This window comes from Brevundimonas halotolerans, from assembly GCF_003730275.1.
Classification (GTDB): domain Bacteria; phylum Pseudomonadota; class Alphaproteobacteria; order Caulobacterales; family Caulobacteraceae; genus Brevundimonas; species Brevundimonas halotolerans.
On the sequence record NZ_QTTA01000006.1, the window covers coordinates 1 to 57,671 of the forward strand.

50 protein-coding genes and 3 tRNA genes (1 of these 53 running past the window's edge) are annotated in these 57,671 nt (G+C 67.1%); 22 read left to right on the forward strand and 31 right to left on the reverse strand.

Features of this window, described 5'->3' with window-relative positions; translation table 11 throughout:
- From EG854_RS02200 to EG854_RS02210, 3 genes are all read right to left on the reverse strand, one after another.
- A partial coding sequence (locus tag EG854_RS02200; protein WP_231492570.1) for a GTP-binding protein occupies positions 1-127 on the reverse strand: 127 nt, incomplete at its 3' end.
- Positions 128-180: 53 nt separating this feature from the next.
- Positions 181-254 (reverse strand) — tRNA-Gly (locus tag EG854_RS02205).
- Between the two features lie 86 nt (positions 255-340).
- Positions 341-424: transfer RNA gene (locus EG854_RS02210), tRNA-Tyr, on the reverse strand.
- 147 nt (positions 425-571) lie between these two features.
- Between EG854_RS02210 and rlmB the strand changes: the two genes are divergently transcribed.
- The gene (gene rlmB / locus EG854_RS02215; protein WP_123286111.1) at positions 572-1,462 is read left to right on the forward strand and encodes a 23S rRNA (guanosine(2251)-2'-O)-methyltransferase RlmB; all 891 of its coding nucleotides are present in this window, start codon (positions 572-574) and stop codon (positions 1,460-1,462) included.
- A gap of 3 nt (positions 1,463-1,465) precedes the next feature.
- On the opposite strand, the gene EG854_RS02220 is transcribed toward rlmB, so the two are convergent.
- Both EG854_RS02220 and EG854_RS02225 read right to left on the reverse strand, forming a co-directional pair.
- Positions 1,466-1,813, reverse strand: coding sequence for a HepT-like ribonuclease domain-containing protein (locus EG854_RS02220; RefSeq protein ID WP_123286112.1), 348 nt, complete (start codon positions 1,811-1,813; stop codon positions 1,466-1,468).
- Complete coding sequence (locus tag EG854_RS02225; RefSeq protein ID WP_123286113.1) at positions 1,803-2,087, reverse strand: nucleotidyltransferase family protein; 285 nt, start codon at positions 2,085-2,087, stop codon at positions 1,803-1,805. Before EG854_RS02225 ends, EG854_RS02220 begins: the two co-directional genes overlap by 11 nt.
- A gap of 89 nt (positions 2,088-2,176) precedes the next feature.
- Between EG854_RS02225 and EG854_RS02230 the strand changes: the two genes are divergently transcribed.
- The gene (locus EG854_RS02230) at positions 2,177-3,031 is read left to right on the forward strand and encodes a TerC family protein (protein WP_123286114.1); all 855 of its coding nucleotides are present in this window, start codon (positions 2,177-2,179) and stop codon (positions 3,029-3,031) included.
- On the opposite strand, the gene EG854_RS02235 is transcribed toward EG854_RS02230, so the two are convergent.
- Entirely contained in the window at positions 3,028-4,638 is a 1,611-nt protein-coding gene (locus EG854_RS02235) for an ABC-F family ATP-binding cassette domain-containing protein (protein ID WP_123286115.1), read from the reverse strand. The two genes, EG854_RS02230 and EG854_RS02235, sit on opposite strands and share 4 nt — an antisense overlap.
- 269 nt (positions 4,639-4,907) lie before the next feature.
- On the opposite strand from EG854_RS02235, the gene uvrA reads away from it, so the two are divergent.
- Entirely contained in the window at positions 4,908-7,847 is a 2,940-nt protein-coding gene (gene uvrA / locus EG854_RS02240) for an excinuclease ABC subunit UvrA (RefSeq protein WP_123286116.1), read from the forward strand.
- Positions 7,848-7,883: 36 nt separating this feature from the next.
- Here uvrA and EG854_RS02245 read toward each other — a convergent pair whose 3' ends face one another.
- Genes EG854_RS02245 through EG854_RS02255 form a run of 3 tightly spaced genes read right to left on the reverse strand, consistent with a single transcriptional unit; the run spans position 7,884 to position 10,528 of the window.
- Complete coding sequence (locus EG854_RS02245) at positions 7,884-8,786, reverse strand: DUF7847 domain-containing protein (protein ID WP_164461776.1); 903 nt, start codon at positions 8,784-8,786, stop codon at positions 7,884-7,886.
- A gap of 34 nt (positions 8,787-8,820) precedes the next feature.
- On the reverse strand, positions 8,821-9,765 hold the full coding sequence (locus EG854_RS02250; protein WP_123286118.1) for a hypothetical protein: 945 nt from the start codon (positions 9,763-9,765) through the stop codon (positions 8,821-8,823).
- 1 nt (position 9,766) lies between these two features.
- Entirely contained in the window at positions 9,767-10,528 is a 762-nt protein-coding gene (locus tag EG854_RS02255; RefSeq protein WP_123286119.1) for a hypothetical protein, read from the reverse strand.
- A 124-nt stretch (positions 10,529-10,652) separates the two neighbouring features.
- Here EG854_RS02255 and trmFO point away from each other — a divergent pair, with 124 nt between their 5' ends.
- The 3 genes from trmFO to EG854_RS02270 are packed head-to-tail and all read left to right on the forward strand — an operon-like array spanning position 10,653 to position 13,484.
- Complete coding sequence (trmFO, locus tag EG854_RS02260) at positions 10,653-12,044, forward strand: methylenetetrahydrofolate--tRNA-(uracil(54)-C(5))-methyltransferase (FADH(2)-oxidizing) TrmFO (protein ID WP_123286120.1); 1,392 nt, start codon at positions 10,653-10,655, stop codon at positions 12,042-12,044.
- Positions 12,045-12,088: 44 nt separating this feature from the next.
- Positions 12,089-12,613, forward strand: coding sequence for a hypothetical protein (locus tag EG854_RS02265; RefSeq protein WP_123286121.1), 525 nt, complete (start codon positions 12,089-12,091; stop codon positions 12,611-12,613).
- Positions 12,606-13,484, forward strand: a complete 879-nt coding sequence (locus EG854_RS02270) for an oxygenase MpaB family protein (RefSeq protein WP_123286122.1) — start codon at positions 12,606-12,608, stop codon at positions 13,482-13,484. Before EG854_RS02265 ends, EG854_RS02270 begins: the two co-directional genes overlap by 8 nt.
- 6 nt (positions 13,485-13,490) lie before the next feature.
- Here EG854_RS02270 and EG854_RS02275 read toward each other — a convergent pair whose 3' ends face one another.
- The 10 genes from EG854_RS02275 to serS all read right to left on the reverse strand — a co-directional run bounded on the left by EG854_RS02275 (position 13,491) and on the right by serS (position 22,696).
- Entirely contained in the window at positions 13,491-14,000 is a 510-nt protein-coding gene (locus EG854_RS02275) for a nuclear transport factor 2 family protein (protein WP_164461778.1), read from the reverse strand.
- Between the two features lie 67 nt (positions 14,001-14,067).
- Positions 14,068-14,703: a squalene/phytoene synthase family protein gene (locus EG854_RS02280; protein WP_123286124.1), complete on the reverse strand. Its 636-nt coding sequence runs from the start codon at positions 14,701-14,703 to the stop codon at positions 14,068-14,070.
- Positions 14,704-14,707: 4 nt separating this feature from the next.
- Positions 14,708-15,328, reverse strand: a complete 621-nt coding sequence (locus tag EG854_RS02285) for a hypothetical protein (RefSeq protein WP_123286125.1) — start codon at positions 15,326-15,328, stop codon at positions 14,708-14,710.
- Positions 15,329-15,361: 33 nt separating this feature from the next.
- Positions 15,362-16,345, reverse strand: coding sequence for a protein translocase subunit SecF (gene secF / locus EG854_RS02290; RefSeq protein WP_123286126.1), 984 nt, complete (start codon positions 16,343-16,345; stop codon positions 15,362-15,364).
- A 4-nt stretch (positions 16,346-16,349) separates the two neighbouring features.
- Positions 16,350-17,942 carry a protein translocase subunit SecD gene (secD, locus tag EG854_RS02295; protein ID WP_123286127.1) on the reverse strand — a complete coding sequence of 531 codons (1,593 nt, stop codon included), beginning with the start codon at positions 17,940-17,942 and terminating at the stop codon, positions 16,350-16,352.
- A 27-nt stretch (positions 17,943-17,969) separates the two neighbouring features.
- Positions 17,970-18,329 carry a preprotein translocase subunit YajC gene (yajC, locus tag EG854_RS02300; protein ID WP_241153090.1) on the reverse strand — a complete coding sequence of 120 codons (360 nt, stop codon included), beginning with the start codon at positions 18,327-18,329 and terminating at the stop codon, positions 17,970-17,972.
- A 243-nt stretch (positions 18,330-18,572) separates the two neighbouring features.
- Positions 18,573-19,544 (reverse strand): M23 family metallopeptidase, encoded by a 972-nt coding sequence (locus EG854_RS02305; protein ID WP_241153091.1) that lies wholly within the window; start codon positions 19,542-19,544, stop codon positions 18,573-18,575.
- Between the two features lie 146 nt (positions 19,545-19,690).
- A complete protein-coding gene (locus EG854_RS02310) occupies positions 19,691-20,335 on the reverse strand; it encodes a protein-L-isoaspartate(D-aspartate) O-methyltransferase (RefSeq protein WP_123286169.1) in 645 nt (214 codons plus the stop codon).
- A gap of 157 nt (positions 20,336-20,492) precedes the next feature.
- Complete coding sequence (gene surE / locus EG854_RS02315) at positions 20,493-21,287, reverse strand: 5'/3'-nucleotidase SurE (RefSeq protein WP_123286130.1); 795 nt, start codon at positions 21,285-21,287, stop codon at positions 20,493-20,495.
- Entirely contained in the window at positions 21,284-22,696 is a 1,413-nt protein-coding gene (serS, locus tag EG854_RS02320; protein ID WP_123286131.1) for a serine--tRNA ligase, read from the reverse strand. Before serS ends, surE begins: the two co-directional genes overlap by 4 nt.
- A gap of 131 nt (positions 22,697-22,827) precedes the next feature.
- Here serS and mutL point away from each other — a divergent pair, with 131 nt between their 5' ends.
- From mutL to tgt, 5 genes are all read left to right on the forward strand, one after another.
- Positions 22,828-24,687: a DNA mismatch repair endonuclease MutL gene (gene mutL / locus EG854_RS02325; protein ID WP_123286132.1), complete on the forward strand. Its 1,860-nt coding sequence runs from the start codon at positions 22,828-22,830 to the stop codon at positions 24,685-24,687.
- Positions 24,688-25,035: 348 nt separating this feature from the next.
- Entirely contained in the window at positions 25,036-25,311 is a 276-nt protein-coding gene (locus EG854_RS02335; RefSeq protein ID WP_123286134.1) for a type II toxin-antitoxin system Phd/YefM family antitoxin, read from the forward strand.
- 4 nt (positions 25,312-25,315) lie between these two features.
- Positions 25,316-25,753: a growth inhibitor PemK gene (locus tag EG854_RS02340; RefSeq protein ID WP_123286135.1), complete on the forward strand. Its 438-nt coding sequence runs from the start codon at positions 25,316-25,318 to the stop codon at positions 25,751-25,753.
- On the forward strand, positions 25,750-26,211 hold the full coding sequence (locus tag EG854_RS02345) for a low molecular weight protein-tyrosine-phosphatase (RefSeq protein WP_123286136.1): 462 nt from the start codon (positions 25,750-25,752) through the stop codon (positions 26,209-26,211). Before EG854_RS02340 ends, EG854_RS02345 begins: the two co-directional genes overlap by 4 nt.
- 595 nt (positions 26,212-26,806) lie before the next feature.
- Positions 26,807-27,928 carry a tRNA guanosine(34) transglycosylase Tgt gene (tgt, locus tag EG854_RS02355; RefSeq protein ID WP_123286137.1) on the forward strand — a complete coding sequence of 374 codons (1,122 nt, stop codon included), beginning with the start codon at positions 26,807-26,809 and terminating at the stop codon, positions 27,926-27,928.
- Here tgt and EG854_RS02360 read toward each other — a convergent pair.
- Positions 27,925-28,452 (reverse strand): hypothetical protein, encoded by a 528-nt coding sequence (locus EG854_RS02360; protein ID WP_123286138.1) that lies wholly within the window; start codon positions 28,450-28,452, stop codon positions 27,925-27,927. The two genes, tgt and EG854_RS02360, sit on opposite strands and share 4 nt — an antisense overlap.
- Before the next feature lie 205 nt (positions 28,453-28,657).
- Here EG854_RS02360 and EG854_RS02365 point away from each other — a divergent pair, with 205 nt between their 5' ends.
- Positions 28,658-28,966, forward strand: a complete 309-nt coding sequence (locus tag EG854_RS02365; protein WP_123286139.1) for a hypothetical protein — start codon at positions 28,658-28,660, stop codon at positions 28,964-28,966.
- A 12-nt stretch (positions 28,967-28,978) separates the two neighbouring features.
- Here EG854_RS02365 and EG854_RS02370 read toward each other — a convergent pair.
- Positions 28,979-29,055, reverse strand: a tRNA-Lys gene (locus EG854_RS02370).
- Positions 29,056-29,164: 109 nt separating this feature from the next.
- Between EG854_RS02370 and EG854_RS02375 the strand changes: the two genes are divergently transcribed.
- The 8 genes from EG854_RS02375 (at position 29,165) to astB (ending at position 41,803) form a co-directional block, all read left to right on the forward strand.
- The gene (locus tag EG854_RS02375) at positions 29,165-30,262 is read left to right on the forward strand and encodes a CaiB/BaiF CoA transferase family protein (protein ID WP_123286140.1); all 1,098 of its coding nucleotides are present in this window, start codon (positions 29,165-29,167) and stop codon (positions 30,260-30,262) included.
- A gap of 140 nt (positions 30,263-30,402) precedes the next feature.
- Positions 30,403-30,654 carry a hypothetical protein gene (locus tag EG854_RS02380; protein WP_123286141.1) on the forward strand — a complete coding sequence of 84 codons (252 nt, stop codon included), beginning with the start codon at positions 30,403-30,405 and terminating at the stop codon, positions 30,652-30,654.
- A 131-nt stretch (positions 30,655-30,785) separates the two neighbouring features.
- Positions 30,786-32,510, forward strand: a complete 1,725-nt coding sequence (locus EG854_RS02385) for an autotransporter assembly complex protein TamA (protein ID WP_123286142.1) — start codon at positions 30,786-30,788, stop codon at positions 32,508-32,510.
- Positions 32,507-36,727, forward strand: a complete 4,221-nt coding sequence (locus EG854_RS02390; RefSeq protein ID WP_123286143.1) for a translocation/assembly module TamB domain-containing protein — start codon at positions 32,507-32,509, stop codon at positions 36,725-36,727. The genes EG854_RS02385 and EG854_RS02390 overlap by 4 nt, the downstream gene beginning before the upstream one ends.
- Before the next feature lie 40 nt (positions 36,728-36,767).
- The gene (locus EG854_RS02395; protein ID WP_123286144.1) at positions 36,768-38,018 is read left to right on the forward strand and encodes a hydrolase; all 1,251 of its coding nucleotides are present in this window, start codon (positions 36,768-36,770) and stop codon (positions 38,016-38,018) included.
- A 5-nt stretch (positions 38,019-38,023) separates the two neighbouring features.
- Positions 38,024-39,031 (forward strand): arginine N-succinyltransferase, encoded by a 1,008-nt coding sequence (locus EG854_RS02400; RefSeq protein WP_123286145.1) that lies wholly within the window; start codon positions 38,024-38,026, stop codon positions 39,029-39,031.
- Positions 39,032-39,047: 16 nt separating this feature from the next.
- On the forward strand, positions 39,048-40,466 hold the full coding sequence (gene astD / locus EG854_RS02405) for a succinylglutamate-semialdehyde dehydrogenase (RefSeq protein ID WP_123286146.1): 1,419 nt from the start codon (positions 39,048-39,050) through the stop codon (positions 40,464-40,466).
- Entirely contained in the window at positions 40,463-41,803 is a 1,341-nt protein-coding gene (gene astB / locus EG854_RS02410) for an N-succinylarginine dihydrolase (RefSeq protein ID WP_123286147.1), read from the forward strand. The genes astD and astB overlap by 4 nt, the downstream gene beginning before the upstream one ends.
- On the opposite strand, the gene phhA is transcribed toward astB, so the two are convergent.
- Both phhA and hspQ read right to left on the reverse strand, forming a co-directional pair.
- Positions 41,800-42,675 carry a phenylalanine 4-monooxygenase gene (phhA, locus tag EG854_RS02415; protein WP_123286148.1) on the reverse strand — a complete coding sequence of 292 codons (876 nt, stop codon included), beginning with the start codon at positions 42,673-42,675 and terminating at the stop codon, positions 41,800-41,802. The genes astB and phhA overlap by 4 nt on opposite strands.
- Before the next feature lie 86 nt (positions 42,676-42,761).
- Positions 42,762-43,076, reverse strand: a complete 315-nt coding sequence (gene hspQ, locus EG854_RS02420) for a heat shock protein HspQ (protein ID WP_123286149.1) — start codon at positions 43,074-43,076, stop codon at positions 42,762-42,764.
- A gap of 142 nt (positions 43,077-43,218) precedes the next feature.
- Here hspQ and EG854_RS02425 point away from each other — a divergent pair, with 142 nt between their 5' ends.
- Positions 43,219-44,280 (forward strand): Ppx/GppA phosphatase family protein, encoded by a 1,062-nt coding sequence (locus tag EG854_RS02425; protein WP_123286150.1) that lies wholly within the window; start codon positions 43,219-43,221, stop codon positions 44,278-44,280.
- A 1-nt stretch (position 44,281) separates the two neighbouring features.
- On the opposite strand, the gene EG854_RS02430 is transcribed toward EG854_RS02425, so the two are convergent.
- From EG854_RS02430 to gyrA, 5 genes are read right to left on the reverse strand one after another with little or no spacing between them, the layout of a single operon-like run.
- Positions 44,282-45,199, reverse strand: a complete 918-nt coding sequence (locus tag EG854_RS02430) for a peptidylprolyl isomerase (RefSeq protein WP_241153092.1) — start codon at positions 45,197-45,199, stop codon at positions 44,282-44,284.
- A 22-nt stretch (positions 45,200-45,221) separates the two neighbouring features.
- Positions 45,222-46,067, reverse strand: a complete 846-nt coding sequence (locus tag EG854_RS02435; RefSeq protein ID WP_123286171.1) for a peptidylprolyl isomerase — start codon at positions 46,065-46,067, stop codon at positions 45,222-45,224.
- Positions 46,068-46,085: 18 nt separating this feature from the next.
- Positions 46,086-46,574, reverse strand: coding sequence for a pantetheine-phosphate adenylyltransferase (coaD, locus tag EG854_RS02440; protein ID WP_123286151.1), 489 nt, complete (start codon positions 46,572-46,574; stop codon positions 46,086-46,088).
- 50 nt (positions 46,575-46,624) lie between these two features.
- A complete protein-coding gene (locus tag EG854_RS02445; protein WP_123286152.1) occupies positions 46,625-47,428 on the reverse strand; it encodes an aminotransferase class IV in 804 nt (267 codons plus the stop codon).
- Between the two features lie 5 nt (positions 47,429-47,433).
- On the reverse strand, positions 47,434-50,214 hold the full coding sequence (gene gyrA, locus EG854_RS02450) for a DNA gyrase subunit A (protein WP_123286153.1): 2,781 nt from the start codon (positions 50,212-50,214) through the stop codon (positions 47,434-47,436).
- Positions 50,215-50,346: 132 nt separating this feature from the next.
- Between gyrA and EG854_RS02455 the strand changes: the two genes are divergently transcribed.
- Entirely contained in the window at positions 50,347-50,931 is a 585-nt protein-coding gene (locus EG854_RS02455; protein WP_123286154.1) for a superoxide dismutase family protein, read from the forward strand.
- Between the two features lie 16 nt (positions 50,932-50,947).
- On the opposite strand, the gene gltB is transcribed toward EG854_RS02455, so the two are convergent.
- The 3 genes from gltB to EG854_RS02470 all read right to left on the reverse strand — a co-directional run.
- Positions 50,948-55,429, reverse strand: a complete 4,482-nt coding sequence (gltB, locus tag EG854_RS02460) for a glutamate synthase large subunit (protein WP_123286155.1) — start codon at positions 55,427-55,429, stop codon at positions 50,948-50,950.
- On the reverse strand, positions 55,426-56,859 hold the full coding sequence (locus tag EG854_RS02465; protein WP_123286156.1) for an NAD(P)-dependent oxidoreductase: 1,434 nt from the start codon (positions 56,857-56,859) through the stop codon (positions 55,426-55,428). The genes gltB and EG854_RS02465 overlap by 4 nt, the downstream gene beginning before the upstream one ends.
- Before the next feature lie 187 nt (positions 56,860-57,046).
- On the reverse strand, positions 57,047-57,671 hold the 3' portion of the coding sequence (locus tag EG854_RS02470; protein WP_123286157.1) for a TorF family putative porin. It continues 14 nt past the right edge of the window; the window shows 625 of its 639 coding nt (coding positions 15-639); its start codon lies beyond the right edge, outside the window; the stop codon is at positions 57,047-57,049.

Consider the following 57,671-nt stretch of genomic DNA (forward strand, 5'->3'; position numbering starts at 1 on the left):
TGGCTCCACCGGCCTTCGCCAGCGTCATCGTGATCGCCGCCGTCAGCGTCGTCTTGCCATGGTCAACGTGACCAATCGTGCCGATGTTGCAGTGCGGCTTGGTGCGTTCAAACTTTTCCTTGGCCATGGCCAAAACTCCTGATGGCCCGGGTTGAGGGGCGCTAAGTGCTGTCAAAAACCTGGAGCGGGTAGACGGAATCGAACCGACATATTCAGCTTGGAAGGCTGCTGTACTACCATTGTACTATACCCGCGCAGAGAATGCGGTGTCCCCCACAAGCGGTAGGCACCACACCCGGTTCCGGTCTGGACACCGGCCCTTTGCGATCCCGGACGTGCGTGGTGGGGGAAGCAGGACTCGAACCTGCGAAGCTTACGCAGCGGATTTACAGTCCGCCCCCTTTGCCACTCGGGACATTCCCCCAAGCACGTACGTGATCGTCATCAGGCCTCCGACCCGACCCCGAAGGATCAATGTCGAATAAAGACTTCGGGTTCGGGCATCGCCTGCGTTAGAGGGGGTGCCCAACCCGGAAAGCCCTTGGGCTCCCAAATCGGAGCGCGTCTTATAGTGTCGTCGAACCGCGAACGCAACGACCGGAAATCCGGTCGCAAACCACCCCCCCGGAGCCGTGCCGAAGAGCCCGCAAAGCCCGGCCGCAAGGGGGATCGCGCCGCCGCGCCCGACCCGTGGGATGCCAAGCCTGCCCGCGAGCCGGGCCGTGACAAGGGCCGTGACCGACTGGATCCTGATTCCCTGATCTGGGGCCGCCACCCCGTTCTGGCGGCGCTCGCCAACCCGGCCCGTCAGGGCATGGGCCGACTGATGGCCACGGCCGATCGCGCCGCCGAGCTGGAGCGTGACAAACTGCTGAACGGCCACGCGGTCGAGGTGGTGGACGGTGACCGGTTGGCGCGCCTGCTGCCGCCCGGCGCAGTGCATCAGGGGCTGGTGTTCAAGGTCAAGCCGCTGGAGGGCGTGGATCTGGACGATCTGGCCCATCCGGCGCGCGGCATACTGGTCATGCTGGACCAGCTGACGGACCCGCAGAACGTCGGTGCCATCTTCCGCTCGGCGCTGGCCTTCGGGGCACGCGGCATCATCGTTCAGGACCGGCACAGCCCGGCGCTGGCCGGGCCGCTGGCCAAGACGGCGGCGGGCGCGACCGAGCGCCTGCCCTGCGCCCGGGTGACCAATCTGTCGCGCGCGCTCCGCACCCTGCAGGAGGCCGGCTGGCACATCGTCGGGCTGGAAGGCGAGGGCGATATGACGCTGGACGAGGCGCTCGACGGGCGCCCCACCGTCCTGGTCATGGGCTCGGAAGGCGACGGCCTGCGTCGTCTGGTGGCGGAAAACTGCGACACCCTTGCCCGCATTCCCATGCCGGGTGGCTTCGAAAGCCTCAATGTGTCGAACGCCGCCGCCGTCGCCCTCTATGAGGCGTCAAGGAAGCAGGGCTGAGGATCAGTCCATCCGCGCCCGCAGCGTGCGCAGGGCCGCCTCGAGGGCGGGAACACTGCGCATGGCGGTCATCCAGATCACCGACCCCCGAAGGTGACTGTAGCCATGGGCAATGCGATGTCGCAGATTGATGACATCCGGCCATGGCACATCGGGCAGCTGGGCCTTTGCGGCGTCAGAGAGCAGCCGCGCGCCTTCCCCGATCCGCATCAGACACAGGCAAACCGCGTCATAAACCAGCGCATCGTCCTCGAAGGCCTCGACCGTTATCCTTTGCAGATGCGCCCTCAGGCGCGTGGCCGCGTCCAGCATCTCATCGAGATGAATGCTGTCCGTCTCTTCAAACGGCAACCGCTTCGCCCTCTGCCTTGCTCCTGATCTTGGAGTGCATGACGTCCGTGGAGCAGAATTCGACCGACCGGCCCAGCCGCTCTCCCAGCAGCCGCTCGACCGTCAGGAACTCCAACCCCAGCGGCCGGGAGGTATCGACCAGCAAATCGACGTCGCTGTCCGGCCCCGCTTCATCCCGCGCATAGCTGCCGAACAGGCGCAGGTTCACGATCCCCTGCTCTGCCAGCCACGGCTTCTGGTCCCTCAGTCTGGCAAGCAGTTCGTCGCGGGTCATGGCGCAATCCTACTCCAGCTGAAATAGGGGCACAAACACGGATCGCTCACCGCTTGCCGGACCGCCCCTGACTGCCTTACAGAGCCGAAATGGAATTTCTCGCATCCCCCGAACTCGCCAGCCAACTGACCGCGCTTGGCAAGGTGCTGATGATCGACCTGGTGCTGGCCGGCGACAATGCCGTGGCCGTGGGTCTGGCGGCCGCCGCCCTGCCCGCTGAACAGCGAAAGAAGGCCATCCTTATCGGTCTGGCCGCCGCCGTGATCATGCGCATCGGCTTTGCCCTCATCACCGTCCAGCTGCTGGCCATCGTCGGCCTGCTGATGGCCGGCGGTTTCCTGCTGCTGTGGGTGTGCTGGAAGATGTGGCGCGAACTGCAGGAGCAGCGCACCCACGACCAGGCCGAGTCCGGCGAGGCCATGGAGATGGCGCTGGCCGCCCACCACGGCGGCGGGGCCACGCCCGAGGAAATGGGCATCAAGCGCAAGACCTTCGGCGCGGCCCTGGTCCAGATCATGATCGCCGACATCACCATGTCGCTCGACAATGTGCTGGCCGTCGCAGGCGCCGCCCACGATCACCCGTGGATCATGGTCTTTGGTCTGGTGCTGTCGATCGCCCTGATGGGTGTGGCCGCGACCTTCATCGCCAAGCTGCTGAACAAGCATCGCTGGATCGGCTACGTCGGCCTCGTCATCGTGCTGTATGTCGCCCTCCACATGATCTGGGACGGCTATCGCTCGGTCGTCGTCCGCACCGGCAATCTGGAACAGCACAACGCCTCGGCCCCCGGCTTCCTCGACATCGGCGAAAAGGAAGAGGCCAAGCACCTGCGTGGCGTCCGCACCGAGGACAGTGCGCTGACGACCCCGCCGGTGCCGACCAACCCGGCGGACGCCCCGCCGGTGCAGACGGTGCCAGGCGATCCGTCGTCGGAGACCTAAAGCCGGATCTCGCGCTCGATCCCGACCGCGTCCAGAAAGTCGCGGTCGTGGCTGACGACCACCAGCGCCCCGTCCCACGCGGCCAGCGCGGCCTCGACCGCCTCGATAGCGTCCAGGTCCAGATGGTTGGTCGGCTCGTCGAGCACCAGCAGCTGCGGCGGTCGCGTTCCGGTCATGACGCAGGCCAGCGCCGCCCGCAGACGCTCGCCACCTGACAGGGTGCCGACCCGTTTGTGCGCCTCGACATTGCGGAACAGGAACCGCGCCAGCGCCGCCTGGGCGTCGTTCAGTGTGCCGTCCGGGTTCAGCCTCTGCCAGGCCTCGCTCAGGGTTTCGTCGTCGCGCAGCAAACCGGCGTGTTGGTCCAGCAGGGCCAGCGGCACCGCGCATTCGACCGTGCCCGCTGACGGCATGATCCGCCCTGCGATCAGGTCCAGCAGGGTGGTCTTGCCCGACCCGTTGGGGCCGGTGATCGCCACCCGTTCCGCTCCGGTCAGCCTCAGATCGACGGGACCGACCCGAAGGCCTCGTTCGCCGTCGACCCTGACGCCTTGCAGAGTCAGCACCTGTCGCCCGGCGGCCAGTCCTGTCTCAGGCAGGGGCAGGGTCATCCGCCGCACCCGCTCGACCCGTTCACGCGCCGCAACCAGGGTCTGTTCGGCCTCTGCCGCCTGACGGGCCGCCAGCCGGGCGTCATGGCCGGCGGAATTCTCGGCTGTCTCTGCGCGGAAGTCCCGCAGGATCTTGGGCATATCGCCCTTCATGCCCTTCTTCCGCCCCGCGCGATCCCGCCGGGCCTTGCCTTCGGCCCGGCGCTGGGCATCGGCGGCCGTGCGGGCGACCTCGCTCTCGGCTACGGCCAGATCGTGCTCGGCCGCGACCCGTTCGATCGCCTTGCGCTCGGCATAGAGGTCGTAGTTGCCGCCATAGACCGTGGCCCCCAGCGGCGACAACTCGACGATCCGGTCCATCTGGCGCAACAGGGCGCGGTCGTGACTGACCACCACCGCCCCGCCCGGCCAGCGAGACAGGCGCTCGGCCACAAGTGCGCGGCCGTCGGCATCAAGATGATTGGTGGGTTCATCCAGCAGGATCAGCTCGGCCCCCGCCAGCTCCAGCGCCGCCAGCTCCAGCCGCGTCCGTTCGCCCCCGCTGAGCGTCGCCGCCTCGCGGGCCGGCGCCAATCCGCCCAGCCCCACGGCTGCCAGCGCCGATTCCAGTCGCGCCTCAAGGGTCCAGTCGGCCTCGGCCAGGTCGTCGGCAGTACCGTCCCCCGCCAGAATGCGGGCCAGCCGCGCCTGCGCCGCCTCGACCCCCAGCGCGGCGGCCACGGTCTGGCCCGGCACGGCCCCGGCGTCCTGTCGCAGACGGGCGATGAAGCCATTGCGCACGATATGGCCTTCGGCCGGCGCCCCGTCCCCCGCGATCAGATCAAGCAGGGTCGTCTTGCCGGTGCCATTGCGACCAACGATGCCGGTGCGCTCGCGCCCCAGCGACAGGCTCAGATTTTCGAAGAGGGTTCGGCCGTCAGGCGTCCGGGCGGCGACGCCGCTGAGCGTCACGAATGCGGATGGGGACGGGTTTCGGGCGAGGCTGGAGCGAGACATAGGCGACCACGAGGGCGACGAGGGAAAGGGCGAAACCGATTTCCACAGCGCTGATCATGATCGTCTGGCCTCCGAAACTACTCACGCGAAGACATCAGAATGGGGTCAAAGGCTCCGGGGTGCAAGCCGCATTCGCCGCACGAAGCCGTGAGAAGACCGGCCAGTCCCTCGCAGGTTCCCTAAATGTTCTTGCTGCATCCTGCGATTCAGTGCCCATATAGCGGCGGCACGCCGGACCCGTCCGGCCCTCTCTGCGTTCCCGGACAGGCATGATCGAAAAACACGACTTCATCCGTGTGCGCGGCGCACGCGAGCACAATCTCAAGGGCGTCGATGTCGACATTCCCCGTGGCCAGCTGGTGGTCATGACGGGGCTGTCGGGCTCGGGCAAGTCCTCGCTGGCGTTCGACACCATCTATGCCGAGGGCCAGCGGCGCTATGTCGAGAGCCTGTCGGCCTATGCGCGCCAGTTCCTGGAGCTGATGGGCAAGCCGGACGTCGACCTGATCGAAGGCCTGTCGCCGGCCATCTCGATCGAACAGAAGACGACGTCGAAGAACCCGCGCTCGACCGTCGGCACGGTGACCGAGATCAACGACTATATGCGCCTGCTGTGGGCGCGGGTCGGCGTGCCCTATTCGCCGGCCACGGGCCTGCCGATCGAGAGCCAGACCGTCAGCCAGATGGTCGACAAGCTGACCGCCCTGCCCGAGGGCGAGCGCATCCTGCTGCTGGCGCCCGTGGTGCGCGACCGCAAGGGCGAATACCGCAAGGAAATCGCCGAATGGCAGCGGCTGGGCTATCAGCGGCTGAAGATCGACGGGGAATTCTATCCGATCGAGGACGCGCCGGTCCTCGACAAGAAGTTCAAGCACGACATCGATGTCGTGGTCGACCGGCTGATCACCAAGGAGGGCCTTGAGGGCCGCTACGCCGACAGCCTGCAGACCGCGCTGAAGCTGACCGACGGCATCGCCGTTGCCGAATGGGCCAGTGTGGCCGAGGGCGAGACCGAGCCGCGCCGGATCATCTTTTCCGAGCGGTTCGCCTGTCCGGTGTCGGGGTTCACCATCAGCGAGATCGAGCCGCGGCTGTTCTCGTTCAACAGCCCGACCGGGGCCTGTCCGTCGTGCGACGGCCTGGGCGTCAAGCTGGCGTTCGACGCCGGGCTGGTGGTGCCGGACACCGACAAGACCCTGCACAAGGGGGCCGTCGCCCCGTGGTCGCGCGGTCCCTCGCCCCTCTACACCCAGACGCTGCAGGCGCTGGCCCGCCACTATGGCTTCTCGATGGACAAGTCCTGGCGCGACCTGCCGCAGGAGGCGCGCGACGTCATCCTGGGCGGCACGGGCAAGGAGAAGATCAAATTCGTCTATGACGACAATGCCCGCAAATATGAGGTCTCCAAGCCGTTCGAGGGGGTGCTTCCGAACCTTGAGCGTCGCTGGCGCGAGACCGACAGCGCCTGGGTGCGCGAGGAGCTGGGCCGCTACCAGTCCGAGACGCCCTGCGAGTCCTGCGGCGGCAAGCGGCTGAAGCCCGAGGCCCTGGCCGTCAAGATCAACGGCGAGGACATCGCCGACGTCAACGCCCTGTCGATCTCGAAGGCATACCTCTGGTTCTCGACCCTTGAGGAGACCCTGACCGAGAAGCAGGCCGAGATCGCCCGGCGTATCCTCAAGGAGATCACCGACCGGCTGCGGTTCCTGAACAATGTCGGGCTCGACTATCTGAACCTGTCGCGCAACTCCGGCACCCTTTCGGGCGGCGAGAGCCAGCGCATCCGGCTGGCGTCGCAGATCGGCTCGGGCCTGACCGGCGTGCTCTATGTGCTGGACGAGCCGTCCATCGGCCTGCACCAGCGTGACAACAGCCGCCTGCTGGACAGCCTGCGCGGCCTGCGCGATCTCGGCAATTCCGTGCTGGTCGTCGAGCACGACGAGGAAGCCATCCTGACCGCCGACCATGTCATCGACATGGGCCCCGCTGCGGGCGTCCACGGCGGCGAGATCTGCGCCCAGGGCACGCCGGATGAGGTGATGGCCAACCCCAGGTCCCTGACCGGCAAATATCTGACCGGCGAGCGCGAGATCGAACTGCCGGTCGATGGCCGCCGCCCGGTCGACCGCAAGCGGATGCTCCGCATCTCGGGCGCCACCGGCAACAACCTCAAGAACGTCACCGGCGAGATCCCGGTCGGCCTGTTCACCTGCATCACCGGCGTGTCGGGCGGGGGCAAGTCGACCTTCACGATCGAGACGCTCTACAAGGCCGCCGCGCGCCGTCTTCACAATGCTTCGGACGCCCCGGCCCCCCACGACCGGATCGAGGGGATGGAACATTTCGACAAGGTCATCGACATCGACCAGTCGCCCATCGGCCGCACCCCGCGCTCCAACCCGGCCACCTACACCGGAGCCTTCGGCCCGATCCGCGACTGGTATGCGGGCCTGCCGGAGTCCAAGGCGCGCGGCTATGGCCCCGGGCGGTTCAGCTTCAACGTCAAGGGCGGGCGGTGCGAGGCCTGTCAGGGCGACGGCGTCATCAAGATCGAGATGCACTTCCTGCCCGACGTCTATGTCACCTGCGACGTCTGCAAGGGCAAACGCTACAACCGCGAAACGCTGGAAGTGGTGTTCAAGGGCAAGAGCATATCCGACGTTCTGGATATGACGGTCGAGGAGGCCGCGACCTTCTTCAAGGCCGTGCCGCCGATCCGCGACCGCATGCTGACGCTGGAGCGCGTGGGCCTGGGCTACGTCAAGGTCGGCCAGCCCGCCACCACCCTGTCGGGCGGTGAGGCCCAGCGTGTCAAGCTGTCCAAGGAGCTGTCGAAACGCGCCACCGGCAAGACCCTCTACATCCTCGACGAGCCGACCACCGGCCTGCATTTCGAGGACACCCGCAAGCTGCTGGAGGTGCTGCAGGAACTGGTCGAGGCCGGCAACACCATCGTGGTCATCGAGCACAATCTGGACGTCATCAAGGTGGCTGACTGGCTGCTCGACTTCGGCCCCGAGGGCGGCGACGGCGGCGGCGAGATCGTCGCGGTCGGCACCCCGGAGCAGGTCGCCGACAACGCCGCCAGCTGGACCGGCCGCTACCTCAAGCCTGTCCTGGAGCGCCACGAGGACCGCCGCAAGGCGCGGGTGAAGGCGCTCGCGGCCGAGCCCGCTCCGGCCAAACGAAAAGCCCGGGCGAAAGCCTGACGCCCGGGCTTCATCGTTGATCGGTCAGTCAGGCGATCAGGCCAGCTCGGGCGTGCCCGTGCCCTTCAGATCGCGGTAGGCGGCGGCAAACGGCGCATACATGACCGCCGCCAGCAGCGCCGACGAGATCGCCTGCAGGACGATGGCGACCGCCACCATCGGACCGATGGCCTGCAGGATGCCCATGGCGTTCATGCCTTCCAGCGATTCCCAGTCAACGGCCGCTCCCATACCCATGGTCAGGGGGAAAAAGACGATCGACGTCAGAATGCTGACAACAAGGGTCATGACAAAGGCGATGACCGCCATGCCGATCAGCCCCCACAGATGCCCGCCCGTCACCTTGAACGAGTCAAAGAAAGCGAACCGCTTCTCGGCCACGGTGATCGGAATGGCCAACGACAACCGCACCGCCAGCCAGATCATCGCCGCAATCGCTGCGAGGAACACCACGACAATGATCAGCGGCCCCCCCGGTACGTCGGCGGCTCCAAGGAATCCGGCAATGAACCCTGCTACTCCGAAGATGACCATCGCGGCCAGGCCCATGACGATCGACAGGACCACGGAGACCACGGCCACGCGGACCTCATCCATACCGATCCGAAGGTAACCAAATGCCGATTTGCCGGGCTCCAGAACCGAGCGCGCCACGGCGGCGTTGAGGACAGCCCCCATCAATATGCCCAGCGGGATGAGGATCGGAAACACGGCCAGATAGGCCATCATGAACGGCCGCAGATCCTCGGGCGTCGCGCCGGGTCCCATATTCTCAAGATCCGACGCTGCGGCCATCACGCCCGCGATCGGGCCGGCAGCCAGCAGGAATATCAGTGCGAAGCTGACCAGATAAAAGGCGGCCCACCACAGCAGCACCATCGGCTTGCGCCGCACCACGCGAAAACCTTCAAAGGCCGCGTCTGTTGCAGAAAACGTCATCACCACACCCTCCCCGATTGATGAGGCCCCAGCCTTAGACGGACTCGTCCGGATTGTCAGCCGTGGTTTCCGCGGCGCTGTCCGCCTCGGCCGACAGTTCGCGCACCACATGGGCGAAAGGCGCATTGCCCAGCAGCTGGAAGAACCCCTGCACCCAGGCCAGCGGGATCAGCAGCACAGCCGCCGTCACGCCCCAGACCAGCGGCTGCTCGAACATGTTCATGACCCAGCCCTCGGGGTCATCCATGGCCGGCATGTCCCATCCGCCCAGCATGGCGCCGATGACCAGCAGCAGGATCACGGCCACCACCATGATCACCAGGCTCATGACGATCGTGACGATGAGCAGCATGATCAGCAGGCCGACCAGCTTCCACGACTGACGCCGCCCCAGCTTCCAGCCCTCCTCAAAGGCCAGGCTGTGATGCCAGACGCAGGCGGGCAGGATCAGATAGGCGCGCCCCGAGGCCAGCAGGATCAGCAGAAAGGCCGCGATGCCGAGCACGACGAGGCCCAGCGCGCGCGGCAGCTCCGGCAGTTGCCAGATCAGCGCCCCGATCCCCACACAGATCAGGGCCAGCACGATCAGGGCGAGCACAGCCACGATGGCGATCACAAGGCTGGCGATCAGCACCCGGAACTCGTCCGCACCCACCCGCATGAAGAAAGCGCCGTCCTTGCGTCGTCCGGCAAAGGTCGCCCGCGTGACCGCCACGATCACGACGATGGACACCAACCACTCCAGCAGATTGACCAGCAGCGACCAGCTCTGGAACTGGAAGAAGGTCGCCATGTCGGCGCCCGATTCGAAGTCGGGGTCATCGATGAACATGTCCCCGCCGAACACATGGAACAGCAGTGCGAGACCGCCCACGCTGGGCAACAAACCCACCAGTCCCCAGACGATGGTCGCCAGCGGCCGGCGCCCGGCCTGCCGGAACGGCTCGGCCAAGGCCTCCATGATGTCGAATGTCTTCATCTCACCCTCCCCCGAGGTGGCCCAAAGAATCCGGGCTCCAGTACTCCAGCTGGCCATAGGCCGCCGCCAGCGCCCCCGCCGACACCGGCATCCATAACCCGATAAGCGTCACCATGGCCAATTCGATCAACCCGTGAGACGCGGCCCACCCCAAAAGCGCGAGGGGCGGCACGGCGAGCGTCAGGAACAACAGCATCAGCGCCCAGAAGCTGCCCTGGGCGATTCCCATGGTGTTCAGCGACACGGCATGGCCCCGCCCGACCGTCGCCTGCACGAACAGCGACAACCGCACGATCAGCAACAGCGGCACGACCAGCACGATCACACCGACCAGCCCCAGCACCCCCAGCTGCCAGACCGGCCCGACATTGGCCCAGTCGCGCGCCTGTATGGCCTCAAGGTTCAGACCCGACATCCCGGCAATGGCCAGGCTGACCAGTGCCAGCACCACGGCGATCATGGCCAGAAAGATCAGGTTCAGAACCGCCGCCAGCACCACCCGGAGCAGCACAGGCCCCGTGGCCACGCCACCCGGCGGCGGGTCCCGGTCCAGCGCCACGGCAGTCAGGCCGGTCCAGACCGCCAGGGTCAGGACCACGGCCATGACGGTGAACAGATGCTGCGCGGCCCCAGACCCCGCCGTCCAGCCGCCCAGCGGGATCATCAGCATCAGCAGCAACAGCCCGGCCCAGCCCCCGGCCCACAGACGTGGCAGGCCCTGCAGCGCGCTGGCCAGCGCCCGTGTCGGTCGCAACCGGCGCACGTGACCTCTCGATGCCGTGTTCGCAGACATTCCGCCTCCCCCGTCACCCGCATCCTACCCTCTTGCCCCCTCGTGCGACCAGACGGTTGCTGACGAAGTCGTCCGGCGTGTCTAGAAAGCCGCGATGACCTCTTCCCCCTCCCCCATCCATGTGATCGGCGGCGGCCTGGCCGGCTCCGAAGCCGCCTGGCAGATCGCGCGCGCCGGCGTGCCCGTCATCCTGCACGAGATGCGCGGCGTGCCGGGCATCAAGACCGACGCCCACCAGACCGACGGCCTGGCCGAGCTGGTCTGTTCCAACTCCTTTCGGTCCGACGACTGGGAATACAATGCCGTCGGCCTGCTGCACGCCGAGATGCGGGCGCTGGATTCGATCATCCTGTCGTGCGGCGACGCCCATCAGGTCCCGGCCGGGGGCGCATTGGCCGTCGACCGCGAGGGCTTTTCCGAGGCCGTGACCGCCCGGCTGATGGCCCACGCACTGATCACCGTCGTGCGCGAAGAAATCGCCGGCATTCCGCCCGAGGACTGGGACAGTGTGATCGTCGCCACCGGCCCGCTGACCTCGGCCGCCTTGGCCGACGCGATCCTGACGACGACGGGCGAGGAATCGCTCAGCTTCTTCGACGCCATTGCGCCGATCATCCACGCCGACTCGATCAATTTCGACATCGCCTGGCGTCAGTCGCGCTACGACAAGGAAGGCCCGGGCGGGGACGCTGCCGCCTATGTCAACTGCCCGATGGACAAGGCCCAGTATGACGCCTTCATCGACGCCCTGCTGGCCGGCCCCAAGACCGAGTTCAAAGAGTGGGAGAACGTCCCCTATTTCGATGGCTGCCTGCCCATCGAGGTGATGGCCGAGCGGGGCCGCGAGACCCTGCGCCACGGCCCGATGAAGCCCGTCGGCCTGACCAATCCGCGCGACCCGATGGTCAAGGCGCACGCCATCGTCCAGCTGCGTCAGGACAATGCGCTCGGTACCCTGTTCAACATGGTCGGCTTCCAGACCAAGCTGAAATACGGCGCCCAGACCGACATCTTCCGCATGATCCCGGGGCTGGAAAGCGCCCAGTTCGCGCGCCTCGGCGGCCTGCACCGCAACACCTTCCTCAACAGCCCCAAACTGCTGGACCGCCAGCTGCGGCTGAAGGCCCTGCCGCGCCTGCGCTTTGCCGGTCAGGTGACCGGGGTCGAGGGCTATGTCGAAAGCGCCGCGCTGGGCCTGCTGACCGGGCGTCTCGCCGCTGCCGAACGGCTGGGTCGGGACCTCACCCCACCCCCGCCCGAGACCGCCATCGGCGCCCTGGTCGAACACATCACCGGCGGGCACATGGAAGGCTCGAAATTCCAGCCGATGAACATCAACTACGGCCTGCTGCCCCCGCTCGAGGCCCCACGCGTCGACGACGACGGCAAGAAGATCCCGCCCAAGGACCGCGGCCGCGCCAAGAAGCGCCTGATGAGCCTCCGCGCCATCGAATCGCTCAAGGCCTGGCGAGACGCGGTCGAATGAGGGGCTCCGGGCCAGCCAAGGTATCCGCGACATGGCCAAGGCGTATGGCGCAGCTACACCCGGCGTGGTTGCTGCTGGTGACGCTGCTTGCGTTTGCGGGCCAAATGGCAAGCGTGAGCGCGACGCCGCAGATTATCATCCTGGCCAGCGTTTGCGTGCTCGGTGCGATGTCGTTCTTGCTGGGCTGGACCTACGCGATATACCGGGTGGCGCGTGACGTTTCGGCGAAGAACAACATCGAACAAGGGCCGAACCGCTCATGGGTCTTCCGTCTGGCCGCAGTCGCCATTCTTGTCCTGCCAATAGGCCTGTTGGATCTCCCGCCGGTGCTGGCTGGCCTTCGCGACCTTGTCGGGGGCGTCGTCGTTCTGCCGTTCTTCGCCTCGTACTGGCTGGCGGCGGGCGCCCTCGTGACAGCCGAAGGCCACCCTGTGCGATATCCAACGAACAAGGCCGTCGGGACCTTCCTGTTGGTCTTCTACAGCTTCATCGGCGCGTGGTATCTGCGCCCTCGCATTCGGGCTGTTCTCGAGGCGCCTCCAGCAGAGGAACCGGTGCGCCTTGATTGACCTCGCCAAGCGCGCCATCCGCAAGCGCATCAGCGATGTCTTCAATGATGCCGAGAAGGGCGAGCGGCCGGTGCTGCGGCGGGCCGATGCGCTGTTTGCACCCAACTCGGTCGCCTGGCAGGTCAATGGCGATGTGGTGACCATGATGATCGGCGGGGTGTCGGGCCTGCTGCTGCAGATGCTGCACCCGGCGGTGCTGGCCGGGGTCTGGGACCATTCCGACTTTCGCGCCGACATGCACGGCCGCCTGCGCCGCACGGCCAAATTCATCGCCGTGACCACCTATGACAGCGCCGGGGCCGGACAGTCGGCCATCGACAAGGTCAACCGCATCCACAAGAAGTTGGGGGGTACCCTGCCCGACGGCACGACCTATCGCGTGTCGGACCCCGCGCTGCTGGCCTGGGTCCATGTGACCGAGACGATCAGCTTCCTCGACGCCTGGATCCGCTATGCCCGACCCGAGATGCCGAGGGCCGAGCAGGACGCCTATTTCGACGAGATGGCGCGCATCGGTCAGGCGCTGGGTGCCGATCCCCTGCCCCGCACCCGGGCCGGGGCCGAGGCCCTGATCCAGTCGTATCGCCCGCAGCTGCGCGCCGATGCCCGCACGCGCGAGGTCGCCCATATGGTCATGCGCCAGCGGATCGGCTCACCCGCCGTCGACAGCGCCGCCGGCCTGATCATGCAGGCCGGGTTCGACCTGCTACCCGGCTGGGCCCAGACCATGCACGGCCACCGTCCGCCCCTGCCCCGCCCGCTGGTCCGCACCGGCGCCCTGACCACCGCCCGCTTCATCCGCTGGGCCTTTGACCAGTCGCCGAACCGCCGGGTCTGGCCCGGCGATGTGACCACCTGGCCACGCGGCTGACGGTGGTCAGTCCGCTGTCACCACATCAACCCACTGGGCCGTGTCGGTGTATTGCTGGAAGGCAACGATCACGCCGTCCCTGACGGTGAACACATGCACGAACTGCGCGTCCAGAACCTCACCGGTGGCAATGTGGGTCCCGGTATAGCGCCCCTCGACGATGACCCGGTCGCCGCTGGGCCAATAGCTGACCGGCGTGGCGGCAAACCCGCTGAAGGCGGCCCCGATCCGGCCGAACACGCCCTCGAATACGGCCTGAGGGCCCTCGTAAGGGTTGAGGTCGGCATACGGGCCACCCTCGGCTTCAATCCACATCAGGTCGGGCGAGAGAACGGCGGCGATACCGGGACCGTCCCCCTGGGCAAAGGCGGCATAGAGGGCTTCAACGACCGCCTGATTGGCGGGGTCCTGCGCCGCGACCGGTGCCGGTGCCCGATCCACGGAGGTCGCTGCTGCCGGCGCGGCCAGCACTATCGCTGCCGCGACGGAGACCACAGTTCCAAAACGATAATTCATCTCACCCTCCCTAGGTTGAAGATCATCGTTAGGCGATCCGGGGGTAGGCATCAATGCCGGCGGCCGACTAGACCCGCCCCCTGAGGCTGGCCCAGACCAGCCTCAGCCGCTTGACCGGCTCGGGCGCGGCGGGGTCCAGAAGCGCGGCATGGGCCACGGCGGGAAAGGCGGCGGTCGGCAAAGGCTTCAGGGCCGCATTTGCCTCGCTCCGCAAGGTCCGCGCCTCGTCGATCCGCCCGGTCTGGGCCAGACCCCGCATGCGCCCCGCTCCGGTTACCGCTGCCTCATGCCCCGGTCCGGCCAGCACCCGCACCGCCGCCTGCATCGGCCCGACGTAGAAGGCGTCCAGATCGTGCGGCTCGCCATGCACCCGGCCAATGTGCGCCTCGATCAGGGCGTCCAGCGAGGCGCGGACCAGCCCGTGCCGGTGCACAATTCCGGTCAGGGCCTCCAGCACCGGATGGCCGATGCGGGGTGCGTTCGAAAACACCCCCTCCATCTGGTCGGCCCACCAGCGATAGCGCATCTCGGCCAGCAGCGGCTGGGTCACCCGCGTCGGGATGACCATGAGCTCGGCCTCGAATGCATAGAGGGTGATCAGGTCGGCACGCCGCCCTTCGTCCGCCACGAACCGGCTGGACAGCCAGCGATCCGGATCGGCGGCCCGGACCTGGGCGTCCAGATCGACAGGCGGTGCACTCAAGGGATCAGCCGAACAGCGTCTGGTACATGGCCATGGAGGTCAGCATCGGGAAGCTGAGCAACAGATTGGTGCGGCTGCCCAGCATGGCGATGCGGGCGGCGCGGGCCTTCTTGTCGTCATCGACAGCGACAATACCCAGCGCGCGCTTCTGGTTCGGCCAGATGATGCCCCAGACGTTCAGGAACATGATGATCGCCAGCCAGACGCCCATGCCCATCAGCATGAAGCCCTGATCGCCCTCGACCAGACCGCCGGCCATGCCAAAGCTCAGCACTTCGGCGGCATAGGCATGGCCCCGGGCGAACATGACCGCCAGGCCAGCCAGCACCGTCACCAGCGCCGACCAGCGGAACCAGAACAGGGCCTCGGGTGCGATATGCTTGCCGACCGCCGGCTTCAGCTCGGCCGGGATCGACGGCATGACCCGGATCTGGACGAAGTTGAAATAGTACAGCAGGCCGATCCACAAGATCCCCGCCGCCACGTGCACCCAGCGGAACACGGCTTGCCAGAAGATCCCGTCAAAACCGCCGGCGGCGACCTGCCCGAAGGCAAAGATCATCAGCCCCGCCAGCACCAGGCTGAGGATGACGGTCGCGCGAAAGCTGCTCAGTAATTTGCCCATGGTTCGGCCCTCCCCGGCCTGATGACGAACGACCTACGGCCGGCTGGCGCCGCCCAGCTTGATCGGCTTGGCTTCCTCGGCGAACTCGCCGCGCTTGACGCCCCACAGCAGGATGATCGGCGCGGCGACATAGACCGACGAATAGGTGCCGATGATAATGCCGAACATCAGGGCGATCGAGAAGCCGAACAGCACCTCACCGCCCAGGAAGGCCAGCACGGCCAGCACCATGACGGCGGTGATGCCGGTCACGACCGCGCGGCTCAGCGTCTCGTTGATCGACAGATCGATCACCTCGCCCAGCGGCATGGTCTTGTACTTGCGCAGGTTCTCGCGAAGGCGGTCGAACACGACGACGGTATCGTTCATCGAATAGCCGATCACGGTCAGGATCGCGGCTACCATGTTCAGGCTGAACTCCAGCTGCATGATGACGATCAGGCCGAAGGTCAGGATCACATCGTGGACCAGGCCCGCGATGGCACCAAAGCCGAACTGGGGCTCGAACCGGAACCAGATGTAAAGGAACATCAGCACAGTCGCCATGCCCAGCGCCATCAGGCCAGAGCGGAACAGCTCGCCCGAGACCTTGGAGCCGACCACCGACACGCCGGAATAGGTGACCTCGCCGACCGTCTGCGTGATGGTCGCCTCGACCTGACGGACGATCTCGGTCTGGTCCGCCCCCTCCGGCAGCTGGAAGCGCAGCAGGACCGTCGAACCGTCAATGGCATTGGTGTCCAGTCGGGCGATGCCCTGCACGCCCACGTCCTCGAGGCCGAGCGCGCTGACCGCGGCGCTGATTTCCTGCTGGTCGATCGTCTGGCCTGCGGGCTTGGCGATTTCCATCGACGCGCCGCCGCTGAAGTCGATGCCCATGTTCAGGCCCGGCGTGAAACAGCCGATGATCGAGGCGATACACAGGGTCGCCGACAGCACCCCGAACATGCGGGAAAACTTGACGAACTTGAAGTTCGTCTTGGTCGGCAGCAGCTTGATAAGGGGCCATCCACGCATCGGCTTACTCCGCGACCGGCAGTTTCTTGGGCTTGGCGACCTTCAGCCACCAGGCCAGTCCCACCTGCGCGACCAGCACGGCCGACAGCATGGAGGTGAAGACGCCGATCGACAGCGTCCAGGCAAAGCCGCGCACGGGCCCGGCCCCGAAGAAGAACATGATCAGCGCCGCCACCAAGGTCGTCAGGTTGGCGTCGATGATGGTGCCCATGGCCTTGTTGAAGCCGGCATCCAGCGAGGCGATGACGCTGCGTCCCTGTCGGGCCTCGTCACGCATCCGCTCATAGATCAGCACATTGGCGTCGACGGCCACGGCAAAGGTCAGGATCAGACCCGCGATACCGGGCAGGGTCAGGGTCGCCTGGGTCATGGACATGGCGGCGACGATCAGAATGCCGTTCAGCACCAGGCCGATCACCGAAATGCCCCCGAACAGGAAGCCATAGGCCAGGAACATGAAGACCACGATGACGACAAAGCCCAGCGCCGTCGCCTGCATGCCGCGATCCACGGCGTCCTTGCCCAGCTCGGCGGTAACGGTCCGGCGTTCCTCGACATTCAGCGGCGCCGGCAGCGCCCCGCCGTTCAGCAGGCTGACCATCTCGGAGGCCGAGGCGATCGAATAATTGCCCTCGATGACGCCCGAACCGCCCAGAATGGCGCTGCGGATCACCGGGGCCGAGATCACCTTGCCGTCCAGAATGATGGCAAACGGGCGACCGATGTTGGCGGCCGTAACCTCGCCAAAGCGACGCGCGCCCTGGCTGTCAAAGTTGAAGCCGATGGCCGTCTGGCCGTTCTGGTCCTGGGTGACAAAGGCCCGGGTCAGGTTCTCACCCGACACAAGCACCCGCCGCTTGACCAGGATGGGGTTGCCCAGCTCATCGGCCATCAGCACCGCGTCGGGCGGCACACGTCCCTGAAGGGCGTCTTCGATGCTGTTGTCGACATCGACCATCTGGAAGGTCAACTGGGCCGTCTGGCCGATGACGCGTTCCAGCTCGGCGGGATCGCTTTCACCCGGGGCCTGGATGACGATGCGGTCGGCGCCCTGACGGGTGATCGACGGTTCGCGCGTGCCCAGATTGTCGATCCGGCGGCGCACCACCTCGATCGACTGGGTGACGGCATCCGGGCCCATGCTGTTCAGGGCCGCGTCGGTAAAGGCCACGCGCAGACGATTGTTCGACAGACGCGTCACCTGACGATCCGCGACGCCGCCCACGCCCCCGCGGGTCACCGTGTCCCGGATCGCCGTGAAGGCGGCATCGACCTGCGCATCCGTAGAGAAGGTCACCACGACGCCGGTCGCCTCCGGCTGGATCGAGACCGGCGTGATCTGCGCTTCACTCAGGCTCTGGCGAACATCCTCGACCGTGTTGGCGACGCGTTTGGACTGCATCTCGGTCACATCGACCTCGAGCAGCAGGTACGAGCCGCCCTGCAGGTCGAGGCCGAGGTTCAGCGTATTCTTGGGCAGGAAGCCAGGCAGCGCCTCGCGCTGGGCCGGGGACAGCAGGCTGGGGTAGGCGAACAGAATTCCGAACGCCAGAGACAGGCCCAGAAGGATGACCTTCCAGCGCGACAGATGGATCATGGTTCGCTTCCCCGCAGGCTGGCCCTATCAGGCCTTGCTGCTTTTGGCCTTGCGTTCGATGGCGGCAGGCGCCGTGCGATCACGGACCTCGGTGATCATGGTCTTGACCACGCGGACGTTCACGCCCTGGGCGATGTCCGCCATGACCTCATCGGCCTCGACGCGGGTCACCTTGCCGATCACGCCGCTGGACAGGACGATGGTGTCCCCGCGCTTGACCGAGGCCACCAGCTCCTGGTGCGCCTTGACCCGCTTTTGCTGCGGACGGATCAGCAGGAAATAGAACAGGACGAAGATGGCGATGAACGGCAGGAAGTTCATCAGCAGGGCCATCATGCCGCCATCAGCGGTGGCGGCCATCAACAGGATCGGGTCTTGGGCTGTCATGGTTTCTCCCGGCACGGAGCGTTGTCCGGCCACATGTCTCGAATGTGGCGCGGAACCTAGTGCATGATCGAGTAAGATGGAACCGCTTCGCGGTTCCGACGAGTTCGTGAATCATGCACTCGGAAATTCCTGGAGCCTGATTCACGGCATCAGCGGAATCGCGAAGCGATTCCTCCTCAGCCGATCAGGCTCTAAGGGGCCGGACGTCCGATTGCAACGGACACCGGCGCCCCTGACGCACTCTTATCGCGGAAGCTGCAACAGGGGGTCGAGCGCGGTCGGCTGATCCCCTTGCATCCGCCAGACTTCAAAGTGAATCGACGGCTGTCCGTCGCCGGCCGTATCGCCGACCGTGCCCAGTTGCGCCCCGGCGGCAATGTCGTCACCTTCGCGCACGGTCGCACTGCCCAGATGGCCATAGACGGTGCGCCAGCCATCGCGGTGCAGGACCAGAACCGTCAGCCCCTGACCCGGCAAGGTATCGCCGACATAGCCGACCCGTCCGGCGGCCGAGGCCCGGACAGGACTGCCCAGCGGTGCGCCGATGTTGATGCCGTTGTTGCGCTCGCCCATGCCCACAGGACCAAAGCGGCGCAGGATGTCTCCGCGCACCGGCCAGTCCAGCGGACCGCTCCGCGCGGTTGAACCATTGGCGACCGGCGGCATGGGGGCATTGCCCGAGGGCGGCGGCGGCGGCGGCGGCAGGGCCCCGGACGGCACCCGAACCCCGGTCGGCGACGGACCGGTGGCATAGGGGTCCTGGCCAGAATCCACGGCCGAGTCGGGCAGGATCACCTCACCGCCGACGCTCAGCGCCGCGCGCGGGCCCAGGTCGTTCATCTCGATCAGCACCTGGATCGGCGTCAGGAACCGGCGACCAATCCCCGACAGGGTATCGCCAGGCTGGACGGTATAGCGGGCCCCCGCGACGCGGCTGACGGGCAGGGCCTCTATCGGCGCGGCCTCGGGCGCGGCATTGATGCCGGACGCCTCCAGCGCCCCACCCTCGACTTCGCCCACCGGCGCGGCCGTGCCGAATTCGACACCCGGCGGCGGGGCGCTCTGGCGCGGGGGCGGCGGGATCTCTGTCGCTGTGACCACCCGTACACCGGTCGGATTGACCGGCACCGGGCGCGTCGAATAGCGCGGCTCGGTCGGATAGCTGGCGCAGGCGGCCATGGTCAGCATGCCTATGGCCACGGCCAGAAGGGTCATCCCCCGTCGCATGTTCACCATCCGCATCTCTCCTCTTGATCCCGGGTCGCGCTTTCCCCCGGTGTGCCCCGCCGACGGCCATAAGCCAACCCGTCAATCCGCACCAAAATTGGGCGCGAAGGTTAACAGCTCCCGGAATTCCGGCTTCAGCCCTCCTTGGCCGTGCCCTCGACCAGCGGCACGAACCGCACCTCGCTCAGGCTCTCGCGGTGGAACGATCCGTCCGGCTGGCCGACATAGCGGTTCAGCATCTGCACCGAGGTCCGCCCCACCGGGCACACCAGTATGCCGCCGGGCTTCAGCTGTTTCAGCAGTTCGGTCGGTTCATGCGGGGCGGCCGCCGTCACCATGATCCGGTCGAAGGGCGCCTGCTCGGGCCAACCCAGACCGCCGTCGCCGTGCCGGGTGATGACATTGTCGATCTGCAGGACCTTCAACTTCGCCTCGGCCTCACTCAGCAGGCTGCGATAGCGTTCGACCGAATAGACATAGCGCGCCAGCCGGCTCAGCACCGCACACTGATAGCCACTGCCCGTGCCGATCTCGAGCACCCGGTGGCGCGGCTGCACATCCAGCGCCTGGGTCATCAGGCCGACGATATAGGGCTGCGAAATCGTCTGGGCGCAGTCGATCGGCAGGGCCTGATCCTCCCACGCCTGATCGAGGAATTTCTCATGGACGAAGACAGCGCGGTCGATCGACTCCATGGCCGCCAGCACGCGGGGGTCCGTCACCCCCTGCTGCCGCAGCCCGAGGATCAGCCGCCCTGCCCGGTCGTCGTGTAATTTCATGGCAGCAAGCTCCTCCCCTGCGAAGCGGGGGAGGGGGACCATGCGCAGCATGGTGGAGGGGGCAAGCGACATTCGCGACGGAGCGCTGAGGGGCGTGCAGACGTCCGCCCCCTCCACCGCTCCGCGGTCCCCCTCCCCCGTGAGGGACGGGGGAGGATCACGATACCTTCTCCACCGTCTTCGGGGGCGCCCCGCCCAGCAGGCCCTTCAGGTCGTGGATGCTGGGCGCATGGGTCAGGTCGATGTGCAGCGGCGTGACCGAGATCTTGCCCTCGTCCATGGCCCGCAGATCGGTGCCCGCCGGATGGTCGTGCTTGGTCCCGCGGAAACTCATCCAGTAATAGTCGCGACCGCGCAGGTCGGTGCGCCTGACCGCGTGCATCTCGCCGATGTCGCGGAAGCCCTGACGGGTCACCTCGACCTCCTTGACCTCGGCGGGCGCGAGGGCGGGAAAGTTCAGATTCATCACGACCCCCGCCTGCCAGGTCTGGGCCAGCAGCCGCGAGATGATCGGCGGGGCAAAGGCCTCGGCCGTTTCCCAGTGCGCCGTCACCTCGTCGTGGAACCGCTCCAGGCTCTGCGACAGGGCGATCGAGCGGATGCCGAACGCCATCCCCTGCAGCGCCCCCGCCACCGTCCCGGAATAGGAGCAGTCCTCGCCGACATTGTGCCCGCGATTGACCCCCGACAGCACCAGGTCGGGCCGCTCCGGCATCAGGTCATTGACCGCCAGCACCACACAGTCGGTCGGCGTGCCGGTCACGGCGAACCGCTTGTCGCCGATCCGGTTGACCCGCAGCGGCTCGGTCAGGGTGATGCCGCGCCCCTTGCCCGATTGCTCGGTCTGGGGGGCGCAGATCCAGACATCGTCCGACAGCGCCCGCGCGATCCGCTCCAGACACGCCAGCCCCTCGGCCTCGATCCCGTCGTCATTGGTCAGCAGGATTCTCATCCGACGTGCGTCACCCCGTCCGGCATGTAGCGCTTCAGAACCTCGGGCACGGCGATCCGGCCGCCCTCGTCCTGATAGTTTTCCATGACCGCCACCAGCGTCCGCCCGACCGCGAGGCCCGAGCCGTTCAGCGTGTGCACAAACTCGGTCTTCTTCTCGCCCGCCCGCTTGAACCGCGCGTCCATGCGCCGGGCCTGGAAATCCCCGCAGTTCGAACAGCTCGAGATCTCGCGGTAGGTGTCCTGGCTGGGCAGCCAGACCTCGAGGTCAAAGGTCTTCCGCGCCGAAAAGCCCATATCGCCCTTGCACAGCAGCATCCGCCGATAGGGCAGCTCCAGCGCCTGCAGAACCGCCTCGGCACAGCCGGTCATCCGCTCATGCTCGGCCTCGGAATCCTCCGGCCGCGTGATCGAGACCAGCTCGACCTTGGAGAACTGATGCTGGCGGATCAGCCCGCGCGTATCCCGCCCCGCCGACCCCGCCTCGGCCCGGAAGCACGGCGTCAGCGCCGTCAGCCGCATCGGCTCGGCCAGCTCATCCTCCGACAGGATCGTCTCCCGCACGAGGTTGGTCAGGGACACCTCGGCGGTGGGGATGAGCCAGCGATTGGGTTGCTCCGAATATCTCGCCATCAAGAGGTCGTGTTCCAACCCGGTCGGAGAGCCTTCGAAGTTGGATGCCTCTCTACGCTCATCGTGATGGCTCAGCTGGGTGAGGAGTTCCTGCCAGTCCGCCCCAATGCGAAACAGGTCGTCCTTAAACTTCGGCAGCTGCCCCGTCCCGAACATGGCCTCGTCGCGGACCAGATAGGGCGGATTCACCTCCAGATAGCCGTGCCGGGCCGTCTGAATGTCCAGCATGAATTGGCCCAGCGCGCGTTCCAGCCGGGCCAGTCCACCCTTCAGCACCGCAAAGCGCGCGCCCGACATCCTGGCCGCCGCCTCAAAGTCCAGCAGGCCCATGGCCTCGCCCAGATCGGCGTGGTCCTTGGCGGGACCCGTCCGGCGCGGTTCGCCCCAGCGGCCGGTCTCGACATTGCCGGCCTCATCCTCGCCGTCCGGCACATCGGCGGCGGCCAGGTTCTTCAGGCCCGCGAGGATGTCGCGCAGTTCGCGGCCCTTTTCGGCCTCGACGCTTTCCTGCGCCGCGATCTCGCCCTTCAGCCCTTCGACCTCGGCCTTCAGCCGCTCGGCCTCGGCCATGTCCTTCCGGCCCATGGCGGCGCCGATGGCCTTGGAGGCGGCATTCCGTTTCGACAGGGCGTCCTGCCCCGCCGTCTGGGCGGCGCGCAGGTCGCGGTCCAGCTCCAGAATACGGTCCACCGTCGCCTGCGCATCCTCCACCCCGCGCGAGGTCCAGCCCGCCACAAAGGCTTCGGGCGTGTCACGGATGGCGCGGATGTCGTGCATGGTCAGTCTTCGTCTTCGGCGGAGGAAGCGATGCTCTAACCCCCCACGCGGAGTCGGGCAAACCCCCCCAACCTCATCTCCCCCTACTGCCTACTGCCTGTTGCCTCCCGATAGGCTACCCTCCCGAATCCATGCCCATCCGCCGCCTCCCCCCCGAGACCGTCAACCGCATCGCCGCCGGCGAGGTGGTCGAGCGCCCGGCCAGTGCCGTCAAGGAACTGGTCGAGAATGCCCTCGACGCCGGCGCCACCCGTATCGAGGTGCAGATCGAGGGCGGTGGCCTGACCCGCATCCTGGTGGCCGACGACGGCCAAGGCATGGCCCCGGACCAGCTGGAGCTGGCCATCGAGCGCCATGCGACCTCTAAGCTGGAGCCCGACGACGCCGGTGATGTCGACCTGCTGCGAATCTCGACCCTCGGCTTTCGCGGCGAGGCCCTGCCCTCGATCGGCTCGGTCGCCCGGCTGACGCTGACCAGCCGCCCCCAATCGGGCGGCGACGCCCATGCCCTCAGGGTCGAGGGCGGCCGCGTCAGCCCCCCCGGCCCCGCCGCCTTCCCCGGCCCGCACGGCACCCGGGTCGAGGTGCGCGACCTCTTCTATGCCACCCCCGCCCGGCTCAAGTTCATGAAGTCCGAGCGCGCCGAGGCCATGGCCATCGCCGAGGAGCTGCGCCGTCAGGCCATGGCGCACGAGGCCGTGACCTTCGCGCTGGACGTCGAGAGCCGCTCCGTCCTGCGCCTGCCCGCCGAACATCCGGGGGATGAGGGGCGCCTCCGCCGCCTGTCCGCCATCCTCGGCCGCGATTTCGAGGCCAATGCCCTGCTGGTCGACCAGACCCGCGACGACCTGCGCCTCAGCGGCTATGCGGGCCTGCCTACCTATTCGCGCGGCAATGCCCAGCACCAGTATCTGTTCGTCAACGGCCGCCCGGTGAAGGACCGCCTGCTGCAGGGCGCCCTGCGCGGCGCCTATGCCGACTTCCTCGCCCGCGATCGCCACCCCGCCGCCGTGCTGTTCCTCGACGTCGATCCGCTCAAGGTCGACGTCAATGTCCATCCGGCCAAGTCCGAGGTGCGCTTCCGCGACGCCGCAATGGTGCGCGGCCTGATCGTCGGGGGCCTGCGCCATTCGCTGGCCGCCGCCGGCCACCGCGCCTCCACCACCGTCGCCGATCAGGCCTTGGGAGGCTTCACCCCCCACACTGGTATCGGCAGCCAGCCCGTGAGCCAGCCGCAGGCCACCGGATGGAGCGGCTGGACCGGCTGGAGCGCCCCCGCCTCCGCCGCCCAAACCATCCCCGGCCTCAACGACCGCTCCGCCCGCGTCGAACCCGAGCTCCCTACTGCCTACTCCCTACTGCCTATTGCCTCTCAGGCCGCCCATCCGGACTCCGGGCCTGAGGACATGGACCTCCCCCTCGGCGTCGCCCGCGGCCAGCTGCACGGCACCTATATCGTCGCCCAGACCCGCGACGGTCTGGTCCTCGTCGACCAGCACGCGGCGCACGAGCGCCTCGTCTATGAGCGGATGAAGGCCCAGATGGCCGAGGGCGGCGTCGCCCGCCAGACCCTGCTGGTGCCCGAAGTGGTCGAGCTGGACCCCGCCGAGGCCGAGCGCGTCGCCGACCGCGCCGGCGAACTGGCCGAGCTGGGACTGGTGGTCGAACCCTTCGGCACCGGCGCCGTGCTGGTCCGCGAAGTCCCCGCCCTGCTGGGCCAGGTCGACGCCGCCGGCCTGATCCGCGACATCGCCGACGACCTCGCCGAACACGGCGTCGCCCTCGCCCTCAAGGAACGCCTCGGCGACGTCTGCGGCACCATGGCCTGCCACGGCAGCGTCCGCGCCGGCCGGGTGCTGTCCGCGCCCGAGATGAACGCCCTCCTCCGCCAGATGGAAGCGACGCCGCACAGCGGCCAGTGCAACCACGGCCGGCCCACCTATGTGGAGCTCAAACTGGCCGATCTGGAGAAGCTGTTCGGGAGACGGTGATGAAACGTCGAGCCTTTGCATTTATGGTTGCCCTCGCCGGCGCAGGCCTCGGGCCCGGCTGTTCTGCCCCGCCCCCGACGACGGACCCTGTCGAGGAAGCACGAAGCGCCCTCGCACGCCACGCAGAAGGCCCCGTCGAGATACAGAGCGTATCGGTCAGCGGCGAGATCGTCTGCGGATGGGCGGATACCTCGGGGCCTTTTTTCTTCGAGGACAGTACGCTCGTCCTGTGGTTCGACGACCAGACCCCGTTCAGTCGATGTGGGTCGGACTTCGTGGCACCGGCGCCGCTGGCGGCACCGGTCTACTGACCCTTGCCAATTTCCGCAATATAGCTAATATCCACATATGCCCGCGTCTCCCACCACCCCGGCCGTCTCCGCCACCGAGTTCCAGACGCGGGCCGGGCTGTATATCGAGCAGTCGGGCAAGGCGCCGGTGTTCATCACCAAACATCGGCGGCTGGCGCGTGTGCTGATCGACATCGAGGAATATGAGCGGCTCAAGGCTCGCGATACGCGACAGGCGTACCGGACCGAGAACCTGCCTGATGAGTGGGCGGGCGCGCTTGAGGCGGCGGATTACGGCCCGGCAGACCCGGCGCTGGACGCCCTGACCGACTGATCCCGTGGACAGGCCGCAGCCGCAGGTCGGTCTTGTCATCCGCTACGACTTCCTGTGGTCACACGAGCTCGACAAGGGATATGCCGCCGGGGCCAAAGAACGCCCCTGTGTGATTGTGACCGCCATCGTTCACGGGCCGGACGGCCAGACTGATGTTCTGGTGGCCCCCATCACCCATTCGGTGCCCGGGGACGATGCAGTGGCCATCGAGATCCCGGCGAGGGTCAAGCAACATCTGGGTCTCGACGACGACCGCAGCTTCATCATTGCCGGCGAGGCCAACACCCTGTCATGGGATGATCCCGGCATCGTTCCGGCCGTCCCCGGCCAGCGATGGGCCTATGGCCGTCTGCCCAAGGGGCTTTACGATACCCTGCGCTCGGCCATGCTGGACCTGGTAAAGGCAGGCAAGCTCAAATCGGCAAACCGCAAAGGCACATGACCTCCCCCTCCCTCCTCTTCATCTGTCTCGGCAATATCTGTCGCTCGCCGCTGGCCGAGGGGGCGTTGCGGCAGGCTGCGCGGCAGCAGGGGCTCGACTTAACCATCGACTCTGCGGGGACCGGGGACTGGCATGTCGGTCACCCGCCCGATCCGCGCGCGATTGCGGCGGCGCGGCGGAACGGGGTGGATATATCGGACCTGAGGGCGCGACAGGTGACGGCGGACGACTTCACCCGCTTTGACCACATCCTCGCCCTGGACCCCCAGAACCTCGCCGACCTGCGCCGACTGGCGCCCGCCGGGACCACCGCCCGCCTCGCCCTGTTGCTGGATCACGTCCCGGGACGAAAGGGTCAGGGCGTCGCCGACCCCTACACCGGTACCGCCGCCGACTTCGACACCACCTGGACCGACGTCACGGCGGCCGTGCCGGGGGTGTTGCGGGTGTTATCTTAGTCCCCTCTCCCGACGGGACCCGAAGGGCAGCGCGGAGCCTGAGAGGGGGTTGGGGGTGAGGGGCGCTCCGCATCCTTCGGCGTGAGCCGTCGCACAGGTCGTGCTGCGGCGTTCGCCGACACACACCGCCGCCCCTCATCCGGCGCTCACGCACCACCTTCTCCCATCGGGAGAAGGGACAAATTGACTGGCGGAACCTCGGCCAACAGCGCTGCCCCCGTTGTGTTCGTTGTGTCCTCGTTGTGCCCGCTGTGATGAACCTCATTCTTCCCTTCGCCGGGGAGACGGGTGAGGGGTAGGTCGAGCCCTGCGGATAGGATAGCTGCCCCGATATTCCCCAGCCCTTTCAACACCCCCACCCTTTCCCGAACCGTTCTGCCCGACCAGCCCGCCGTCTCGCCCATATTGTCCGGTTGCCATGACCCCACCCGCGGAGGCGCCGCCATTTCAGACCATTCAGACGGTTCAGACGGTTCAGACGGTTCAGACGGTTCAGACGGTTCAGACGGTATTTCCCCACACCCTCGCCTCCATGGCCATCCGGACCATTTCCGCCTAAATGCCCCTCCCCTTTCGCCAGCGACCGTGACCCGCCTTGCCCTTTCCTTTCGACATTGCCGCCACCGACGGACGCGCCCGCACCGGGGTGCTGAAGACCGCGCGGGGCGAGATCCGCACCCCGGCCTTCATGCCGGTCGGCACGGCGGCGACGGTCAAGGCGCTGACGGTCGATCAGGTGGCCCAGACGGGCGCCGATATCCTGCTGGGCAATACCTATCACCTGATGCTCCGCCCCGGGCCCGAGCGGATGGAGCGACTGGGGGGCTTGCACAAATTCATGCGCTGGGACCGGCCGATCCTGACCGACTCCGGCGGATTCCAGGTCATGTCGCTGTCGGGCATTTCGAAGCTGACCGAAGAGGCGGTGACCTTCTCCAGCCATATCGACGGGTCCAAGCACGTTCTGACCCCCGAACGCTCGATCGAGATCCAGGCCGACCGGCTGGGGGCCGATATTTCCATGCAGCTGGACCAGTGTGTCAGCTGGCCGGCCGAGCGGCCCGCCGCCCAGGCGGCCATGGAGCTGTCGATCCGCTGGGGCGCGCGCTCAAAGGCCGCGTTCGGCACGCGCGAGACCCAGGCGCTGTTCGGCATCCAGCAGGGCTCGACCTTTGAGGACCTGCGCCGCCAGTCGTCCGAACAGCTGCTCGAGATCGGCTTTGACGGCTATGCCATCGGCGGTCTGGCCGTCGGCGAGGGCCATGCCGCCATGTGCGAGGTGCTGGACTATGCGCCCGAGATGCTGCCCGTCGACCGGCCGCGCTATCTGATGGGGGTGGGCAAGCCCGTCGATCTGGTCGAGGCGGTGGCGCGCGGGGTCGATATGTTCGACTGCGTCCTGCCGACCCGCGCCGGGCGTCACGGTCAGGCCTGGACCTGGGACGGACCGCTGAACCTCAAGAACGCCCGCTTCGCCGAGGATCAGGACCCGCTGGATGCCACGCTGAATTGCCCGGCCTCATCCACCTATTCAAAGGCTTATCTGCATCATCTGATCCGGGCGGACGAGATATTGGGCAAGGTGCTGCTGACCTGGCACAACCTCGCCTTCTACCAGGCCCTGACCGCCGCCATGCGCGAGGCCATCGCGGCGGGCCGGTTCGAGGCCTTCCGCAGCGACTTCCACGCCCGCCACGTCTCGAACAGCAAGGTCTAGCGCCGGGTCGGCTGGAACCAGCGGGGGGCGGCCGGCGGGGCGCAGTTGAAGCGCATGCCCTGCCCCTTCAGGAAGGCGCGCCGCAGCCGTCCGGCCTCGATGGCGGCCTGCACCTCGCGGCTGTGCTGGTCCGCGCCGGACAGGGTGCGGATCCAGCTGCGGGCCGGGATGAAGTCCGTGGCCGTGTCGCGGATTGCGTCCAGCGCCGCCTCGGCCGCGGCATCGACCGCCCGGTCGCCCAGGGTGCGGCCGTCCGGTGCCGGCGGCTCGTCCAGGTCGGGCCCCAGCGCCTCGTCCAGCCGCGTGATCTCGGCTCCGATGGTCGAGCAGCGGTCGAGGTTACGCATGTCATAGGGGTTGGCCTGGGCCTGCAGCAGCACCGTGGGGATGCGCTCGCGCCGCAGCCCCACATCGTCCAGCGGCGCTGTCACGGCTCCGCCAAATCCGTCGGCTACGGTCTGCACGCCGCTGCAGCCCGCCAGCGACAGAACAAGAGCAAGACACACGAGGGGACGAACGGACATGCCGAACCCTAACCACAGTCCGGGGCCGTCGCACCAGTCCTGAGCGTCCGTGGATAAAATTGTTGACAAAATTCTAATTTTGGCTTTAACGCATTGACGAATCAGGGGGATGGGGATGCTGGCGCCGTTGAATAGTTTCTTGTGCCGCCACGACTTTTACTGGTCGGAGCGCCACGGCGCCGAACGCTGCCGCCGGTGTGCAAAATTGCGCGAGAGTGACACACCCACCCACGCCGAGCCCCTGCGCTTCGACGCCCCGCCTCCGCCGCAAGCGGCCGAGGTCATGGCCTTCCCGGACCTGACGCCGCGCGTGGTCGCCCCGCTTCCGGACGAACCCGTCGACCTGAAGACCCGGATCGAGCACCTCGCCGGGGGGCAGGCGCTGGACCGCGCGGCCACGCTGAAGCTGTTGCTGGACCTGATCGAGGACGGCCAGTCTGCCGATCCGCAGATCGTCGGCATCACCGCCGCCGAGTTGTATGCCCGGCTGCACACGGCGGTGAACCAGGCCTGATCCGGAAGCGGATGGTACGCCCTCTCGGGCTCGAACCGAGGACCCTCTGATTAAAAGTCAGATGCTCTAACCAACTGAGCTAAGGGCGCATACCACACCGGTCGCGTTCACGACCCGGCGACGGGCCTTCTGTTGCAAACCGTCGCCGGGGTCAAGAGCTGGCTCGACGCGCGACGGAGCGGAGGCTAGGCAGTGCCCATGAAACCGCTGTCCGGCCTGCGCCTTGTTGAATTCGACGGACTGGGCCCCGTCACCTTCCTCGGCATGGTGCTGGCCGACCTCGGCGCTGACGTGGTGCGCCTGACCCGTGCGGACAGTGTGGGCGCGGCTGTCTTCACCGAAGTGGGCGGAGCCATCCTGCACCGGGGGCGACCCGCCGTGCCCGTGGACCTGAAGGAAGAGGGCGACCGGGCCCGGGTGCTGGACCTGCTGGCCCACAGCGACGGCCTGATCGAAGGCTTCCGCCCCGGGGTCATGGAGCGGCTGGGTCTCGGGTCCGACGTCTGCATGGCCCGCAACCCGGCGCTGGTCTATGCCCGGGTAACCGGCTGGGGCCAGACCGGACCGCTGGCCTCATCGGTCGGCCACGACATCAACTATCTGGCCCTCAGCGGCGCGCTCAGCACCTTCGGCGAGGAGGACCGCCCCGCCCGGCCACCACTCAACCTGGTCGGGGACTATGCCGGCGGGGCCCTGATGGGGGCCATCGGCCTGCTGTCCGGCATCCTGCAGGCCCGCGCCACCGGCAAGGGGGCGGTGGTGGATATCGCCATGACCGACGGGGTCGCGCTGATGACCGCCCTGTTCCATGCGCTGAAGGCCCGGGGCCTCTGGACAGACCAGCGCAATGCCAATCTGCTGGATGGCCGGGCGCCTTTCTATCGCTGCTATCGCTGCCGTGATGGGGGTGAGGTGGCGGTGGGGGCGCTGGAGCCTCGCTTCTACGCGGCGCTGCTGGCCGGGCTGGGCCTGACGTCCGAAGACGCCCCGCAGTACGACCGTAGCCGATGGCCGGAAATCACGGACCGGCTCGGCGCCATCTTCACAACGCGCGACCGCGACGACTGGGCAAGCCTGTTCGCGGGCACCGAGGCCTGTGTTACCCCGGTCCTGACCCTCAGCGAGGCCGTCGCGAACGCCCACAACCAGGCTCGTGGGACGTTTGACATAGCGGGCGCCCCCGCCCCTGCCCCGATGTTCGATGGCGTCAGGCCCAGTGGCGAAACGGAGACGCCGCCGCCTCTGGACCTCTCGGATGCACTTGAACGATGGCTCGGAGTGACACCCCCAAGCTGACCTTTGGCCGCTGACCTGACCCATTCCCCCGCGCCTCTTGATCAGGCATGAAGGGCCATCGGGAACGGCCTGCCGATCCAGGCATTTTCCCTCGTAGACCCACGGGTTTCCATTGAAGGGGGCACACCATGAGACATGAAATGAAACTGGCCGGACTGGCAGGGCTCGCCGCAGCCCTGCTGACCCTGTCGGCCTGTGGCGATCCACTTCCCGATGACGAGGGCGTCGAGCCGATCGGCCCGGAAGTGACCGAGCCGGCGATTCCGGAGACCGAACCGGTCGAGCCGCCGCCGGAAACCGAAGTGCCGATCCAGCCGCCGCCCACCCTTCCGACGGATAATCGGACGTCGGAAGAATCGGTTCGCCCTGATAGCGACACGCTTTTCTATTGATAAGGGACGATTCCCGGTCATACCGCCGGGATGATCGTCTGCCGCCTCTATCGTCCGGGTTCCGTTTGCTGAAGCACCGCACACTCTTGCTCGCAGGTCTCGCGGTGCTCAGCCTGTCGGCCGGAAGGGCGATGGCGGACCCGAAGGCCCAGGTTCGCGGGGATCTGGATGAGGACCTGCGTCAGCGGATCGTCGAGGTCATCGGCGAAGTGGACGGCCCTGCGGGCAACCGCTTCGAAGCCCGGCGCCATGCGCGGGCGGCGGCCGAGTCGGCCGAGGCGCTGCTGCGCTCCGAAGGTTATTACCAGGCCCAGATCGAGGATGCGGTCGAGGGCGAGGATACGCCGGTCGCCATCATCATTGTCGAGCCCGGCCGACGGTTCCTGATCTCCAATCCGACCGTGACCTGGACTGATGAAACGCCCCTGCCCGAGATCGAGGCCCAGGTGCGAGAGGAAATCAGGCTTGAGCCCGGCGATCCGGGACGGGCCGTCGAGGTCATCGCCGCCGAGGGACGCATCGTCGCGGGCCTGACGCGCCGGGGCTATGCCGATGCGCGGGCCCAGACCCGCCGGGTCGTGGTCGATCACGCCACATTCTCGGTCGAGCCCGAATACCGGATCGATTCCGGCCCGCTGGTGACCCTCGACGGTATCCAGCTTGAAACGCGCGGCATCACGAGTGCCCGCTGGGTCGCGGGTCTGGCCCCGTGGGACGAGGGCGATGTCTACAACCCAGAGCAGGTCGCCGAGCTGGAGCGCCGCCTGCTGGAGACGGGCGTCTATGATGGCGTCGGCGTCGCGCTGACCCCGCCCGGGCAGACCACGCCCGACGGCAACCGGCCGGTGATCGTCACCCTGACGGACCGGCCCGCGCGCATCCTTGAGGCCGGAGCCACCTTGTCGACGGCAGAGGGCGCCGGTATCGACTTCATCTGGACGCACTACAACCGCTTCGGCCGCGCCGACACCCTGCGCTATCAGGCGAGACTGGCCGGCATCGACAGCCGCATCGGTGTCGATCTCAGCCTGCCGCACTGGCGCCGCCCGGGCCGCACGGCCCAGCTTTCGGCAGCCCTCGTCAACGAAGACACGGACGCCTATCGCCGGACGGGTATCAGCCTCGCCGCCGACCTTAACCAGCGCCTCGGGCGGACGTCCTATTTCAGCTACGGCATCGGACTGGACGCCGGTCAGTATGCCGAGAGCCGTTTTGATCCGACGACCCAGCTGCCGGTCCGTTTCGACCGTGACCTGGCTCTGCTGACCCTGAGGGGCAGCAGCTACATGGATCGATCAAACGATCCGCTGAATCCGACAAGCGGCTGGCGACTGACCGTCTCGGCCCAGCCGACGTTCGTGACTGGCGAGGACAATGTCGCCTTCCTCAGGACCGAGGCCCAGGCCACCACCTATATTCCATTAGACTCTGAAGCGCGCACAGTCGTAGCCGGCCGCGTGCGGCTGGGCAGTATTCTTGGGGGTGACGAACTGACCATACCGTCGGATCGTCTGTTCTACTCGGGCGGCGGGGGCTCGGTCCGCGGCTTTGCCTATCAGGGCGTGGGGCCGCGGCTGCCCGACGATACGCCCCGGGGTGGCCTCTCTCTGTTCGAGACCTCGCTGGAGGTCCGTCGCGATCTCGGTCGGAACTTTGGTGCGGTCGTATTTGTCGATGCCGGGGCCATTGGTTTTCAAGAAACGCCCAACTTCAACAACCTGCGCTATGGCGTGGGCGCCGGCGTGCGCTACAATCTGCCGTTCGGGCCGATCCGGGCCGACGTCGCCTTCCCGCTGGAACGCCGTCCCGCCGACGCCGATTTCCAGATCTACATCAGTATCGGCCAGGCGTTTTGACCGACTCCGCCCCTCCCCCTTCCGAGCCCGAGACGCCGCAGACCGAGAAGCAGAAGCGGTCGCTGGCCCGGCGGATCGCCGTCATCACGGGCATTGCGGTCGGCGTTATCGTGGTTCTGCTGGCCGTCGCCCTGCTCGGCGGGCGCGCCTATCTGCTGAGTGGGCCGGGACGCGAACTGGTCAGCACCTTTGCCAATGGTACCAAGATTGGTCGCTACGGCCGGATCAACGTCGAAGGGCTTGAGGGCGACCTCTTCAACGACTTCACCCTGGCCCGGGTGACCGTCACCGATGAAGAGGGAGTGTGGCTCGAGGTCACCGACGTTCGCGTCGACTGGAGCTATCTGCCGCTGCTGGGGCGCCGCTTCCATGCGGACGAAATCACGGCAGGGCGTATTCATGTGCTGCGTCGCCCGATCCTGGAGGTCTCGACTGACCCCCCCGGCGCCATGCCGCTGGATGTGGACATCGACCATTTCGCCGCCGAGATCGAACTGCACGAGGATTTCAGCCAGACCTATGGCCACTGGCGCGTTGAGGGCGAGGCCCAGGTCCTGCGCAAGGGGCTGACCACGGCATCCGTGGATGCCTTCAGCCTCGACCGGGAGGGAGACTTCCTGAAGCTGGAAGCCTCGCTGGGCGAGTCGATCGAGCAGATGGAATTGACCCTCGAGGCCCGCGAGGCACGGGGCGGTCCCCTCGCCGGCATGCTGGGCTATTCGCCCGACCAACCGTTCCTCGTGAACGCCGTGGCCAATGGCCGGGTGATCGACGCGACCGCGCGGACCGGTGACTTTGTGCCCCTGCGAATCCAGGGCCGGTTCAGCGACGAGGGTGCGCGTGCCTCGGGCTATGTGAACTTCAGCGGCTCGGACCTGTTTGCGCCCTTCATCGACCGGATCGGTCGCACCGCGCGCTTTGGCCTCGCCGGAATACCGTTGCCGAACGAAGAGGACGTGCAGGCCGTGGCCTGGCGTCTGTTCGCGGACAACATCACGACCCGCGTGGACGGACAGGTCCATGTAGAGGACATGAGCAGCCCTGAGGGACTGACCGTCGATATCGCCACGCCGTCCCTGTCGCGGCTGGCGGGCGTTCCGCTGGCCGGGGCCTCGACCTATCAGGGCACCTTCACCGGTGGCGCAGATCGGTGGGAACTGGAAGGCCAAGTCTCCCTCAACAATACGGAGCTGGCCAGCTACCGGGCCCAGCGGCTGGAGGGGCCGCTGAATCTGACGGGCCGGGAGAGCGGCTATACACTGACGACCGAGCTCGCGGCCACGGGAGGCTCGCGCTCCGGCATGGTCGGTGGCCTGCTGGGCTCCGCGCCGCGCCTCTCGGCCGAGGTTGCCTATGGGACGGACGGCTCGGTCCTGCTGCGGCGTATGGACCTGACGGGAGAGGCCCTGCGGATCAACGGTTCTGGGGGGCGCGCGCTCAATGGATCGCTACGTTTCAACGGCGAGGCCCGCGTCACCGATGTCTCGCGCCTCTCTCCCGATGCCTCCGGCTCGTTCGGCGGCCCGATCCGGGCAACATCCTCGGCCGGGGGCGGCACCTGGACGCTTGGCTTCGACGGCCGGGCTCGCCAGCTGACCACCGGCATGGACGAGCTGGACCGCCTGCTGGGCCCCTCCCCCTCTCTGGACCTGGCCGGCACGCTTCGAGGGGGACGCGTCGAGGTGACCCGTGCCGTCCTGGAGGGCGAGAACGGACAGGCGACTGGTCGCGGCCTGATCGAAGCTAATGGTGAGCTCAAGCTGGCGGTCGACTGGACAGCGTCGGGCCCGTTCGGTGTCGGGCCTGTCGAGATTGATGGCGCCATGCAGGGCGACGGCGCCCTGACCGGGACGTTGGCCCAGCCCCGGCTGGACCTCACGGCCGGCTTCGAATGGGTCGCTGTCGGGCCCATGGATCTACGCGAAACCCGGCTGGTGCTCAGCTTCCGTCGGGGCGCGGACGCGTCGGACGGGCGCGTGGCCATAACCGGTGCCTCGGCCTTCGGACCGGCGCGGGCCGTCGCCAACTTCTATCTGGGCGACGATGTTATCCGCCTCAGCGAGGTCGATATTGACGCCGGGGGGCTGGTGGCCCGCGGCTCCATCGGTCTATCGAACAGCTTCCCCTCCAGCGCCGATCTGGCCTTCATCGCGCGACCCGGAGCTTTCCTCAGCGCCGGCGAAATCGACGGCCGTCTTCGCCTGACCGATGCGCCAGGTCAGGATGCCGCGCTGATCGCCATTACCGGTCGCGGCGTGCGTCTGGCGGGATCGCCTTACGTCATACGCACACTGCAGCTGGGCGGCCGGGGCTCACTCGATCGCCTGCCGTTCAATGTCGTGCTCGATGTCGGTGGACCGACGCCTGTGCAGTTCGAGGGCGATGCCATCTATTCCCGGACGGACAGCGCCCAGTCGCTGACTTTGTCCGGCGGCGGACAGGTCCGCGATGTCGACTTCTCGACCCGGAACCCGATGGTCATCGCCTTTGCCGAAGATGGCCATGTCGCGCGCGTCGACATGAATGTGGGCGGTGGCATCCTGCTGGGGGAACTGCGTCAGGGTGAGGACTCTGTCGTCGTTCAGGCCGATCTGACCAGCGTGGAACTGGGGTCTGTGCTCGAGGACCTGCGGGGCCGGGTTACGGGCAGGATTTCGCTGCGCGGGTCGGGCGAGGACCTGTCGGGATCGGCCAATGTCTCGCTGGCCGGCGTGCGCAGTATCGACGCCCCCGCCGACATGACCATCGACGGCACGCTGGACGCCACCCTGGTCGGGGATCGCCTCGATCTCGAGCTGGTAGCGCAGGGCGAAGGCTCGGTGGACGCACGCATTGATGTGATCCTTCCCGTCGTCACCTCGGCCTCCCCTCTGCGGCTGGCTATTGCCCGGACCGGCGACATGTCCGGAGAGGTGGACATCAGCGGTCAGATCAAGCCGATCTGGGACGTCTTCGTCGGCGGCGAGCGAAGCCTGGCCGGACAGGTCGAGGCGCGGGCCACCCTGGGCGGCAGCCTGAACGCACCGCGCGTGAACGGCACGTTGACCCTGGCTGAGGGGGATTTCCGCGACTCGGCCTCGGGGCTGCGGCTCGCCAGCATCGATCTGGACACGCGCTTCGACGACACCACCGCCCTGATCCAGACCTTCACGGCCACCGACGGCTCGGGCGGCGCTGTATCGGGCAGCGGGCGCATTGGCCTGCGGGAGGGCAGCGGCTCCTCGCTCAAGCTCGACTTCCGCCGTTTCCAGGTGATCGACAACGAGATCGCCAGGGCCCGGGGTTCGGGTGAACTGACGGTCACCCGCGCAACAGATGGCAACATCACCCTGGTCGGCGATCTCTCCGTTGACGAGGCCCGGATCGAGCCCGAGCTGCCCGGCAACACCGGTATCGTCAGCATGGAGGTGGTGGAAATCAATCGCCCCGGCGGTGACCCGGACACCGACGCCGAAGAGCGGGCGCGGGGCCCCCAGATCGGGCTGAACATCGACATCCGCTCACGCGGGGGAAACATCGAGGTCTCGGGTCGCGGCCTGAATGTGCTGATGAATCTGGATGCCCGGGTGGGCGGTACGCTGAACCGTCCCACCCTCTCGGGAACGGCGCGGGTGGTACGCGGCGACTATGAGTTTGCGGGCAAGCGCTTCGTCTTCGATGAGGATGGCTCTGTCGACCTGTCGATGGACCCGCGTCTGATCCGTCTGAACCTGGAAGCGGTTCGCGAGGACCCGGTTCTGACGGCCAGCATCCGCGTCACGGGCACTGCCGAAAAGCCCGAGATCGCCCTGACCTCCACCCCCGCTCTGCCCCAGGATGAAATTCTGTCCCAGGTGCTGTTCGGACGCTCCGCTTCGCAGCTGTCGCCGGTCGAGGCGGCGCAACTGGCCTCGGGCGTGGCCTCCCTCGCCGGAGGTGGCGGCTTTGATGTGATCGGCGGCCTCAGGGAACTGGCCGGGCTGGACCGGCTGTCGTTCGGCGGCGAAGCCTCGGCGCTGACCGTGGCGGGCGGGCGCTATATCTCGGACGACGTCTATCTGGAGGTCATCGGCGGGGGTGAAGGCGGGGCCGCCGTCAGCGTCGAATGGCAGGTTCGACGCAATCTGGCGGTGACCTCGCGCTTCGGCGGCCAGGGCGAGGCCAGCCTGTCGGTCCGCTGGCGCCGCGAAAGCCGCCGTCCCGGCGAAAGCCGCGACAGCAGACCCAACCGCGACTGACCCTTCACCTTTGCCGGAAGGGTCGCTAGGGTCCGCCCGCATGCAGATACGCCCTGAGGACCAGATCGTGCTCGACCACGTCGCGGCGCGCCGTGATGACCTGATCGAACGCGCGGTCGGCTGGGCCAACATCAACTCGGGCAGCCGCAACGCCGACGGTCTGGATCGCGTGCTGACGGCCCTCGAACAGACAGTCAAACACCTGCCCTGCACGGTCGAGCGTGTGGCGACCGCGTCGTCCAGCCGCATTGAGGACGACGGCACCGAAGTGCCTCTGGGCTTCGCCCCCGCACTCCAGCTGACCCTGCGCCCCGAAGCCCCGATCCAGATCGTGCTGACCGGCCACTATGACACCGTCTTCGATGCCGACAGCCCGTTCCGGACGGTCGGCACCCGCGAGGACGGCGCCCTGCACGGCCCCGGCATCGCGGACATGAAGGGCGGCATCTCGGTGATGCTGGGCGCGCTGGAGGCTTTCGAGCAACACACTGACAAGGCCCGCGTCGGGTGGACTGTCCTCTTGTCGCCGGATGAGGAGATCGGCTCCCCGGGGTCGGCGCCGCTGCTGGCTGAATTAGGGGCGCGCGGCCATCTGGGCCTGACCTATGAACCCTCCCTGCCCGACGGCAGTCTGGCAGGGGCACGCAAGGGCAGCGGCAATTTCCACATCGTCGTGCGCGGCCGCTCTGCCCACGCCGGACGGGCCTATCATGAAGGCGTCAATGCCATGGCCGGTGCGGCGCGGCTGGCGACGGCCCTCGACGACCTGAACGGCCAGCGCGAGGGCGTGACCGTCAATGTCGCGCGCATTTCCGGCGGAGCGCCGCTGAACGTCGTCGCCGACACAGCGGTGGTCCGCTTCAACGTGCGCGTCCCGGATCCCGATGCCGCCGACTGGATCCTGGCCCAGATTCAGGACCTCGTGTCCCGACCACCGATCCCGGGAGCCACGGTTGAACTGCACGGCGGCTTCACCCGTCCGCCCAAGCCGATGGATGCCGCCCAGACCGAACTGTTCGAGGCGGTGCGTCAGGCGGGTGAACTGCTGAACCAGACCCTGCGCTGGCAGCCGTCAGGCGGGGTGTGCGAAGGCAACAACCTGCACGCGGCGGGCCTGCCCAATATCGACACCCTCGGCGTCATCGGCGGTGCCATCCACTCGGATCAGGAATATGCCTGGCCCGACAGTTTCGTCGCGCGGGCCCAGCTGTCCGCCCTGATCCTGTGCAAGGTGGCCTCGGGCGAGATCGATGCCCTCCATCTCAAACAGCTTCGTCTTCAGTCCAGGTAGGTTTCATGCTGGTCGTTCGCCCCGCCGGTCCCGGCGATCTGGATTCCCTGCTGGAACTGGCCATCCTGTCCGGGCCCGGCTTTACCAGCCTGCCGGAAGACCCGGACCAGCTGAGCGAGCGGCTGGACCTCAGCCGCGACAGCTTCATGGGCAAGATCGAGGCGCAGGAGCGCTGGTACACCCTGATGCTCGAGGAATCCGAGACCGGCGACGTGGATGGCGTGGGGTCGGTCAAGGCGGCGGTCGGGCTGAACCGGCCCTTCTTCAGCTTCCGGGTAGTGAACAACACCCAGTCCTCGCCCTCGCTCGGCATCAAGCTCGAACAGAAAACCCTCGTGCTGGTCAATGAATGCACCGGCTGGTCCGAGGTCGGTTCGCTGTTCCTGAAGGCGGACCGGCGCAAGGGCGGGGCCGGACGGTTGCTGAGCCAGTCGCGCTATATGCTGATCGGGGCCGAGCCCGACCTGTTCGCCGACACGGTGCTGGCCGAGCTGCGCGGTGTCTTCACGCCCGACGGGGCCTGCCCCTTCTGGGATCATGTGGCGCACAAATTCTTCCCGATGGAATTTGACGAGGCCGACCGGATGACCGGCTCGACCGACAAGCAATTCATCCTCGATCTGGCGCCCCGTCATCCGGTCTATATCGAGCTGCTGCCCGAGCCGGCGCGCGCGGTGATCGGCAAGGTGCATCCCCAAGGCGTGCCCGCCATGGCCCTGCTGGAATCCGAGGGCTTCCGTCCCAATGGTCTCGTCGACATCTTTGACGCCGGCCCGACCGTCACCTGCCGTCGCGACGATATCCGCACGGTGCGCGACGCCCGCCGCCTGACGGTGAAGATCGAAACCGAGGTCGAGGCCGAACTGCCCAGCCTGATCTCGACCGACCACGTCACGGGCTTTCGCGCGGTTCGGCAAAAGGCCGCTATCGACGACGAAACCGTGATCCTCAACGCCGAGACCGCCGCCGCCCTCAAGGTCAGGGCCGGTGATACGGTGCGCGTGAAAAGCTGACCTGTAAGGACCCCTCATGACTGCCTTTGCCTCCATCGATCCCGCGACCGGCGACACCGTCTGGGAAGGACCGGCCTCGACTGGCAGCGAGGTAGAGCAGGCTGCGGCCCGCGCGCGCGCCGCCTTCCCCGACTGGGCCGATCGTCCGCGGCAGGACCGGATCGATGCCGTCAAACGCTATCAGGCGGTGCTGAAGGCGCGCGCGCCCGAGATCGCCGAAGCCATCAGCCGCGAGACCGGCAAGCCGCTGTGGGAAACCCGCACCGAGGCCACGGCCATGCAGGGCAAGGTCGATATCTCGATCCGCGCCTATGACGAGCGCACCGGCGAGCGCACATCCGATACCGGTTTTGGTCGCGCCACCCTGCGGCACCGCCCGCATGGCGTGGCGGCGGTGCTCGGGCCGTTCAACTTCCCGGGGCACCTGCCCAATGGCCATATTGTCCCGGCCCTGCTGGCGGGAGATACGGTCATCTTCAAGCCGTCCGAGGAAACCCCGCTGACCGGCCAGCTGATGGTCGAATGTCTCAAGGAGGCGGACCTGCCTGACGGCGTCGTCAATCTGGTCCAGGGCGGACGTGACGTGGGGGCGGCCCTGCTGGATCAGGAGATCGACGCCCTGATGTTCACGGGCTCAGGCGCAGCCGGTGCCCATTTCAAACGCCACTTCGCCGACAATCCGCACGTGATTCTGGCGCTGGAACTCGGGGGTAACAATCCGCTGGTGGTCTGGGATGCCGCCGATGCCGAGGCCGCCGCCGGCATCATCCTCCAGTCCGCCTTCATCACAACCGGCCAGCGCTGCTCGTGCGCGCGCCGGCTGATCCTGCCAGAGGGGTCACAGGGCGACGCCATCGTCGAGGCCATCGCCGCCTTGGCCGACCGCATTGTCTTCGCGCCGTGGGACAGCGATCCCGAGCCCTATGGCGGACCGCTGATCTCGAACCGGGCCGCCAGCGCCGCCCTCCATGCCCTGCAGCAGCGCATTGATGCCGGGGCCAGGGTGATCCGCGCATCAGGTCTGATCGAGGGCCTGTCCGGCGCCTTTGTTCAGCCGTCAATCATTGATACAACCGGCGTCGATGTACCGGATGAGGAAATCTTCGCCCCCTTCCTGCAGGTCCGTCGCGTCCCCGATTTCGAAAGCGCCCTCCGCGAGGCCAATGCGACGAAGTACGGCCTGTCGGCGGGTCTAGTCTCGGATGATCCGGCCAACTGGCAGCGGTTCATCGACCGCATCCGGGCGGGCGTGGTGAACTTCAACCGGCCGACCACGGGCGCCGCCGGCGACATGCCGTTCGGCGGTCTGGGCCAGAGCGGCAATCACCGCCCCTCGGCCTACTATGCGGCCGACTATTGCGCCTATCCGGTCGCCAGTTTTGAAGCGGATGACGTCAAGAACATCGAAAGCGAGATCAAGGGCTTGCGGTCATGACCTCAACCGCTGTCGAGGCCAATGCCGATGGCCTGATCGGGCCGACCCACTCCTACGCCGGGCTGTCGCCGGGCAATCTGGCGTCCAGTCTGCATGCGGGGAAGGCCTCTAACCCGCGCGCCGCCGTGCGTCAGGGTCTGGACAAGATGAAGGTGCTGGCCGACCTCGGCCTGCCCCAGTTTGTGCTCCCGCCACAGGAACGGCCGGACATCCCCTTCCTGCGCAGCCTCGGCTTCACCGGCTCCGACGCCCGCGTCCTCGAACAGGCCTGGAAGGACGCGCCGTCCTTCGCTGCCGCCGCCTGCTCGGCCTCGTCCATGTGGGCCGCCAACGCCGCCACCGTGACGCCGTCCGCGGACGCCGTCGACGGCCGGGTGCATTTCACCCCCGCCAACCTCATCACCAACCTGCACCGGTCGCTGGAGCACCAGCAGACGAAACGGGCGCTGGACGCCCTGTTCCCCGACCCGGCCCACTTTGCCGTGCACGACGCCCTGCCCTCTGTCGCCCATCTCGCCGACGAGGGCGCCGCCAACCACGTCCGCATGTGTGCCGACCACGGGGCGCCGGGGGTCAATCTGCTGGTCTGGGGACGGGAGGCCTGGGAGGGCTGGGACGGCCCCTACCCGGCTCGCCAGACGCATGAGGCCTCACAAGCCATCGCCCGCCGTCATGGCGCGACCGGCGCTGTCTTCCCGCGTCAGGGCCGGGCGGCGATTGCAGGCGGGACCTTCCACAACGACGTGGTCTGCGTGGGCGCCCTCGACACCCTGTTCTTCCACGAGCTGGCGTTCGAGGACACGGCCGGGACGCTCGATGCGGTCCGCAAGGCTGCAGAGGGGCGGTTCGAGCCGATCTTCGTCGAGGTTTCGGCAGCCGACCTCCCCCTCGCCGACGCCATCTCCAGCTACCTGTTCAATTCGATGCTGATCCAGGTGCCGGGCGAGGATCGCCTGACCCTGATCTGTCCGACCGAGACACGCGACAATCCGCGCAGCCACGCGGTGGCCGAACGTATCGCCGCCTCCAACGGCCCGATCGGCCGGGTGCGCTACGTCGATGTGCGTCAGTCGATGATGAACGGCGGCGGTCCCGCCTGCCTGCGCCTGCGTGTGGTGCTGACCGAGGCAGAGCTGGCGGCGACCAACCCGGCCATGCGGCTGACGGACGACCTCTACGTCCGGATCGGAGAATGGGCCGACCGCTGGTACCGCGAAACCCTGAGCCCGCAAGATCTGGCCGACCCGGCCCTGCTGGACGAGTCCCGCGGGGCGCTCGACGCGCTCACCGGCATCCTCTCTCTAGGCGGCGACTTCTATCCGTTCCAGCGCAGCTAGGCCGCGAAACGTCCGCCCTTGGCGGCATAGGCCTGGGTGCCACGCGTGAAGACGGTGTCGGTGGGCAGGATGGCGTCGATGGCGATGTCGTCCTTGCCCTCAAGCCGGTCATAGATCGGCCCGAAGTCCTTCAGCGTCTCATCCTTGAGCGCCTCGAGGCTGTCGATGACGAAGTAGACCTGCTGGAAGTCGTCGATGCGGTACAGGGTGCGCATTACCCGCTCGAGGTCGAAGCCGAGGCGGTTCGGCGATGGGTCATCGAGCGCAAATACGCTCTCGGTCGAAGATGAGACAATCCCGGCGCCATAGATCCGCAAGTTGTCGCCTTCCTTCATCAGGCCGAACTCGACCGTGTACCAGTACAGCCGCGCCAGATTGGCCAGCATGCCGCGCTTGGCCGCGCGCTGCCCGCCCTTGCCATAGGCCTCCATATAGGCGGCGAAATCCGGGTCGGTCAGCATGGGAACATGGCCGAACACATCGTGGAAGATGTCCGGCTCCTGCAGGTAATCCAGCTGATCGGGCTTGCGGATGAACTGGCCCGACGGGAAGCGCCGGTTGGCCAGATGGTCAAAGAACACCTCGTCCGGCACCAGTCCCGGCACGCAGACGACCGTCCAGCCCGTCAGAGCCTGAAGCTTGGGGTTCATGGTCTCGAAATCGGGGATGCCGCCGGTGTTAAGGTCCAGCGCGTCCAGCCCCTTCAGGAAGACGTCCGAGGCGCGTCCGGGCAGGATTTTCATCTGCCGGGCGTACAGCGTGTTCCAGGTATCGTGCTCGACCCGGGTATAGGCCGACCAGTCCTGCGGAATGGTCCAGTCTTCGGCCGCCCCCTCGGGCGGCGCTTCAAAGACATGTTCGAAATCGGACATCAGGTCCCCTTCGCATCGGCTGAAATGGCGCGAGCATCCTAGGCGCTCGCGGCATCAAGGACCATACGTTGGCGAGCGAAGTCGCCTCAGTGCAGGTCGACGAATCGCGGCTGCAGGCGCCCTTGATCATCGTGCCGGAACCAACGCTTGAGGTGCGGAAGGGCTGCATGTTCGGGGTCTGGTCCGGCCATCAGGCTCTGCTCGGCGGCATAGACCAGGATCCCTGACGACTCCTCGATAACCAGCACCTTGTAGAAAGGCTGATCGGTCGACAGGGCCCCGGTCTCACCGACCGGTCCGTCATAGCTGGCGTCGACATCAATGATTACGCCGCTGAAGGCGTCATCCAGTTGGCGAACGCTCTGGCCCAGTCCGAATTTGGCAGCTTTGGTCTTCATCATGGGGCCAGACTAGCGGGGCCCGTCTGAGCCCTCTCCGACCCTTCTGTTCATTTTCGCGACAGACTGGCTTGGCGCGGACGATCCCATCTGGTTAGTCTGTCGGCGACGGGGTCCGCTTCGGGTCCCCTTTGAAAGTTCGGCCATGCCGGAGATCGACGGCGCGCCCCCGGGGCGCGACGGAAGGTCCCCCCGCCCTGGCGATGCGGCTACTGCGCCGCAACTCTATGGCGCCCTTGATCTGGGGACCAACAATTGCCGCCTGCTGATCGCGCGTCCGACGCGTGATGGCTTCAGAGTGGTTGATTCGTTCAGCCGCATCGTCCGGCTGGGCGAAGGCATCAGTCGCAGCGGGCGGCTGACGGACGACGCCATGGACCGGGCCTATGATGCCCTCTCCATTTGCGCCGAACGGGTCGCCAAGAAAAACCTGCCCTCCGAACGCATCGCCGCCGTCGCGACCCAGGCCTGTCGCGCGGCCGAGAATGGGCCGGAATTCATCGAACGGGTCCGCGTCGGCACCGGGCTGAGGCTGCGGATCATTACCCCCGATGAGGAGGCCCGCCTGTCGGTCGAGGGCTGCCGCAATCTGCTCGACAGCAGCGCCCAGGCGGTACTGGTTGTGGACGTCGGGGGCGGATCCACAGAACTTTCATGGCTGGTGCGTGCCGACCAGGGCTTTGAGACCGTCGGCTGGATGTCAGCGCCCGTCGGGGTCGTCACCCTGGCCGAAAGACACCCGGAGACGCCGGACGACCCGCTGATCTGGTATGAGGCCATGGTGGCCCATATGGCCGCCGCCATTCAGTCCGCCCCCGTGAACGGCACGGTGAAGGCCCTGTTTGATGAGGGACGAGCCCATCTCGTGGGCACCTCAGGTGCGATCACAAGCCTGGCGGGCATCCACCTGAAACTGCCCCGCTATCAGCGGGACCGCGTCGATGGCCTTTGGATGACGCGAACCGATTGCGAAGCGGCGGCCAGTCTGTTGCTCGACCTCGGCCCCGCAGGCCGGGCCCGCAATCCGTGCATCGGTCCGGACCGTGCCGATCTGGTCATGGCCGGGGCGGCGATCCTCGAAGCCGTGCAACGCGCCTGGCCGTGCGAGCGGGTGCGCGTCGCCGACAGGGGCCTCCGCGAGGGCCTGCTGCTGGAGCGGATGCGGTCAGGGCGGCGTCGTCGACGTCGGTCCCGAGGAAGACGCTAGATCAACCGAAGGCCGGGTCGCTCACCTGAACCGGCAGCTCCAGATCGCAGATCGAAAAATCAGCCCCCCGCTGCAAGCGGACGCTCTCGATGGTGGTGGCAAAGATCGGCGAGCCTGCATCCAGCACCCGGGCTGTCGGTCGGCTCTCGACCGGAAGGTCCGAGGCCACGCGGACACGCAGCATGCGATCCGGCTCGGCGGGCACCATGCCGCTGGGTTCCTCGCCGACCTTGAGCGCCCGCACAACGTCCAGGCCCACAATCACCCGGCCCCAGACCGTGTAGCGCTTGTCCAGCGACGGATAGGCCTGACGCATCAGGAAAAACTGGCTGTTGGCCGTGTCGGGATCCTCGTCCCGCGCCATGCCGGCTACGCCCGGGCAGTACATCGCCCAGCCATGCACCATCCCGTCGCTGGTCCGGGGCATCAGCTCGGCTGGCTGGGTCTGCACCGGGAGCGAGCCGACAAAGCCCAGCAGGGCCCCCATCGGCGCTGACACCGGCGTGAAATCCATGTCCGGCCCACGACGGAAGGTGAACTCTCCCGGCAGGTCCGGATAGGCGCTTTGTCCGTCACCTGTGCCGAGAGGATCACCCGTCTGGGCCATGAACCAGTCGATCACGCGGTGCCAGGCCAGACCGTCATAGAACCCCAGACCCGCCAACAGACGGATGCGCTCGACATGCGCCGGAGCAACCTCGGGCGCCAGCTCGACCAGAATCCGGCCCTTGGTCGTATCGATGATCAGCAGGTTCTCGGGCGCCACCAGGCGCCAGTCCTGAGAAGGAGGGCGCGTCACGGCAGCCGGCGGGACCTCGGCAGGCTGGGCCGGAGGGGGGGCCTCCTGCGCCGCGGCTGGCATCGCCAGTGCCAGCACCATCGCGCCCGATAGGGCCTTGATCACGTTTGCAGGGCACATGCGGTCCCCTCCCCTGGCTTGCTTACTGGACACGCGACGGCAGCTGGACGTCGCAGATGTTGAAGTTTGATCCCCGGGCGGCCCTGGTCTCCGCGATGATCTCGGCCGCCTCGGGGCTTCCGTCGCGCAGAACCTGCACTGTGGGGCGTTCCCTCTCGGGCAGCGCCGTCGCCAGCCGCACCCGCACAAGCGTGTCGGGATCAGCGCCGACCCGGCCATTGTCGGACTCGGGCCCGGACTTGAGCGTCGTGACCACATCCAGCCCATCGACGATCCGGCCAAACGGCGTATAGATGCCGTTCAGCGCATCTTCCCGTCCGGTCATGAAGAAGAACTGGCTGTTCGCGCTGTCTAAGCTGCCCGCGCGGGCCATACCGACCACGCCGGGGCAGAACACCCCCTGCGCGCCAACCTTGAAGTCCGCCGTCACCATCATCTGGCTGTCCGGCTGGGTCACGACCGAAAGGCCCCGCATAATGCCCCGCAGCCCGGGACCGCTGCCCTCCACTGTCACGAAGCCGCTGTCACGCCCGCGGCGGAAGTTCAGTTCGGCACTGACGTCAGCCAGTTCGCTGCCGCCGCCGCCCGTCCCCATCGGATCGCCCGTCTGGGCCATGAAGCCCTCGATCACGCGGTGAAAGGTGTGACCGTCATAGAAGCCCTGATCCGCGAGGGTGGTGACCCGCTCGACATGGGCCGGCGCCACATCGGGAAACAGCTCGACCAGCACCCGGCCCTTGCTGGTCTCGACCACCAGCAGCCGCTCCGCCGGCACGGTGCGCCAGCTGGACGCCTCCTGGGCCACGGCGGGCAGAGGCGCGGCGCTCAGCAGCAGGGCGGACAGAACCAGGGCAGGGCGGGATTTCATCAGCATACACTTCACCTGTCAGTTTCCGCCCTTGACCCGGGTGCGGACGCGCGCCGCAACTGCGGGGCTTACGAAACTCTCGATCTTCCCGTCCAGCCGGGCGATCTCCTTGACCAGACGCGAGGCGATGGCCTGATGTCGGGGATCGGCCATCAGAAACACAGTCTCGATCTCACTGTTCAGACGCTGGTTCATGGCCGTCATCTGGAACTCGTACTCGAAGTCAGCGACCGCCCGCAAACCTCGCACAATCACGCTGGCGTTCAGCGACTCGGCGAAATGCATCAACAGCGTATCAAAAGGCTGGACGACGATGTCGGCCTTCAGACCCATGACCTCGGTCCTGACCATCTCGACCCGTTCGGCGGTCGTAAACAGCGGCCCCTTGTCATCGTTCTGGGCGACGCCGATCACCAGACGATCGACCAGCTTCACGGCCCGACCGATGATATCCATATGGCCATTGGTGACGGGATCGAAGGTTCCCGGATACAGCCCGATGCGCATGTGTCGGCCTCCCTCAGTCTTCCCGGCTTAGCATCGGTCGCGCCCGGCTCCTAGACCGGCTGGGGTTCGGCCTGCGACCATGCAGCCGTGACCATGGCGAGGCGTTCGACGCTCACCGGAAACGTATGATCGCCGATAGCTGCGACACCGCAAGCGGGCGTGGCACTGTTCGTGATGAAGGCCCCATCAAAGCCGGACAGGTCGCCCACAGTGACCACCCGGGCTTCCTGTTTCAGGCCGATATCCGCCAAATGCGCCTTGATCAGCGCCTGGGAGACCCCCTCCAGCATCAGAGCCTCGGGCCACACCACCGTATCGCCGCTGACAAAGCCGATGTTCCAGAGACTTCCCTCCGAAATGCGACCCCCGGCATCGACGAACAAGGCATCGTCATATCCAGCAAGACACGCCAGCCTGCGCGCCCGGATCAATCCCATGGTCGCCACGTGCTTCAGTTCGGGCGTTTCCCGGGCATAGGTCTGCACCTGCAGCGTCAACGGCGTCTCGCCGAGGGGCGGCACCGGCGGAAAGACGCCGACCATCACGCGCGGCACGCCCCCATGGGCCGGCGACCGGGGACTTATCTCGCGCGAGAACAGGCTGACACGGACGAAGGCGTCGGGCCGGTCGCCCAACGCCTGACGAATCAGGTCGCGCACCCTGCCCTCCGGCACGGGCACGCCGAACAGTTCGGTGCCTGCATGGGTCAGGCGCGCCAGATGCCGGTCCAGCCCCCTCACAGACCCGCCCGCGACCGCAAACGAGGTGTAGGCCCCATAGTTGACCAGCGCCTGATGCGTCAGGTCTTCAACCGTCGCCGGCGCCCCATCGATCCAGAGGTCGCCAGCCGCCAAGGCCGTCAGCCCTCGCCGGCCTCACCAACGACGACATCACCGTCCGGCGCCTCATCGTCGCCCGGCGTCTCGGCCAGCCGTTCGACGGACACCACCTTCTCGCCCTCGGCGGTGCGGAATACGGTGACGCCCTGGCTGGAGCGACCGACCACGCGGATCTGGCCGACCGGCGTGCGGATCATCTGTCCGCCCGAGGTCACCAGCAGCAGGTCGTCAGTGTCCTCGACCGGGAAGGAGGCCGCCAGACGATTGCCCGCGCGTCCGCCCAGACCATGGGCTGTCAGCCCCTGCCCGCCCCGGCCCGTGCGCCGATACTCATAGGCCGACGAGCGCTTGCCGAAGCCGGTCTCGGTGATGGTCAGGATGAACTGTTCGGCCGCGCCCAGTTCCGCGATGCGTTCGGGCGAGATCGGGGCCTCGGCAACGGCTTCGTCGTCGGCCTCAACCGGCGTTTCATCCTCGCCCTCACCGGCGGCGCGGCGCATGGCGTTGGCGTGTTTGACATAGGCGGCGCGTTCCTCGGGCGTGGCATCCACCCGCCCCAGAACAGCCATGGAGATGACCTCGTCCGTCGGCTGCAGGCGTACACCCCGAACGCCGGTCGACTTGCGGCCCTTGAATACGCGAACGTCGTCGGCCTTGAACCGGATCGCCCGGCCCATGGCCGTGGTCAGCATGATGTCGTCATCGGCCTGGCACAGACCGACGCCGACCATGTGGTCGCCGTCCTCCAGTTCCATGGCGATCTTGCCGGCCCGGTTGACGGTGGCAAAGTCCGACAGCTTGTTCCGACGCACATCGCCCGAACGGGTGGCGAACATGATGTCGTAGTTGTCCCACTCTGACTCGTTTTCCGGCAGGGGCAGCACATTCATGATGCTGTCGCCCGGATCGATCGGCAGCAGGTTCACAAAGGCCTTGCCGCGCGACGTCGGCCCACCCAGCGGCAGACGCCAGGTCTTCAGCTTGTAGGCCTTGCCGTTCGAGGCAAAGAACAGCACCGGCGTATGGGTCGAGGCCGAGAAGACGCTGACGACGGCGTCATCATCCTTCATCGCCACACCCGAGCGGCCCTTGCCGCCGCGGTGCTGGGTCCGATAGGCGTTCAGCGCGACGCGCTTGACGTAGCCCCCATGAGTAACGGTGACGACCATGTCCTCGCGCGGGATCAGGTCCTCGTCTTCCATATCGGCGTCGCCTTCGCCGATCAGGGTGCGGCGCGGCACGGCGAACTGGTCCTTCACCGCGATCAGATCCTCGCGGATGATGGCCAGGATGTTGGCGCGGTCCGACAGGATCGTCAGGTGGCCCTGAATGGTGTCGGCAAGGCCGCGCGCCTCGCCAAAGATATCGTCGCGTCCCAGACCGGTCAGGCGCGATAGGGTCAGGGCCAGAATGGCGCGGGTCTGTTCGTCGGTCAGGCGGATCTTGTCGCCCTCGACCAGCACCGTACGCGGATCGGCGATCAGTTCGACCAGGGCCATCATGTCGCCGACCGGCCAGGATTTGGCCTGCAGGCGTTCGCGCGCCTCGGCCGGGTCGACCGACGAGCGGATGATGTGGATCACTTCGTCGATATTGGCGACGGCGACGGCCAGACCGACCAGAACATGGCCGCGGTCGCGGGCCTTGCCCAGCTCGAACTTGACCCTGCGGACGACCACTTCCTCGCGGAACTCGAGGAAGGCCTCCAGCATGCGGCGCAGGCCCATCTGCTCCGGGCGGCCCTGGTTCAGGGCCAGCATATTGACGCCGAACGAGCTTTGCAGGGCAGTGTAGCGATACAGCTGGTTCAGGATGACATCGCCGGATGCATCGCGTTTCAGCTCGATGACGATCCGCATGCCCTGACGGGCCGACTCGTCGCGAACGTCGGCAATGCCTTCCAGACGCTTTTCGCGGACCATTTCGGCGATGCGCTCGATCAGGGTCTGCTTGTTCACCTGGAACGGCAGTTCCGTGATAATGATGGCTTCGCGGTCCTTGCGGATCTCCTCGATCGTGGCCTTGCCGCGCACGATGATCGAGCCCCGGCCTTCGCGCAGGGCGTTGCGCGGCGCGGTCCGCCCCATGATCTCACCGCCGGTCGGGAAGTCGGGGCCGGGAACGATGTCGAGCAGGGCCTCATCGCCCATGTTCGGGTCGTCCAGCAGGGCCACCGCCCCGTCCACGATCTCACCCAGATTGTGAGGCGGGATGTTGGTCGCCATGCCGACGGCGATGCCGCCCGCGCCATTGACCAGCAGGTTCGGAATCCGCGCCGGAAGAACGACAGGCTCGAGTTCCTTCTCGTCATAGTTCGGCTGGAAATCGACCGTGTCCTTGTCGATGTCGGTCAGCAGCGCCACGGCCGCCGGGGCCATCCGGGCCTCGGTGTAACGCATGGAGGCCGGCATATCGCCGTCGACCGAGCCGAAATTGCCCTGGCCGTCGACCAGCATCAGCCCCATCGAGAAGGGCTGGGCCATGCGCACCAGCGCCATATAGACCGAGGCATCGCCGTGGGGGTGGAAACGACCCAGCACATCACCGACGACGCGCGCGCACTTCGAATAGGCGCGCTCGGGCGTCATGTTCAGGTCGTGCATCGAATACAGGATGCGGCGGTGAACCGGCTTCAGACCGTCGCGCACATCGGGCAGGGCCCGGCTGACAATGACGCTCATCGCATAGTCGAGATACGAACGGCGCAGTTCGTCCTCGATCGTGATGTTGTCTATGTGGCCGCCACCCCCGCCACCGGGAATTGCGGACGGGTCAGCGTGATCGGATGTGTCGTCGGTCAAGGATTTTTGGCTTCATCTGGCCGGAATCAGAACAACTTCCGGGCTTGGGGATTACTAGCATCGGCATCCGGGACTGGCAAAGTTAAGCCGCCACATATCCCCGGCCCTGAAATCGCATCGAGGAGAGACACGATGACCCTTCCCCGGCTTCCGCTTCTGATAGCCGCCTCTGTCGGCGCTACCGCCCTTATGTCGGGCTGTGTGGCCATGACCGAGAACCACTACGGCGCCGAGCGGCAGGCTGTCGCCCGCATCGGTGATTTCGGTGAGGCGACACTCATCAATGCTTCGGGCCAGAACATCGGACGCGCCGTCCTGACCCAGGGGCCCTCCGGCCTGCTGATCCGGGTCGAGGCCGACGGTCTGACGCCCGGCTGGCACGGCATTCACATCCATGCGACCGGCGAATGCGAAGCGCCCTTCACGTCAGCCGGCGGGCACATCAACCATGCGGATGGCGCAAAGCCGCACGGCCTGCTGAATGCCCAGGGGCCGGACGACGGTGACCTGCCCAACATCTATGCCGATGAACAGGGCCGGGTCCGCGCGGAACTCTTCACTACTCGCGCCCGGATCGCGCCCGAGGGCCCCGGCCAGTGGCTGTGGGACGATAACGGCTCGGCCATAGTCATCCATGCCATGCCCGACGACCACAAGAGCCAGCCCATCGGTGGTGCCGGTGACCGCGTAGCCTGTGGCATCATGGCGGCGGGCTGACCCCGATGGAGAGGGCTCAGGCGCGACGCGCCTGGGCCGCCTCCTCGGCCTCGCGGGAAATGACCTGCAGGAAGGCGGCGCGCGACGCATTCCAATCCTCCAGAATCCACTGAGCCAGTGGTGAGCCGGTTTCTGCAGCATGTTCGGCGATCAGGGCCTTCAGCCGTTCCGCCGCAGCCCCGACGACCGGGCCCGCGATCACCGAGTCGGCATTCAGATTGGCCAGCGCCTGATCGCCCTCGTTCCAGACAAAGGCCTCCCCGCCCGACATTCCGGCCCCGAAATTCCAGCCGGTGGGGCCCAACACAACCAGCGTCCCTCCTGTCATATATTCCCCGCCGTGCGCCCCGCAGCCTTCGACGACGGCCACGGCACCCGAGTTCCTGACGGCAAACCGTTCACCCGCCACCCCGGCGGCCAGCAGGCGTCCGGACGTCGCGCCATACAGACAGGTGTTGCCGATCAGCGCCTGCCCGGGCCGCCAGGTCACGGGACGGATGACCAGATGCGCCCCCGACAGGCCCTTGCCGACATAGTCATTGGCCTCGCCGTCCAGCTCGATCCGCAGGCCCTTCATGCCCCAGGCCGCCAGCGACTGACCGGCGGCCCCCTTCAGCTTCAGCGTCAGATGTCCGTCGGGCAGGTCCTGGCCGTGACGGCGGACGATCTCGGATGAGGTGCGCGTGCCGATCGCGCGCTGGGTATTCCGCACGGAATAGCTGAGCTGCATCTTCTCGCGCCGCTGCAGGCAGGGTTCGGCATCGATCAGGATCTGCGCATCCAGACTGTCGGGCACGGGATTGCGCGGCAACTCAGCGCCATTCCGCAGGTCTGCGTCCCCGACCCGAACCAGCAGGGGGTTGAGGTCCAGGTCGTCCAGATCGGCTCCGCCGCGCGACACCTGACGCAGCAGGTCGGTGCGCCCCACCGCATCATCCAGCCGCGCCAGCCCCAGTGACGCCAGCACCTCGCGGGTTTCCTCGGCGATGAAGGTGAACAGGTTGATCACCTTGTCGGGCGTGCCGGTGAACAGCGCACGCAGGCGTTCATCCTGCACGCAGACACCCACGGGGCAGGTGTTGGAATGGCATTGACGCACCATCAGACAGCCGACGGCGACCAGACTGGCCGTGCCGATACCGAACTCTTCGGCGCCCAGCATAGCCGCGATCACCACGTCCCGGCCCGTTCGGATGCCGCCATCGGTGCGCAGCCGCACCCGCCCGCGCAGACCGTTCATGCTCAGCACCTGATGGGCCTCGCTCAGCCCCATCTCCCACGGCATGCCGACCTGTTTGATCGAGCTGATCGCGGCCGCTCCCGTGCCGCCATTGTGCCCTGAAATCAGAACCGTATCGGCCTTGGCCTTGGCCACACCCGCCGCCACCGCGCCGATCCCCGACTGGGCCACCAGCTTGACCGTCGCCCGGGCGTTCGGATTGATCTGCTTCAGGTCATAGATCAGCTGGGCCAGGTCCTCGATCGAATAGATGTCGTGGTGGGGCGGCGGACTGATCAGGCCCACGCCCGGCGTCGCATGCCGCATCCGGGCGATGAACTCCGTCACCTTGAAGCCGGGCAACTGACCGCCCTCGCCGGGCTTGGCGCCCTGGGCCACCTTGATCTCGATCTCGCGGCACTGGGTCAGATATTCCGCCGTGACCCCGAACCGGCCCGAGGCGATCTGTTTGACGGCGCTGTTCGGATTGTCGCCGTTCGGGCGGGTCTTGTAGCGCTCGGGATCCTCGCCGCCCTCGCCAGAAACCGATCGCGCGCCGATGCGGTTCATGGCGATGTTGAGCGTCTCATGCGCCTCGGGGCTCAGCGCGCCCAGCGACATGCCCGGCGTCACGAAGCGCTTGCGGATTTCATTGACGCTCTCGACCGCCTCGAGCGGCACGGTTCCGGTTTCGCGGAAGTCCAGCAGGTCGCGCAGGGCCCCGGCCGGCTGTTCGCGCACCCGGCGGCTGTAGGCCTTGTAGCGCCCATAGTCGTTGCGCGTGGTCGCGTCCTGAAGCCGGTGGATGGCCTCCGCGTCCCAGCCGTGGCGCTCCTCGCCGGCGCGGATGCGGTGAGAGCCCCCCAGCCGCAGGGCGGGCCGGTCGCGCTCAAAACCGGCTTCCGTCAGCCGCAACGCCCGCGCCTCCAGCCCCGCCAGGCCGATGCCCGAGACCCGCGATGTCATACCCGGGAAGATGTCAGCGACCAGCGCCCGCGAAAGGCCCAGCGCCTCAAACTCAAAAGCCCCGCGATAGGCGGAGATCACCGATATGCCCTTCTTGGCCAGGATCTTGAGCAGCCCCGCCTCGATCGCCGATTTGTAGTTCAGGCAGGCTTCACGCAGCGAACCCGGGCCATAGCGGCCCTCATCCTGACGTTGCAGAAAGGTCTCCTGTGCCAGCCAGGCGTTGACGGCGGTCGCGCCGCACCCGACCAGCACGGCAAAGGCGTGGGCCTCCAGCGCCTCGGCGGTTCGCACGACGATCGAGACGAAGGACCGCAACCCCTCGTCCACCAGCCGCGTGTGCACAGCCGCAGTGGCCATGATCATCGGGATCAGGGGCCGGTCAGGCCCCATCGCTTCATCGGTCAGCACCAGAATGCCGGAGCCGGCCCGCACCTGCGCGACCGCCTCATCGCGCAGGCGCTCTATGCCTTGCCGCAGGGCCTCGCCCGGACGGTCGCCGCCCGCCGCCGGGTCGAAGCTGGTGTCCAGCCGGGCCACCGCCCCCTCGCCCACCACATCCAGCATCCGGTCGAACATGCCGGTGGTCAGGACCGGACTGTCCAGCACATGGACCCGCGTCTGGCCTTCCTCCTGCGCAAGGATATTGCCGAGGTTCTTGAACCGGGTCCGCAAGGACATCGCCGCGCCTTCACGCAGGGAGTCGATCGGCGGATTGGTCACCTGGGCAAAGACCTGCCGGAAATAGTGGCTGAACGGCCGATCCAGACCCGACAGCACGCGGGGGACGGCATCGTCCCCCATCGACCCCACGGCCTCCTTGCCGTCGGCAATCATCGGATCCAGCAAGGTCTCGACGTCCTCTTGCGTCCAGCCGACTGCGGCCTGCATGCGCACCAGCGCCGGGTTGTCCAGCCTGCGCGGCTCCGGCCCCGGCCCGACCTTCGGCTCCAGATCGACGATATTGGCCAGCCAGCGGTCATAGGGATGGCCCGCCGCCAGCTTGTCCAGAATGGCCGTCTCGTCGAACAGCCGCCCCTCGTCGAGGTCCAGCGCGATCATGCGGCCCGGCCCGATGTGAAGGTTGCGCGCGATCCGCTCCTGCGCGATGCCGGTCATGCCGACCTCGGACCCGCAGATCAGCAGCCCATCCGAGGTCTCGGTCACCCGCAGGGGCCGCAGGCCGTTGCGGTCCTTGCCCGCCACGACCCACCTGCCGTCCGTGGCGCACAGGGCGGTCGGTCCATCCCAAGGCTCCATCACCGCATTGCAATAGGCATAGAGCGCCTGATGCGCCGGACTCGAAACTCCGGGGATCGAGGCCTCGGGGATCAGCAGCGTCTTGGCCATCGGCGCCGAGCGCCCGGCCCGCACCAGCACCTCAAAGACGTTGTCGAGGGCGGCGGAGTCCGAGCCACCCTTCTGTATGACCGGCTTGACGATGTCGTCATCGGCCCCGAAGGCCGCCGCGGTCATGCGGATCTCGTGGCTGCGCATCCAGTTGGCATTGCCGCGCAGGGTGTTGATCTCGCCGTTGTGGGCCAGCATCCGGAACGGCTGGGCCAGCCGCCATTCCGGGAAGGTGTTGGTCGAATAGCGCTGATGGAACACGGCCACCGAAGCGACGACCTCGGGGTCCATCAGGTCCGGGTAGAACTCGGCCAGCGCTTGGGCCAGCATCATGCCCTTGTAGATGACGACCCGCGCCGACAGCGAGCAGACGTAGACGTCGGCGATGCCCCGCGACAGGGCCCGCGCCTCGATCCGGCGGCGCAGCAGATACAGCGCCCGCTCCAGATCCTCGCCGTCCAGCCCCTCGGGCGGGGCCAGCATGATCTGCTCGATCTCGGGCCGGGTGGCGGCGGCGCGCTCGCCCAGAATCTCGGGCCGGTGCGGTACCTGTCGCCAACCATAGAGGTAGAACCCCGCCGCCTGCACCTCGCGCTCGATGACCACGCGCGCCTGCTCCTGGGCAGCGAGGTTATGGCGCGGCAGGAACACCATGCCGACCGCGAGGGGCCCGGGCCGGGGTTCACGCCCCTGTTCGCGAACCTGCCTCAGGAAGAACTCACGCGGCAGGCCGATCAACAGGCCCGCGCCGTCCCCCGAGCGCCCGTCGGCGTCGACCGCTCCCCGGTGCCAGACGGCCTTCAGCGCCGCGATGGCCAGATCGACCACCTCGCGTCGCGGCTGCCCGTCGATAGCCGCGACCAGCCCCACCCCGCAGGCGTCCCGCTCGCTCTTGGGGTCATAGGCCCCGGCGTCGATCAGCGCCTGCCGGTCATCGAGGTATTGCTGGCGATCAAAGTTCATGCCGCCACCTGCTGGCGAGCACCCAGCCACGCATGGATTTCTGCAGCAGCATCCTGACCCTCGCGGACGGCCCAGACGACCAGTGAAGCGCCGCGCGAAATGTCTCCAGCCACGAACACGCCCTCCAGCGTCGTGGCTCGCGTGGCGCCCGCCGACCAGACGGTGCCATCGTCCCGCACCGCCAGGTCGGGCGTCTTGAACTGGGCTTTCAGGTCTTCGGCCTCAAAGCCCAGCGCCTCGATGACCATGTCGGCGCTGCAGTCATAGGCGCTGTCAGCCATCTCACGGATCGATCGTCGACCATCAGGGCCGGGATCGGACAGGGCCGTGCGGATAGCCCGGACCGCAGTCACCCGGCCCTCGGCATCGTGCACCGCCTTGGGCGAGGCCAGCCAGTCGAACACCACGCCTTCTTCCTCGGCATTGGCGACCTCGCGGGCGCTGCCGGGCATGTTGTCGCGATCCCGACGATAGAGGCAGGTGACCGAGGCCGCACCCTGACGCACGGCTGTGCGAACACAGTCCATGGCCGTATCTCCGCCGCCGATCACCACCACCGTCCGCCCCCGGGCATCCAGCGCCCCGGATTCGAACTCGGGCACGGCGTCGCCCAGACCCTTGCGGTTGGACGCCGTCAGATAGGCCAGCGCGGGCACCACACCATTGGTGCCACAGCCGGGCACCGCCAGTCTGCGCGCAGCATAGACCCCGGCTGCCAGCAGTACCGCCTGATGCCGGCTTCTCAGCGCCTCGAACGATAGGTCGCGCCCGATCTCGACGCCCAGTTCGAAGGACACTCCGGACTCGATCAGCCGATCAATGCGGCGCTGCACCACCGGCTTTTCCAGCTTGAAGCCCGGTATGCCATACATCAGCAGCCCACCGGCCCGGTCCTGCCGCTCATAGATCGTCACCGCATAGCCGAGGCCGCGAAGCCGGTCCGCCGCCGCCAGCCCGGCCGGGCCCGATCCGACGATGCCGATGGACGCGTCGCGCTCCCGCACCGGCCGGATCGGCTCGATCCAGCCCTCCTTGAAGGCCATATCGCCCAGCCAGCGCTCGACAGAGCCGATCGTGACCGTCTCCCAACCCGCCCGCTCCAGCGTGCAGGCGCCTTCGCACAGGCGATCCTGCGGACAGATGCGGCCACAGATTTCGGGCAGGGCACTGGTCGCTTCCGACGCGCGCCACGCCTCTTCGAGACGCCCCTCCGCCGCCAGCTTCAGCCAGTCGGGAATGGCATTCTCGAGCGGGCAGCCGCTCTGGCAGAAGGGCACGCCGCATTGGGCACAACGGCTGGACTGGGTCGCGCCATTGGACGCGGCGAAGTCGGCGTAAATCTCGTTGAAGTCGCGGACGCGGCTGTCTGCGGGCGTCTTTGGGGGCGTCCGCCGGACGATCTCGGGGAATTTTTGGTTGCGGTGCAGCATAGGCCCACCATCCTTTGTCGGGGCGCTCACGGCAAGACCGCGCGGGTATTTTTCCCCGCGCGGCCGCCTGACAATCTTTTGATCACAGCGAATCCTTCCGGCTTTTGTCACTTTGCCGGATGATTTTTTCTGTTTGCCGCCACAGCGTTCAGAAGGCGAACGACACCATGCCGACGAACCGCTCCTCCTAGAGCGGACCCGCCGTATCGGTATCGTGGTAGCGCATGTCGATCGAGATCAGCTTCGGGAAGGCATAGGTCAGGCCGACATTCCAGGTCGTATAGTCATCGCTGACGTCAAGCGTCTGATGGCCCACGGCGCCCGAGGCCGTCAGGGACGGGCTGATGGCAAAGGCCGAGTTGGCCTCATAGTAAAAGGCCTCATCGTCCACCCCGAAAAAGTTGGTCGTGAAATAGGTGGTGACCCCGAGGTTCACCGGCCCGACGTCCCGCGACGCCGCCGCTTTCAGTTCGATGTAGTCGTAGTCAGCCCCGGCGGGCTTGCCGCCATACAGATATAGCACCGCACCCAGATCGACGTCGAACCCGGCGATCTGCGTGGTGTAGCCGCCATAGATGTCGACCTCGGCATCGGTGTCATCGCCAAAGTCGACGGTCGAGGCCCAGCCTCCGGCATAGAAGCCGCCAACGCCAATATCGACACCGCCCTGCAGGGCCGCCCGGTCATCGGTCTGGCTGATGCCGCGAAACACATAGTCGGTCGCGACGCTGAGATTATAGCTGATCTCCGGAGCGGACTGGGCCTGGGCAGCCTGGGCCGTGGCCAGCAAGGCCAGGGCGGAGGCACAGGCA

Excerpts from the sequence above, each read along its gene's own strand:
- uvrA (WP_123286116.1), top strand. The coding sequence starts at position 4,908 with ATGATCGAAAAACACGACTTCATCCGTGTGCGCGGCGCACGCGAGCAC.
- EG854_RS02305 (WP_241153091.1), bottom strand. The coding sequence starts at position 19,544 with ATGACCCTTCTGGCCGTGGCCATAGGCATGCTGACCATGGCCGCCTGC.
- serS (WP_123286131.1), bottom strand. The coding sequence starts at position 22,696 with ATGCACGACATCCGCGCCATCCGTGACACGCCCGAAGCCTTTGTGGCG.
- EG854_RS02230 (WP_123286114.1), top strand. The coding sequence starts at position 2,177 with ATGGAATTTCTCGCATCCCCCGAACTCGCCAGCCAACTGACCGCGCTT.
- EG854_RS02345 (WP_123286136.1), top strand. The coding sequence starts at position 25,750 with ATGACCTCCCCCTCCCTCCTCTTCATCTGTCTCGGCAATATCTGTCGC.
- EG854_RS02250 (WP_123286118.1), bottom strand. The coding sequence starts at position 9,765 with ATGAAGACATTCGACATCATGGAGGCCTTGGCCGAGCCGTTCCGGCAG.
- trmFO (WP_123286120.1), top strand. The coding sequence starts at position 10,653 with ATGACCTCTTCCCCCTCCCCCATCCATGTGATCGGCGGCGGCCTGGCC.
- coaD (WP_123286151.1), bottom strand. The coding sequence starts at position 46,574 with ATGCGCATCGGGCTGTATCCGGGAACCTTCGATCCCGTCACCAATGGC.
- EG854_RS02380 (WP_123286141.1), top strand. The coding sequence starts at position 30,403 with ATGAAACTGGCCGGACTGGCAGGGCTCGCCGCAGCCCTGCTGACCCTG.
- EG854_RS02395 (WP_123286144.1), top strand. The coding sequence starts at position 36,768 with ATGCAGATACGCCCTGAGGACCAGATCGTGCTCGACCACGTCGCGGCG.
- EG854_RS02225 (WP_123286113.1), bottom strand. The coding sequence starts at position 2,087 with ATGACCCGCGACGAACTGCTTGCCAGACTGAGGGACCAGAAGCCGTGG.
- EG854_RS02265 (WP_123286121.1), top strand. The coding sequence starts at position 12,089 with ATGGCGCAGCTACACCCGGCGTGGTTGCTGCTGGTGACGCTGCTTGCG.
- yajC (WP_241153090.1), bottom strand. The coding sequence starts at position 18,329 with ATGACAGCCCAAGACCCGATCCTGTTGATGGCCGCCACCGCTGATGGC.
- EG854_RS02400 (WP_123286145.1), top strand. The coding sequence starts at position 38,024 with ATGCTGGTCGTTCGCCCCGCCGGTCCCGGCGATCTGGATTCCCTGCTG.
- EG854_RS02275 (WP_164461778.1), bottom strand. The coding sequence starts at position 14,000 with ATGAATTATCGTTTTGGAACTGTGGTCTCCGTCGCGGCAGCGATAGTG.
- EG854_RS02335 (WP_123286134.1), top strand. The coding sequence starts at position 25,036 with ATGCCCGCGTCTCCCACCACCCCGGCCGTCTCCGCCACCGAGTTCCAG.
- EG854_RS02235 (WP_123286115.1), bottom strand. The coding sequence starts at position 4,638 with ATGTCTCGCTCCAGCCTCGCCCGAAACCCGTCCCCATCCGCATTCGTG.
- phhA (WP_123286148.1), bottom strand. The coding sequence starts at position 42,675 with ATGTCCGATTTCGAACATGTCTTTGAAGCGCCGCCCGAGGGGGCGGCC.
- EG854_RS02375 (WP_123286140.1), top strand. The coding sequence starts at position 29,165 with ATGAAACCGCTGTCCGGCCTGCGCCTTGTTGAATTCGACGGACTGGGC.
- EG854_RS02425 (WP_123286150.1), top strand. The coding sequence starts at position 43,219 with ATGCCGGAGATCGACGGCGCGCCCCCGGGGCGCGACGGAAGGTCCCCC.
- secD (WP_123286127.1), bottom strand. The coding sequence starts at position 17,942 with ATGATCCATCTGTCGCGCTGGAAGGTCATCCTTCTGGGCCTGTCTCTG.
- EG854_RS02310 (WP_123286169.1), bottom strand. The coding sequence starts at position 20,335 with ATGAAATTACACGACGACCGGGCAGGGCGGCTGATCCTCGGGCTGCGG.
- EG854_RS02245 (WP_164461776.1), bottom strand. The coding sequence starts at position 8,786 with ATGACGTTTTCTGCAACAGACGCGGCCTTTGAAGGTTTTCGCGTGGTG.
- EG854_RS02465 (WP_123286156.1), bottom strand. The coding sequence starts at position 56,859 with ATGCTGCACCGCAACCAAAAATTCCCCGAGATCGTCCGGCGGACGCCC.
- secF (WP_123286126.1), bottom strand. The coding sequence starts at position 16,345 with ATGCGTGGATGGCCCCTTATCAAGCTGCTGCCGACCAAGACGAACTTC.
- EG854_RS02430 (WP_241153092.1), bottom strand. The coding sequence starts at position 45,199 with ATGTGCCCTGCAAACGTGATCAAGGCCCTATCGGGCGCGATGGTGCTG.
- EG854_RS02360 (WP_123286138.1), bottom strand. The coding sequence starts at position 28,452 with ATGTCCGTTCGTCCCCTCGTGTGTCTTGCTCTTGTTCTGTCGCTGGCG.
- astD (WP_123286146.1), top strand. The coding sequence starts at position 39,048 with ATGACTGCCTTTGCCTCCATCGATCCCGCGACCGGCGACACCGTCTGG.
- astB (WP_123286147.1), top strand. The coding sequence starts at position 40,463 with ATGACCTCAACCGCTGTCGAGGCCAATGCCGATGGCCTGATCGGGCCG.
- EG854_RS02435 (WP_123286171.1), bottom strand. The coding sequence starts at position 46,067 with ATGAAATCCCGCCCTGCCCTGGTTCTGTCCGCCCTGCTGCTGAGCGCC.
- mutL (WP_123286132.1), top strand. The coding sequence starts at position 22,828 with ATGCCCATCCGCCGCCTCCCCCCCGAGACCGTCAACCGCATCGCCGCC.
- hspQ (WP_123286149.1), bottom strand. The coding sequence starts at position 43,076 with ATGATGAAGACCAAAGCTGCCAAATTCGGACTGGGCCAGAGCGTTCGC.
- EG854_RS02285 (WP_123286125.1), bottom strand. The coding sequence starts at position 15,328 with ATGGGCAAATTACTGAGCAGCTTTCGCGCGACCGTCATCCTCAGCCTG.
- EG854_RS02455 (WP_123286154.1), top strand. The coding sequence starts at position 50,347 with ATGACCCTTCCCCGGCTTCCGCTTCTGATAGCCGCCTCTGTCGGCGCT.
- surE (WP_123286130.1), bottom strand. The coding sequence starts at position 21,287 with ATGAGAATCCTGCTGACCAATGACGACGGGATCGAGGCCGAGGGGCTG.
- EG854_RS02385 (WP_123286142.1), top strand. The coding sequence starts at position 30,786 with ATGGCGGACCCGAAGGCCCAGGTTCGCGGGGATCTGGATGAGGACCTG.
- gltB (WP_123286155.1), bottom strand. The coding sequence starts at position 55,429 with ATGAACTTTGATCGCCAGCAATACCTCGATGACCGGCAGGCGCTGATC.